Here is a 57671-nt window from a genome sequence, read left to right on the forward strand (position 1 = left end):
ATCGTTTGCAAAAGAAAATGGTTCTACACATATCGTAGTAGGTCGTGCGATCACACAAGCTAATGATGTGGTGGAAGCCTATCATATCGTACAATCAACATGGGGAGGACAATAAAATGACAATTCAAAAAGATGTAGCACAGGGTATGTTAGAGGTAGGTGCAGTTGAGTTAAATCCAACAGAGCTTTTTACGTGGGCTTCAGGTATAAAATCACCAATCTATTGTGATACTCGACTTACAATCTCTTATCCAAAAGTACGAAAAACAATCGCAAATGGTCTTGCTGAGTTGATCAAAGAAAACTTTCCTGAAACTGAAGTTGTTGCTGGAACTGCGACAGCAGGAATTCCTCATGCGGCATGGGTTAGCGATATTCTAGATTTACCTATGGTCTATGTACGTTCAAAACCAAAAGATCATGGTCGAGGCAACCAAACAGAAGGTAGATTACATAAGGGACAAAAAGTAGTGGTTGTCGAAGATATTATTTCAACAGGTGGTTCAAGTATTACTGCTGTCGAAGCACTTCGTCGTGAAGGAGCAGAAGTATTAGGTGTAGTTTCTGTTTATTCTTATATGCTACCTCGTGCACAACAAAACTTTGATGAAGCAGGTGTTCCATATAAAAGCTTATCAAATTTTGAAGCACTTGTAGATGCTGCTAAAGAAACAGGTGCAATACAAGAAAATGATATCCCCGCATTACTCCAATGGCATAAAGATTTAAAAGCTGGAAAATTATAAAGTGATTTAAAATAATGCTGTTTATAAAAAGCAAGATGCTCTTATTTCTTAGAAGATTGTCCAAGAGATAGGAGCTTTCTCGCTTAAACCAATTTATTAACAATAAACGTCCAATATTTTACCCACGGACAAATCTTTTTATTTGTCATATTGTTCAAACTACATTAAAATAAAGAAAACCTATCAAAAAACTATGGTTTTAGAAAGGGTTTGAAAATGGCTGAACAATTAGAAGAATTTTTACCTCAGTATACTATTAATCCACAAACAAATATTAAAAGAGTTGTACTTAAAGTGATTGATTTAGCAAGACAGATAGCTTTCTATGAACAAGTCGTAGGTTTAGAGTTACTTAGTAGTACTGAAAGTTATGCATACTTAGGCGTAAAAGGGGATTCAAAGGTGCTTTTAGAATTGCGGAAAACAGCTGAAAAGTTGCAACCCGCAAAAAGTACAGGGTTATTTCACATCGCCTTTCTAGTACCAAGTAGAGAGGCATTTGCAACAAAGTTCTTCGAAATTTTGAGAAATAAACAAACAGTAGATAGTCCTCAAGAACAAGAAACCCGTTTTCCTCATTTCGAACGTATCATTCCAATTGCTAAATTAGATAGTGCAAGTGATCACGGTTATAGTGAAGCATTCTATTTATCGGATGTGGAAGGTAATGGCATTGAAATTTACGCTGATCGACCAAAAGAAGAGTGGAATCAGCACCCTCAAGGGAGTAATCCGTTAAATTTTAAAGAGCTTGCAGAAATTGCTCAATTTGAAAGCGATGGTAAATTACCACAAGGTACAACGGTTGGACATGTACATTTGCGAGTAGATAACTTAAAAGAAACGTTGTCATTTTACAATCAAGTATTAGGGTTTGAATCTCAGCTTGTTTTAGATGATGCATTTTTCGTATCAGCAGGTGGTTATCATCATCATATTGCCGGAAATACTTGGTCTGGTACTAATATTGCACATCCTATTGCTATACACAGTGGCTTACAAGAAGTGCAATTTCAATTACCATCAAAAGCTGCATATTATAAGATGAAAAATCATGTAAAACAGTTTATCCAAATGCAAGATTTAGAAACGTATTTTGCTGTTAACGATCCAAGTGGTAATCGATTAGTATTTTTTGCCGATAATTTATAATCAAATTTTTAAAAGAGGTCGACCTTTGTTATGCTGTCGACCTCTTTGTTATTTTACATATTAATCTTGTTTCAATGTCATCACTAATTCTTCATCAGGAGTTACATAAATTGTTTTTTGTTCAAAATAAATAACGAAACCTGGTTTTGCACCATTAGGCTTTTTCACTTGACGAACTTCAGTATAATCGACCGGTACCGATGAGGAATCACGCGCTTTACTGAAATAAGCTGATAAAGTAGCAGCTTCTCTTATAGTTTGTTCATCTGGCTCTGCACTATGAATGACGACATGAGAGCCTGGAATATCTTTTGTATGCATCCAAATCTCATATTTTCTTGCTAATTTGAACGTTAGATAATCATTTTGCTTATTGTTTTTACCTACTGAAATTTGAATTCCAGTTGAAGATATAAATTCTTCAGGAGAAGGTTTTGTCGGTTTTTTACGTCGTCTAGAAGCACGTAGCTTCATAAAACCTTGTTCTGCTAATTCTTCTCGAATTTCTTCAATATCATGTGGAGCTGCTTGTTGAACTTGTTGTGAAAGCATTTCAAAATAAGCTAAATCTTCATTTGTCTTATCAATTTGTTGTTGCACCATAATTAATGCATTTTTTGCCTTGTTATATTTTGTGTAATAACTTTGTGCATTTTCAATTGGTGTTTTTCGTTCACTTAAAGGAATTTTCACTTCTGCACCATTCTCATCGTAATAATTGGCAACAGTAACTTCTTTTTGTCCTTTTTCAAAGTTATAGATATTGGCCATCAATAACTCACCAAATAATTGATATTGGTCTAATTTTGAGGCATGATTTAAATCCTTTTGAAGTTTTTTTAGTTTTAAGCGTAACTTACTAATTTCATTTTGCAACCATCTTTCAAGATCCCCGGCTTGTTGTTTCACGCGGTCACGTTCAGCTCTAGCAAAAAACACACGATCGAGTAATGTGCTTAAAGAAGGATATGTAGTTGGTTTGCCTTCTAAATGAGTAAGTTCTATAGGAGAAAATTGTGTTTTTCCGTTCACTTCCACAAAAGTTGGTAAATTACCACCATTTGAAAACTCTTGTATAAAGGAAGGGAAAAGTTCCGCCGAAGTTTTTTCACCGTTTTTCACACGATATAAAAATTCATTGGCATGCAGTGGAGAAAAGCCGGTGAAATGTTGAACAATTTCTTGTGCTGTTTTCTCAGTAGAGAAGAATGTTTGTAACTCTTTGGGAGATACAGCTGCCGGATTCACTTTATTTTGCGCTGGAGGTGCAACATAATTTTGACCTGGAAGAACAGTTCGGTAGCTATTCATAGCAGGTGGTAAATGTTTTAAACTATCTACGATTTTTTTCGATTCTTTTTCAACCAAAATAAGGTTACTATGTCGTCCCATTATTTCAGCATGGAGTTCTCTTGTAATTGGATCTCCAATTTCGTTTTTGCTTGTGATTGTTAAAACAATTATTCGGTCTCCATCGATTTGTTCAATCGATTCTATAAAACCACCTTCAATATGTTTTCGTAACAACATACAAAACATGGGTGGTTCGGCAGGGTTTTCGACAGTTTGACTTGTCAAATGAACACGTGCGTAAGATGAATGGATTGAAAATAATAATTTATGATTACCGCCATTAGCTCGTATTGTTAAAATAATTTCTTGTGCATTTGGTTGGTGCACTTTAGCTATACGACCTGTGACCAGTTGTTGCAATTCTTTTGTCATTGCTAGTGTAAATAAGCCATCATATGCCATATGTAAATTCCTCTTTCAAAGCGTTTTGCTCTATCTTAACATTTTTTCATAGAAATATGTCTATTACATATTCGAAATGCAGAATGTTTCTAAACCAATTTATGATTATGCACAATAACTTTATCTTATGATATACTTATGGATAGTATGCAAAGAAGGATGTGACTGACCTTGGTACGAAGTATGACTGGATTTGGCAGGGGTGTCACAACAACGGATCAATTGCAGTTAACCGTAGAAATCCGTTCGGTAAATCATCGCTTTTTAGAAATTTCTACACGATTTCCAAAAGAATGGACTGAAGCGGAAGTATTTGCAAAAAAAGTACTCTCTACAAAAGTTTCGAGGGGAAAGTTAGATGTATCCGTCTACGTGAAAGAATTAGAGCCACTTGGACAAACTGTGAAAATCAATTGGAATTTGGTTAATACTTATAAAGAAGCAAGAGATGAGTTAAGAAAACAAGTTCCACTAGATGAAAAATGGTCTATGTCTGAAATTTTACAACTTGATCAAGCATTGATTTTAGAAATGAAACAAGTTTCAAAAGAAGAAATTTTAAATGCTGTGGAAGTAGCTGTCGAAGAAGCGGCTCAAGTTCTTATTCAAATGCGACAAAGAGAAGGTCAGGAATTATTAGAAACTATTTTAGGTTTCAAAAAAGCTTTAAAAGAGCAAATTGTTATTATAAAAGAGGTTTCTCAACAAGCTGTGGAGAAATATCGTGATAAGCTTATAGAGCGTATAAAGGAAATTAGTCAAGCAGATTATTTAGAAGACCGTCTTTTAACAGAGGTCGCTATTTTTGCTGAAAAAGCGGATATAGCAGAAGAATTAGATCGTTTAGCAAGTCATTTAAAACAATTAGATGAAACATTGCAAGAGGATACTTCCATTGGTCGTAAACTTGACTTTTTAATGCAAGAAATACATCGCGAGATTAATACGATTGGTTCAAAAAACCAGTCAGTTGATGCAGCAAATGCTGTTGTACAGGCCAAAGCAATAATAGAAAAAATGAGAGAACAAGTTCAAAATATTGAATAATAGCAATAATTATTGTATGATTAACTTTTTGGAACGATGAGGGAGAGATAATGAGAAGAGAACGTGGATTGTTAATTGTTTTATCTGGTCCGTCGGGAGTCGGCAAAGGAACAGTGAGAAAAGAGTTATTTTCACAACCAGATACCAATTATGAATATTCTATTTCTATGACCACGCGTAAACCACGTGAGGGAGAAGTTGATGGCGTGGATTACTTCTTTAAAAGTAGAGAAGAATTTGAAACGCTAATCGATCAAGGTAAATTACTTGAGTATGCTGAATACGTAGGAAATTATTATGGAACACCTATTGACTATGTAAATGCTACTTTGGATGCGGGACGTGATGTATTCCTTGAAATTGAAGTTCAAGGTGCAGCACAAATTCGTGAAAAAGTACCAGACGGTTTATTCATTTTCCTAGCACCACCAAGTCTTTCTGAATTGCAACAACGTTTGATAGGCCGTGGGACTGAAACTGAAGAAGTAATTGCAACACGTATAGCTGCTGCGAACAAAGAATTAGAAATGATGAATTTGTACGATTATGTCGTGGAAAACGATGAAGTACAATTAGCATGTGAACGAGTAAATGCGATTGTTCTTGCAGAACATTGTAGACGTGAACGTGTAGAAAAACAATATTTAGCTATGTTGAGAGGAGAATAATAGATGCTATTTCCATCTGTTGACGTTTTAAAAACTAAAATCGATTCAAAATATTCACTAGTAAGCCTTGCTTCTAAAAGAGCTCGTGCTATGCAAGAAGGTAGTTCAGAACATTTATCTTCATATGTTTCTGACAAAAATGTTGGGAAAGCCCTTGAAGAAGTAGCTGCAGGTGTTCTTTCAATAGAAGACCAAGATGTAAATAAAGTTTATGAAGATGAAGTTTAACCATTATTCAATCGTATTTATTAATTAGGGTTGGACTTCTGGCAGTTGACACGGATTTTGATGAATATTAGTCAAAACAATTTGACAAAATCTTAGTGTATTTTGCCGGATGTGTAATTGATTAACTAAAACGCTGTAGCTCCCAGAGAATTATTTCTTTGGGAGCTTGTGTTGTTTCGAGAGGGAGAAAAACATGATTGCAAATAAGAACATTTTACTTTGTGTATCAGGTGGAATCGCAGTTTATAAGGCAGTTGCACTAGTTAGTAAACTTACTCAAGCAGGTGCACATGTGAAAGTAATGATGACAGAATCTGCAACCCGTTTTGTAACGCCTTTAAGTTTTCAAGTTATGTCCAAACATGATGTTTACACAGATACATTCGATGAGAAAGATTCAGGAGTAATCGCACATATTGATTTAGCAGACTGGGCAGATCTTGTCATCGTTGCCCCAGCAACAGCTAATATTATTGGTAAACTAGCTAATGGTATTGCAGATGATATGGTAACAACTACTTTACTTGCAACAACATCAAAAGTTTGGATAGCTCCAGCGATGAATGTACATATGTATGATCATCCGGCAGTAATACGAAATATTGAACGTTTAGTGAAAGATGGCTATGAATTTATAGAGCCTGCTGAAGGGATTTTAGCTTGTGGATATGTTGGAAAGGGTCGTTTAGAAGAGCCAGAAAAAATTGTTTCCTTAGTAGAACAATTTTTTAAACCAAAATTCTTGCCTTTGAAAGGAAAAAAAGTGGTTGTTTCTGCTGGCCCAACTAGAGAAAGAATAGATCCAGTACGATATTTAACAAACTTTTCTTCTGGAAAAATGGGGTATGCAATGGCTGCAGCAGCACAGAAGTTAGGTGCAGAAACGATACTTGTTTCAGGACCTGTTGATATTACTCCTCCAGTAGGTGTCAAACTCATTTCTGTAGAAAGCGCTGAAGAAATGTTACAAGCTATTTTAAGAGAATATGATGGTTCAGATATTGTTGTAAAAGCGGCAGCAGTTGCAGATTATCGTCCTAAAACGAATCTACCTCAGAAAATGAAGAAGCAAGCTGGCGATACAAGTATTGAACTTGAAAGAACAACTGATATTTTACTAACTTTAGGTGAACGGAAACAACATCAGTTACTTATCGGCTTCGCTGCGGAGACGAATAATGTATTAGAATATGCAAAAGGAAAACTAATCAAAAAAAATGCGGACTATATTATTGCAAATGATGTTTCTAAATTAGATCGTGGCTTTGGAACAGATTCCAACACAGTTACAATAGTTGGAAAAGAAGATTTCCAAAAAAACTATGCATCAATGCCTAAGGAACAACTTGCTACTGAGCTATTTTTGACTATCCTAAAAAGAGAAGGTATATCACAATGATTGCGCAAATTATTGTTGATGTTTCTGCTTATCCTGTGGACAGGCCGTTTGACTATTTAGTTCCTGCTGAACTAGAGGAACTTGTAGAAGTTGGTTGTCGTGTTAAAGTGCCTTTTGGTCCGAGAAATGTGCTTGGATTTATCACATCATTGAAAGACCAAACTGATGTGCCTGACAATAAACTAAAAGCCATTACACAATTATTAGATATAGAACCAGTACTAACTGAAGAGATGCTTGAACTCGCTAAATGGATGACAGTGCATACTCTATGCTATGAAATAGATGCCTTACAAGTGATGCTACCTTCTGCATTACGGGCAAAGTATGAGAAAACGATTAAGCTAACGACTGAACTGACCAATTTACCTGACGAATTGCAGTCATTGTTTGGTCAAAAAGAAATGATTCCTTATAAAAAAGTTGAAGCAGCTAATCTTTTAAAACTCCTTAAATATTGTATGAAGCAGGGATTTGTTGAACAGAAAACAGTTGTTAAACAGCAAGGAAAAGTAAAAGCTGTTCGCAAAGTGAAAGTATTGGACGATGTGTTTAAATTGCAAGAAATTGCTACATCCATCCCTGCACGTGCAAAGAAACAAGTGCAAGTTGCAGAATGGATGGTAGAGCATGCAGGTGAGGAGTTTATCCCTCATGAGCTTTGTGAAATGTTAAATATTACATCAGCCGTATTAAATGGAGTCATTGAAAAAGGAGCAGCTAGCTATTTCAAAGAGGAAGTATACCGCAATCCATTTGCAAAAGATGCACACAAATCGAAAGCACTTGAATTGACCGGTGAGCAAACTGAAGCATTAACGCAAATCCTGCAATCTATGAAAGAAAAAGCCGCAACTACCTTCTTATTACACGGTATCACTGGTAGTGGTAAAACAGAGGTATATCTGCAAGCTATTCAAGAGGCTATTAATCAAGGGCAAGAGGCAATCGTTCTAGTACCTGAGATTTCATTGACTCCCCAAATGACTGAACGATTTCGTGCACGTTTTGGGGATTTAGTAGCAGTTATGCATAGTGGGTTATCTAAGGGTGAAAAGTATGATGAATGGCGAAAAATTGGCCGTGGGGAAGTAAAAGTAGCAGTAGGGGCTAGGTCCGCTATTTTTGCTCCTTTTACTAATCTAGGGCTTATTATTTTAGATGAAGAACATGAATCTACTTATAAACAAGAAGATACACCTCGCTACCACGCTAGAGATGTTGCAATTTGGCGCAGCCATTTTCATCATTGTCCTGTAATTTTAGGCAGTGCTACACCTTCACTTGAGTCTTTTGCAAGGGCTAAGAAAAATGTTTACACTTTGCTCACTTTATCAGAGAGAGCTAAAAAACAATCTCTTCCTAGTGTACAGGTAGTAGATATGCGAGAAGAACTTCATAGTGGGAATCGTTCGATGTTTTCTACCTCTTTAACGGAAGCGATTCAAGAAAGACTTGCTCGAAAGGAGCAAATGGTATTATTTTTAAACCGACGTGGCTATTCTTCTTTTGTTTTATGTCGCGATTGCGGAACTGTTGTACAATGTAAGAACTGTGATATCTCTATGACATATCACCGTTCAACTGAAACTTTAAAATGTCATTATTGTGGTTATGAACAACATGTTCCAACAGAATGTCCAGAGTGTCACAGTGAGCATATTCGCTTTTTTGGGACGGGTACTCAAAAAATTGAAGCTGAAATTCATAAAGTGTTCCCTGAAGCAAGAGTGTTAAGAATGGACGTTGATACAACAAGGCAAAAGGGTGCACATGAACGAATTTTGGATGATTTTGGCGCTGGTAAGGCGGATATTCTACTAGGAACGCAAATGATTGCGAAAGGTCTAGATTTTCCTAAAATCACATTAGTAGGGGTTTTAAGTGCAGATACGTCCTTAAACCTTCCAGACTTTCGTGCTGCAGAACGTACTTTCCAATTGTTAACTCAAGTTAGTGGACGTGCTGGAAGACATGATTTACCTGGTGAAGTGATTATTCAAACGTATAGTCCAGAGCACTATGCGATTCAATTGTCAAAAGAGCAGCATTATGAACCGTTCTATGAACAAGAAATGGCAATGCGACATAAGTTTGCTTACCCACCATACTTTTATGTTGTACTAATCCAAGTAACACATGAAGATGTTATGATGGCTGCAGAGTATGCAGGTAAAGTGATGGATTGGTTAAAATTGAAATTATCCACTCAAGTAGGTTTAATAGGCCCTACTGCTGCATCTATAAGTCGAGTGCAAAATCGATATCGCTATCAATGTTTGATAAAATATAAAAAAGAACCGAATTTAATTGAGACATTACAACAATTGATTCGGATATATCGTACAGAATGGATTAAAAAGGGTATTCAACTTACCGTTGATTTAGATCCTTCTACCATTTAATTTTGAAGATAAAGAAAAGAGGTTCCAAATGGCACTGTTAGAAATTGTGAAAAATCCCGCGAAGATATTGGAAACAAAAGCAGCTGAAGTGACAAAATTCAATGCTGATCTAGCTAAATTACTTGATGATATGTATGAAACAATGCTAGAAAATGATGGTGTGGGTATTGCGGCTCCACAAGTAAATAAAAGTATCCAGGCTGCAGTGGTAGAACTTGGAGAAGAACGTGATGTACTAGAGCTTATTAATCCTGTAATCGTAGAAGTTTCTGAAGACACAGGAGTTGATATGGAAGGTTGCTTAAGTTTTCCAGATTTATATGGAGATGTTGAACGTCCTCTATATGTAAAAGTACAAGCACAAGACCGTACTGGAGCATTATATGAATTAGAAGCATACGACTACGATGCACGTGTTATTCAACATGAGATTGATCATTTACATGGTATTTTATTTGATAAAAAAATCACGAGAATTTATACATTGCAAGAAATAGAAGAAATGTATGCAGAGGAGGATGAAGAACAATGATATCAATCGTTTTTATGGGAACTCCTGATTTCTCTGTTCCTGTCCTACAAATGCTACATGACGAAGGGTATGACATAAAAGCAGTTGTTACACAACCAGACCGCCCCGTTGGACGTAAGCATATTCTAACTCCTCCACCTGTAAAAGCAGCTGCTGTAGAACTTGGATTACCTGTTATTCAACCTGAACGATTAAAAGGATCAGAACAATTACAACAAATTATTGCATTAAATCCTGATTTAATCGTTACGGCAGCATTTGGTCAAATTTTACCGAAAGAATTGTTAGATACACCTAAATTGGGATGCATAAATGTACACGCATCATTACTTCCAGCATATCGTGGTGGCGCTCCAATTCATCAAGCAGTTATTGATGGTCAAAAAGAAACTGGCGTAACCATTATGTATATGGCAGAAAAATTAGATGCAGGAGATATTATTGCACAACAAGCGCTAACTATTGAAGAAGAAGACTATACAGGCCTCCTATTTGAAAAATTAAGTATTGTTGGCCGAGACCTACTTAAAGCTACGCTTCCATCTATTATTGATGGTACAAATCAACGAATTCCTCAAGATGAGTCAAAAGTGTCTTTTGCACATAATATTTCACGTGAACAAGAACGTATTGATTGGTCAAAAAATAATACAGCTATCTACAACCAAATTCGTGGTTTACATCCATGGCCAACTGCTTATACAACTCTTGATGGTCAAAATGTGAAGATTTGGTGGGCAAAAAAATCTTCTGTTTCACATCAGCAACAACCTGGTACAGTTATTGGTATTTCTAAAAAGTTCTTTACTGTTGCAACTGGTGAAGGACAAGCAATCGATATTATGGATTTACAACCTGCTGGTAAAAAGCGTATGGAAGCTGTCAATTACCTAAATGGTGTAGGTTCAAAATTACAGATAGGGGACCGCTTTGAATGAGTAAAAGTAAAAAAAACATGCCTATCTGGGATGGTAATGTTCGTGATGCAGCATTGACGATATTACTTGCTGTTGATAAACAGCAAGCCTATAGTAATTTGTTGTTACATCAAACAATAGAAAAATATAAAATCGATGCAAAAGATCGTGGTTTGTTAACAGAAATTACGTATGGTACATTGCAATATAAAATGACTCTCGATTATTATTTGGAGCCATATGTACGTGGTAAGCTGGAGGATTGGGTTCGCTGGCTATTACGAATATCTTTGTATCAAATTGTATTTTTAACGAAAATACCTGACCATGCAGCTGTGAACGAAGCAGTAGAAATTGCAAAACATCGTGCACGTCATCGTGGTATTAGTGCTACGGTTAATGGAATATTGCGTTCTATTTTACGTGATGGTATTCGTGATACAACAAATATTGAAGACGATGCTAAACGTTTAGCGATTGAGACGAGTCATCCTGAATGGCTAGTACGTCGATATATTGATGGTTTTGGATTAGAAAAAACATCCAATATGTTATTTGAAAATAATTTGCCCCCTATCCAAACTGTGCGTGTCAATACTGCAAAAGCGACAGTTGACGAAGCTTTACGTAGTCTATGGGATGAAAAATTTTCAGTTAAACGCAGTACTGTGATACCTGAATGTCTTCACATAATAGAAGGACAAGCTGCTCGTTCTACAGCATTTAAAGAAGGACTTATAACGATACAAGATGAAAGTTCAATGTTACCTTCATATGCGTTAGAAGTGCTTCCTGGTATGAGAGTTTTAGATATGTGTGCAGCTCCAGGAGGAAAAACAACGCATATTGCTGAAAAAATGAATAACGAAGGTGAACTAATCGCAACAGATTTACATCCACATAAGATTAAGCTTATTGAGCAAAATGCGGATCGTTTAGGTTTATCAATCATTCAACCTCAAGTTTTAGATGGAAGAAAAGCTAGTTCAATATTTGAGAAGGAATCATTTGACCGTATTTTGGTGGATGCACCTTGTAGTGGCCTTGGTGTTATTCGTCGTAAACCGGATATTAAATACACCAAAAAAGAAGAGGATTTTGAATCTTTACAAAAAATTCAGCTTCAACTATTAAATACTGCATATACTTTATTAAAAAATGAAGGCAAAATGGTTTACAGTACATGTACAATTGATAAAATGGAGAACAACGGTACTGTTGAAGCTTTCCTACAAGCTCATCCAGATATGGAGTTATCTCCAATCAAAGATGTACCAGAAGTATTAACTGCATTAAAAACAGTAGGTATGATGCAAGTCTTTCCACAAGATTTTGGTAGTGACGGCTTTTTTGTTGCTGCTTTCAGAAAAAAAGGAGGATCCACAAACTAATGGATCAAGAAATAAAAACAACAGCAAGAGTTAAAAAAGAAAAACCACAACTTCGCGAATCGATTTATTCATTATTACCTGACCAATTACAAGAATGGTTAAAAGAAAATGGAGAGAAACCATTTAGAGCTGCTCAAATATTTGATTGGTTATATATAAAACGAGTAAAAAGTTTTGAAGAAATGTCTAATCTTTCAAAAGGATTACGTGAAAAATTGCAACAAAAATTTGCATTTAGTACATTGAATACTTTAGTAAAACAAGAATCTAAAGATGGTACCATCAAGTTTTTGTTTCAATTACAAGATGGGTATTCAATTGAAACTGTACTAATGGCTCATGATTATGGGAATTCTGTATGTGTAACAACCCAAGTTGGATGTCGTATTGGATGTACATTCTGTGCATCAACTTTAGGCGGGCTAAAACGCCATCTTTTACCTGGAGAAATTGTAGAACAAGTTGTGAAAGTGCAACAAGCATTAGATGAAAAGGAACAACGTGTAAGTTCAGTTGTTATTATGGGAATTGGTGAACCATTTGATAATTATGATTCGATGATGCAATTCTTACATGTCATCAATCATGAGAAAGGGTTAAATATTGGAGCTCGCCATATTACCGTTTCTACAAGTGGTATTATTCCTAAGATTTATAAATTTGCAGATGAACAATTACAAATTAACTTTGCTTTATCATTACACGCACCGAACCAAGAATTACGTCAACAATTAATGCCGATTGCAAAAGCTTACAAACTACCAGAACTAATCGAAGCAGTGAAATATTATACTGAAAAAACTGGTCGCCGAATCAGTTTTGAATACGGTTTATTTGGAGGTGTTAATGACACAGTTGCACATGCAGAGGAATTAGCACAACTTGTTAAGGATATTAAATGTCATGTCAATTTAATTCCAGTAAACTATGTACCAGAACGTGACTATGTACGAACACCAAGAAATAAGATTTTCGATTTTGAAAGAACGCTAAAAAAACATGGTGTCAATGTTACTATTCGTCGTGAGCACGGCTCAGATATTGATGCAGCTTGTGGTCAATTACGTGCGAAGGAGAGAAAAGAAGAGACGACCCACTAATGAGGTGATACGTTGTGAGATATACTGTTGTAAGTGATATTGGAAAGAAAAGAGCAGTAAATGAAGATTCAGCAACTTTTATCTCGCGTGATGACTCATACCAACTGGCTATTGTAGCAGATGGTATGGGTGGTCATAATGCAGGTGATGTTGCAAGTCGTATGGCTGTTACACATTTTGAAGAGTTATTTTTAAAGGCGGATAAAGCCCGTTTTGAAACAAATGAATCAATTGAAGAATGGTTGGTTTCAACAGTAAAAGAACTTAACAAAATACTTTATCAATACTCGTTAACACATGAAGATTGCCAAGGTATGGGTACTACACTTATTGCTGTTCTTTTTAATGGAAATGATGCGACTATTTGTCATGTAGGTGACAGTCGTGTTTACTTTGTTACTAAAGAAGAGAATCGCCTTGTCACTAGAGATCACTCGTATGTCAATATTCTCGTAGATAACGGTGAAATTAGTGAGGAAGAGGCTGAAAGTCATCCAAAGAAAAACTATATTATTAAATCATTAGGAACAGAATCTACTATCGAACCAGATAGCTATAAAGTTGAGATTCTTGACGATTCATTTATGTTAATTTGCTCGGATGGTCTAAGCAACAAAATATCAAATATTGAAATGCACAATATAATAATGAGTTCAGCTACCCTTCAAGAGAAAGGTAGCCAACTTGTGCAATTAGCTAATGATAATGGTGGAGAGGACAACATTACACTCATCCTGCTATCAAAAGACATTGAGGAGGTGTAAGGATGCTCGTTGGAAAAAGAATCAGTGGACGTTATAAAATTCTTGACGTCATTGGTGGCGGTGGAATGTCAAATGTCTACTTAGCACATGATATGATTTTAGATCGCGATGTTGCGATTAAAGTATTGCATTATAATTTTTCAAATGAACAAGAGATGCATCGACGTTTTCAACGAGAGGCTTTATCAGCCACTAGTCTTACACATCCGAATATTGTTAGTATTTATGATGTTGGTGAAGACGGGGATATGCATTATTTAGTCATGGAATACGTGAAAGGGCAGACATTAAAACAATACATACAAAAATACGCCCCACTAGCCCCTGTTAAATGTGTGAATATCATGAAACAATTGACTTCAGCAATTGCAAGCGCACATCAAAATCAAATTATTCATAGAGATATTAAGCCACAGAATATTTTAATGGACGAATCTGGCAATGTGAAAATTACTGATTTTGGTATTGCAATGGCTTTGGAGGATACTTCCTTTACAAGAACCAATTCAGTTTTAGGAACAGTACACTACTTATCTCCAGAACAAGCACGTGGTGGTACCGCAACAAAAAAATCTGATATTTATTCTTTAGGAATTGTTCTTTATGAGTTATTGACAGGCGAACTACCTTTTTCTGGGGAATCTGCTGTTGCAATTGCATTGAAACACTTACAATCAGATACACCTTCTGTACGATCTATAGTCCCATCAATACCTCAAAGTTTAGAAAATGTGGTCTTGAAAGCTACTGCTAAAGATCCGCTTCATCGTTACTTATCAGTTGAAGAGATGAAAGAAGATCTAGAAACGGTTTTATCTGATGAAAGAAGTCATGAAACAAAATTCATCCCACCTTTCGATGAGGATGCGACGAAGCTTATTCCTGTTATAAAAGAAGCTGAAATTGACAGCATACAAGATTTAGAAAAGACAAAAGCTATTCCTATAAAAGAAAAAGATTCGTACAATGATGAAAAAAAAGAGAAAAAAGGAAAAAGAAAAAACAAAGTTTTAATCTTTGTAGGATTGTTACTTAGTCTTTTACTTGTTTTTCTAATTGTATTATTTTTATATCCAGATTTATTTTCTGAAAAAAGATATGAAGTACCAGATGTAACGAATCAAAACGTAGACAAAGCAATCCGCACTTTAGAAAATGCAGGATTTGTTATCGGGGACCAAACAAAGCAAAATTCAGATGACATTAAAGAAGATAAAATTATTTCGACAAATCCTGTAGCGGGGAAAGAACGAACGAAAGGAACAGAGATTGACTTAACTATTAGCGAAGGACCGAAAAAAACGGAAATTACTAATTATGTTGGCAAGGATATTACACAAGTAAAACAACTACTTGAAAAGCAAGGCTTTAATGTGAATGTTAAAGAATCTTATTCCGATGAAACTGAAGGGACAATTATTCAACAATCTCCTAAAGAAGGGGAAAGTGTTATAGCAAAAGACACGACAGTCACCCTAACAATAAGTAAAGGTGTTGAACAGGAATTAGTTGCAAGTTTACTTGGATATGACAAAACAGCATTAGATTCTTATGCAAAAACCTCAGGGTTTAATATTCATATTGGAAGCGATGAATATTCAGAGACCGTTCCGAAAGGACAAGTTATTTCTCAAACGCCAAAAGCAGGGACAAAAGTTGCTATAGGTAGTAAAATCGATGTCGTTCTATCAAAAGGAAAAGAACCAAAACCTCTTAAATTGTTTGTTAAATCTGTAGTGATTCCTTACGAACCAGAAGTTGAAGGTGAACCTCAACAGGTAAGAATATATATTCAAGACCATACACGTTCAATTAAAGATGTGGAACAAGAATTTCAATTATATTCTACTCAGCAGAAAAGGATTCAACTTCAAATTGAAGAAGGGCAAGAGGCTAGATACAAAGTAGAGCGTGATGGTAAAGTAATCATTAATGAAAAGGTAGCATATTAAATTCTAAAATAAGGAGGAAGGACATGCCAAAAGGCCAAATCAGAAAAGCTTTAAGTGGCTTTTATTATGTCCAAGATGGTGAACAACTGATTCAATGTCGGGGGCGCGGAGTCTTCCGTAATAAGGGAATAACACCGCTAGTAGGAGATTATGTAGAATATGAAGTTGAAGGAAATAATGATGGTACAATTACTGCTATTTTAGAACGTAAAAATGAACTTGTACGTCCTCCTGTTGCAAATATTGACCAAGCAATCCTTGTATTTTCAACGAAAGAACCTGCATTTAACACGATTTTACTGGATCGTTTTTTAGTGGTTTTAGAATCCTTTCAAGTGCATCCAATCATTTGTTTGACGAAAACGGATTTACTATCTGAAAAAGAACTACAAGAGATTGAAAAATATAAAGCCAATTATGAAGCAATTGGTTATAGAATAATCGAGACATATAAAGATGACCCGAATTTACTAACTAAAATGATACCTTTATTACAAAGTAAATTAACTGTTTTAGCGGGACAATCAGGTGTTGGTAAATCTACATTACTTAATACACTAATGCCAGAACTAGAACTAAAAACGGGGATTATATCCGAAGCGCTTGGTCGAGGAAAGCATACAACTCGTCATGTAGAGCTAATTGAAATAGCTGGAGGGTTAATTGCTGATACTCCTGGTTTTAGCTCTTTTGACTTTGATAGAATAGAAAAAGAAGAATTAACTCAATGTTTCCCTGAGTTTTTTGTATTATCGGAAAGTTGTAAATTTCGAGGCTGCTTGCACTTAAAAGAACCAAAATGTGCAGTAAAAAAAGCCGTAGAAGAGAAAAAAGTAGAACAATATCGTTATGATCATTACCTACAATTCTTACAAGAAATTATTGATAGAAAGCCGAGGTACTAAACTATGATTCAAATTGCACCATCTATTTTAGCTGCTAATTTTTCAAAATTAGCAGATGAAGTAAAAGAAGTAGAAGAAGCAGGAGCTAAGTTAATCCATATTGATGTCATGGATGGCCACTTTGTACCTAATATTACTATGGGACCAATTGTTGTAGAAGCATTGCGCCCAATAACCAATCTTCCGTTAGATGTCCATTTAATGATTGAAAATCCAGATCAATATATAGAGGATTTTGCAAAAGCTGGTGCAAACTATATTACTGTTCATGTTGAAGCATGCCGTCATTTGCATCGAACAATTCAACTAATTCGTTCTTTCGGAGTGAAACCTGGAGTTGTGTTAAATCCACATACACCAATTGAATCCATTAAACATATTTTAGAAGATGTTGACTTAGTATTATTAATGACAGTCAATCCTGGTTTTGGTGGACAAAAATTCATTCATTCTGTTGTACCAAAGATAGCAGAACTTTCAGCTTTGATTAAAGAAAAGGATGTAAATGTGGAAATAGAAATAGATGGCGGTATTAACACAGAAACCATCGTGCCATGCGCTCAAGCAGGTGCTACAATCTTTGTAGCAGGTTCTGCGATTTATGGTAAAGAAAATCGTAAAGAAGCATTACAAAGCATTCTAGAGGCAGGAGAACAGTCTATACGATGACTGTTGTCATAATATGTGCTGGAGGTCCAGAGGAGGAAGTCGTATCGAACGATTTCCTCTTTTCTTTCCAAGATGTTAAATTTATCGGAGCTGATCACGGAGCTGTTTATTTGTTGAATAGAGGGATTATTCCAGATTTAGCAGTAGGTGACTTCGATTCATTAACGAATGAAGAGTGGCAATTGGTTCATGAGCGCGTACCAAATATACAACGCCATAAACCTGAAAAAGATGAAACAGATACAGAACTAGCGCTATTGAAAGCATTAGAATTCAATCCGACTGAGATTCTTTTAACAGGTGTTACAGGTGGAAGACTCGACCATTACGAAGCAAATTTACACATTTTATATCGTGTTCAAAAAATGTATCCATCTATTGAAATAAAAATAATAAATAATTTTAATTGTTTGCAATTTTTGTTGCCTGGAGAACATAAGATAGTATCAGATCACTATTTCAAATATCTTTCGTTTTTTGCATTTGGTGATGTCGTGAGAAATGTAACATTACGAAATGTTTTTTATGAAACGACAGATGAAGTCATTGATATAGGGACTACTCGATTTACAAGTAATGAAATAGTAGGCGATTATGCGTCTATTTCATTTTCTAGTGGCATATGTTTAATGATAAGAAGTATTGATGATAAGGAGTGACCAGTTGAAAGTATACACATTTCAATTACCAAAAGTAGTTAGCAATTTTGCCCGATTTTGTTTACAGATGGTTTCAAATGATCCTGCAGGTCCTAAAAAAACAGCTACTAGAAAGAAAAAAGGAAACGAAAAAACGCCAAGTTGATAACTTCAACTTGGCGTTTTATTTGGAAGAACGGATTAAACGCGTTCAACTTTACCTGATTTTAATGCACGAGCAGAAACCCATACACGTTTTGGTTTGCCGTTTACTAAAATACGAACTTTTTGAAGGTTTGCGCCCCAAGTACGTTTGTTAGCATTCATTGCGTGAGAACGGTTGTTACCAGACACAGCTTTACGTCCAGTAATGACACATTTTTTTGGCATATTATTTCCCTCCTCATAAAGAAGTTGAAAGATTCATGATTTCACTTCGGTATTTCACATACTTTAATAATTTAACACACACTTTTACCTAATGCAACTGATTTTGATAGACTTTCAAGAAAAAAACCTTTACAGTCTAAATGTAGACGAATTGATAGGTTTTCTTTTATAATCAAAATTTGTATAGTACAATAAGAGATAGTCAAAAAGAAATCAGGAGGCATTCTAATGTCAGTAGAATTGAAAAATGAATTCGGTAGTATTGATATCTCTAATGATGTTGTTGCACAAATAGCAGGTGGAGCAGCGATTGAATGCTATGGCATCGTCGGTATGGCAAGTAAACACCAAATTCGTGATGGCTTAACAGATATTCTTCGTAAGGAGAATTTCGCAAAAGGAGTAATCGTTCGTCAAGATGGTGAAGATTTACATATCGATATGTATGTCATTATTAGTTACGGAACTAAAATTTCAGAAGTAGCCTATCAAGTACAATCAAAAGTAAAATATACACTAGATAAAACATTAGGAATGGCAGTTAAATCTGTTAATATCTACGTGCAAGGTGTTCGCGTAGCGAACGTGTAAGAGGAGGAACTTATTCAAATGAAGTCGTTAGACGGGATTAAATTCGCGGAAATGGTACAAGCTGGTTCAAGCCATTTAGCTCAAAATGCGGAATATGTTGATTCGTTAAATGTATTCCCTGTACCTGATGGAGATACAGGAACGAATATGAATTTATCGATGACATCAGGTGCAAAAGAAACTGCTGCTAACAAGGTAGCAAACATTGGAAAGACAGCGCAAGCATTATCAAAAGGATTGCTAATGGGAGCACGAGGTAATTCAGGTGTTATATTATCTCAATTATTCCGCGGATTTGGTAAAGCTGTCGAAAAAGAAACTGAATTAGATGCAGTAAAATTTGCGCAAGCATTTCAAAGTGGGGTAGAAACAGCTTATAAAGCCGTTATGAAACCTGTTGAAGGAACAATTCTTACAGTTGCACGTGTTGCTGCTGAAAAAGCAGTGGAAGTTGCAAAAACAGAAGAAGATATTGTTGTTATTATGGAACAAACTTTAGCTGCAGCAAAAGAAGCGCTAGCTAAAACACCTGACCTATTACCAGTACTGAAAGAAGTAGGAGTGGTTGATAGTGGTGGCCAAGGTTTAGTCTTTGTATATGAAGGCTTTGCAGCATCCTTAAAAGGTGAAGCAATTCCTGCTCCAACGAAAATAGATTCAATCGATGATTTAGTAAATGCAGAACATCATAAAGCGCAAGATTTTATGGATACTTCTGAAATCGTCTATGGATACTGTACAGAATTTATGGTGCGTTTTGAAGACGATAAAAAACCATTTAATGAATCAGAATTCCGAGAAGATATGAGCCACTTCGGTGATTCACTACTAGTTATTTCTGATGATGAAGTGGTGAAAATCCACGTTCACTCTGAAACACCAGGGAAAGTTATCTCTTATGGTCAACAATATGGTAGTTTAGTAAAAGTTAAAGTAGATAACATGCGTCTTCAACATACAGCAATCGTTGGAGAAGATCATAAAGTAGCCAAAAAAGAAGTGAAAAAACAACCATATGCAATCGTAACAGTAGCAATGGGTGAAGGTGTTGCACAACTTCTAGAAAGTGTTGGCGCATCATATGTGATAGAAGGCGGTCAAACAATGAACCCTTCTACAGAAGATATTGTCAATGCTATTAAAGAAGTAGGGGCAGAAAAAGTATTAATCTTACCAAATAATAAAAATATAGTAATGGCAGCTGAACAAGCAACTGAATTATTAGATATTGAGGCTGCTGTTGTACCAACAAAAACAATTCCACAAGGTATGTCTGCAATTCTTGCATTCAACCCAGAGCTATCAGTTGAGGAAAACAAAAAACATATGACAGCTGCATATGCAAATGTTAAATCAGGACAAATTACATTTGCAGTACGTGATACTTCAATTGATGGAGTAGAAATTCACAAAAATGATTTCATGGCTATTAAAGAAGGGCAAATTATCCAAGCTACACCTTCTTTAAAAGTCGCTTCTGAAATATTAGTAAGCGATATGGTTGATGAAGATTCAGAAATTGTCACAGTACTATACGGCGAAGACGTTGAAAAGCAAACTGTTGATGAATATGTTGAATTTATAGAACAAAAATATCCAGATGTAGAAGTAGAGGTACATGATGGGAAACAACCATTATATCCTTATATCATTTCTGTAGAATAAGTCACAATTAGAATTATTAATCATAACAACCTATGTAAAACGGCTAAGAAAAAAATCTTGGCCGTTTTTCTATGTATAGCTTGTTTGAGGTCAAATAGAAAAAGACTAAAATGTTTGGTTATATGAGAATATTCGTGTAAGATAAGTTTTGAATATTACTAGAAATGCGTGGGGAGAAATTATGAAATTTACATCCGTTTTTGATATTATCGGTCCGGTCATGATTGGTCCTTCTTCATCACATACTGCTGGAGCGGCTCGAATTGGTCGCGTTGCCAGAGATTTATTTGGACGTCAACCTAAATGGGCTAAAATCCACTTGTATGGTTCTTTTGCAGAGACGTATAAGGGACATGGAACTGATGTAGCAATAATCGGTGGATTACTGGATTATGATACTTACGATGAAAGAATTAAGACTGCATTTAAAGAAGCAGCAGAGGCAGGATTAACTTTTGAATTCATACCTGAAACAGATCATACAGAGCATCCAAATACAGCAAGAATCGTAATTGGTGATGATGATATGGAAATGTCAATGGTTGGTATTTCAATTGGTGGTGGTGCGATTGAAATTACTGAACTTAACGGATTCCCACTTCGATTATCAGGAGGCATGCCAGCAATCTTAGTAGTACACGATGACAGAGCTGGTTGTATCGCCAATGTAGCTAATTGCCTTGCAAAACATAATATTAATATTGGTCATATGGAAGTGTCACGTAAAGAACGAGGAAATATGGCGTTAATGGTCATAGAAGTAGATCAAAATATCGAACATTCTATTTTAGGAGAAATCGAAAATCTTCCTAATATTACGAAAGTGACTCGTATTAAAAACTAGGAGGTATAAAAATGGAAGTATTATTTCGTAATGTTAGAGAATTGATAGAACGTGCAGAAACAGAAAATAAACTCATTTCAGAAATTATGATTGAACAAGAAATTTTAATGTCAGAAAGAAGCCGAGATGAAATAATGGAACAAATGTCTCGAAATCTTACTGTCATGGAAGAGGCTGTTGAAAGAGGGTTAAAAGGAGTACGTTCCGTAACAGGTTTAACAGGTGGAGATGCCGTATTATTACAAAAATATATACAATCAGGTAAAGGACTTTCAGGAAATCTTTTACTAGACGCTGTCAGTAAAGCTGTTGCTACAAACGAAGTCAATGCAGCCATGGGAACAATTTGTGCAACACCCACTGCAGGTTCTGCAGGAGTTGTACCAGGTACACTTTTTGCCGTGAAAAATAAATTGAATCCTACAAGAGAACAAATGATTCGATATTTGTTTACTGCAGGTGCTTTCGGTTTTGTTGTAGCTAATAATGCATCTATTTCAGGTGCGGCTGGTGGCTGTCAAGCTGAAGTAGGTTCGGCAGCTGCGATGGCTGCTGCATCCATTGTTGAAATGGCTGGCGGTACACCTTCTCAAAGTTCACATGCATTTGCAATTTCACTTAAAAATATGCTTGGTCTTGTATGTGACCCGGTAGCAGGATTAGTGGAGGTTCCTTGTGTTAAGAGAAATGCAATGGGAGCTGCAAATGCTATGGTAGCAGCAGATATGGCATTGGCAGGTATCACGAGTCGTATTCCAACAGACGAAGTAATCGGTGCAATGTTCCGTATTGGTCAAACAATGCCTGTAGCTTTAAAGGAAACCGCACAAGGTGGATTAGCAGCAACACCAACAGCTAAGGCAATTCAAGCGAAGATTTTTGGTGGGGCCGTGTTACATCGTGACTAACCTACTGGATTCAGTAACTGATTTAAAAGGTGTTGGGAAAACATCTGCTGATACATTAAGTTTGATGGGCATTGCAACGATAAAAGATTTGATATTAACGTTTCCGTATCGTCATGAAGATTTTCGTCTAAAAGATTTAGCAGAAACACCACACAATGAAAGAGTTACAGTAGAAGGACGTATCGAAAGTGAACCAACTGTTCTTTATTTAGGTAAAAATAAATCACGCTTACAAGTACGTATGTTGGTTGGACGACATTTGATAAAAGTTGTTTTTTTCAATCAAGGATATTTACGAAGTAAATTAACACTCGGGACCATTGTAACCGTAACAGGTAAATGGGATAGGGGCCGTCAAATCATAAATGGAAGTAATGTGTCATTTGGCCCTAAAACAGATCAGGCAGATTTTGAACCAGTATATAGTTTAAAGGGTAAGTTGACTCAAAAAAAATTCCGCCAATTTATCCGTCAAGCCTTGGATTTATCAAAAAATCAGCTTCCAGAGACTTTACCTGAACAGTTAAGAAATGAGTATAAATTACTGCCCCTTTCAGATGCTTTAGAAGGTGTCCATTTTCCAAAAAATGCAAATCATGCAAAACAAGCACGTCGAAGATTTGTTTACGAAGAGCTGTTACAATTCCAGTTGAAAATTCAAGCATTAAGAAAAACTCGGAGAGAGCAAGAACATGGTATTATCATTCAATATGATTTAGAAAAGGTTCGTGAATTCATCAGTTCTTTACCATACGAGTTAACAAATGCCCAAAAACGTGTTGTCAATGAAATATCACGTGATTTACTAATCCCCCAACGCATGAATCGATTATTGCAAGGGGATGTAGGATCTGGGAAAACTGTGGTGGCAGCAATAGGATTGTATTCCTCAGTTACAGCTGGATTTCAAGGTGCATTAATGGCGCCAACTGAAATTTTAGCAGAACAACATGCAGCATCACTTGATGAATGGTTGCATCCTTTTGGTGTCAAGGTTGCATTATTGTCCGGATCGGTTAAGGGAAAGGCAAGAAGAGAGTTGTTAGAGAGAGTATCAAATGGAGACATTGATATTCTTGTTGGAACACATGCATTGATACAACCGGATGTATCATTTAAAAAATTAGGGTTTGTTATAACTGACGAACAACATCGTTTTGGGGTCGAGCAACGCAGAGTTTTGCGTGAAAAAGGGGAAAATCCGGATGTGCTTTTTATGACCGCAACGCCTATTCCGCGTACATTATCGATTACAGCATTTGGAGAAATGGACGTTTCAATCATTGATGAAATGCCAGCAGGAAGAAAGAAAATTGAAACTCATTGGGTAAAAAATGAACAATTCAATCAAGTGCTAACCCGAATGGCGAAAGAACTTGCCAATGGTCGTCAAGCTTATATTATTTGTCCGCTCATTGAAGAATCAGATAAGCTTGATGTGCAAAATGCAGTAGATGTTTATCAACAACTTTCAACTATTTATAAAAATAAATTCAAAATAGGTCTTATGCATGGACGTTTACCCGCAAATGAGAAAGATGAGGTAATGCGTGCTTTTAGTGAAGGAAGACTAGATGTTCTCGTTTCTACAACTGTTGTAGAAGTAGGGGTAAATGTTCCAAATGCAACATTTATGGTAATATATGATGCTGAGCGATTTGGTTTAGCTCAACTTCATCAATTACGAGGTCGAGTAGGACGGGGAAATCATCAATCTTACTGCATACTTATTGCAAATCCGAAAAGTGAAGAGGGTAAAGAGCGTATGATTTCTATGACGGAAACGAATGATGGTTTCCGTTTAGCGGAAAAGGATTTAGAACTCCGTGGACCTGGTGATTTTTTTGGAAAAAAACAAAGTGGCTTACCGGAATTTAAAATGGCTGATTTAGTCCACGATTATAGAGCGTTAGAAGTAGCAAGGCAAGATGCAGTGAAACTTATTGAATCACCTAAATTTTGGCGAAGTGAAGAATATAAAGCTTTACGAGAATATCTTGCTTCATCGGGTGCTCTTGATGGCGAAAGAATTGATTAAAAGTGGGGGATGCAAAGCTGTTTTGAAAAACAACACTTGCATTCTCTTTTTTATATTTATATACTGATATTAGTACCAAGTGCTAATATTAAGGGGCGACGAAGAATAATATGAAGTACTCAAAGAAAGAACGACAACTATTATTGCAGCAAACGATTCAAGAAAACCCATTCGTCACGGATGAACAGCTTGCTACAAAGTTTAATGTTAGTGTTCAGACGATTAGACTTGATCGTATGGAGTTATCCATTCCAGAATTGCGTGAACGGATTAAGGATGTAGCCGCCAATAATTTTGAAAATGAAGTTAAAACCTTACCTATAGATGAAGTTATTGGAGAAATTATCGATATTGAATTGGATGAACGTGCGTTATCTATTTTTGATGTTGGGGAAGAACATGTCTTTCAAAGAAACCGCATTGCAAGAGGACATCACTTGTTCGCCCAAGCGAATTCTTTAGCAGTAGCCGTTATTGATGATGATCTTGCATTAACAGTCCATTCTGACATTCATTTTTTGAAACCAGTAAAAGCAGGGCAACGCGTAGTATCTAAAGCCGTAGTTACAGGAAAAGATAATGAAAAAAATCGTACGTTCGTCACCGTTACCTCTACAGTAGATGGAAATACAGTTTTTACGGGACAATTTGAGATGTATCGAACGAAAGGTAAAGGTGAAAAGTAAATGAAATTAGCAGTTGATGGTATGGGTGGGGACAACGCACCTCAAGCCATAATCGATGGTGTATATGAAGCACTTGAAGAAAACAAAGATTTAGAAGTTTTACTATATGGTTCAAAAGAAAAAATGCAACCATTTTTAAAAGATATGAATCGTATTACAATTATAGATTGCCAAGAAGAAATTGAAGGAACAGATGAGCCTGTTCGTGCAGTACGACGTAAAAAGGATGCATCAATGGTGAAAATGGCTCAAGCTGTTGCAGATGGTGAAGCAGAAGCTTGTATTTCAGCAGGGAATACGGGTGCTTTAATGGCATCTGGATTATTTATTGTGCATCGTATTGATGGTATTGACCGTCCAGCGCTTTCAACAACATTACCTACGTTAGATGGTAGTGGTTTTGATATGTTGGACCTGGGCTCTAATGCAGATGCAAAGCCGGAAAATCTAGTGCAATATGCTATAATGGGAAGCATTTATGCAAAACAAGTACGTGGTATTCAAAATCCAACAGTAGGTTTGTTGAATATTGGTACTGAAGATAAAAAAGGCAATGACCTAGCAAAACATGCTTTCACTTTATTAAAAGATGCGCCAGTGAATTTTATCGGAAATGTAGAGGCGCGAGAATTATTAAATCATGCTGCTGATGTAGTCGTAACGGATGGTTTTACAGGTAATATGGTATTAAAAACCATTGAAGGAACAGCAGGCGCTATTTTTAAAATGATGAAAGAAGCTTTTATGTCTTCCACAAAATCAAAAGTCGCAGCATTGATGATGAAAAATGATTTGAAAAATCTTAAAAATAAAATGGATTACACAGAGTACGGTGGTGCAGCATTGTTTGGCTTAAAAGCACCGGTGATTAAAGCACATGGTTCTTCTAATGCAAGAGCTTTTGCAAGTGCAATTCGTCAAGCACGCAAAATGGTCGACTATAATGTTATTCCAACAATCGATGCAACCATTATGAAATCTAAACAAAATGAACAATAACTTTTTTAATGTTGTTATACAAAGGGGAATGTAAAATGACGAAAATTGCTTTTATTTTTCCAGGGCAAGGTTCACAAACTGTAGGAATGGGTCAAGAATTTATTTCTCAGGAATCTGCGTGTAAGGAATTTTATGATCAAGCAGATCAACTTTTAGGGATTGAATTATCGAAGTTAATGTTAGAAGGTCCTCAAGAAGACTTAACACTAACTTACCATGCGCAACCAGCATTATTAACCACTGGTGTTATGATCGCTGAAAAGTTAAAAAAAGCTGGGATTACACCAGATTTTACTGCTGGACATAGCTTAGGTGAATATGCTGCAATTGTTACTTCAGGTGTTATGACCTTTGCGGATGGTGTACAAGCTGTACATAATCGTGGTATTTATATGAATGAAGCAGTACCCGCTGGCGAAGGTGCAATGGCTGCCATTTTAGGCTTGAATCGTGATGAACTGAAACAAGTTACTGATAGTGTTACAGCTGAAGGGGAAATTGTTCAGCTTGCCAATCTCAACTGTCCAGGTCAAATTGTTATTTCTGGTACAGCTAAAGGTGTAGAATTGGCTTCTGAAAAAGCCAAAGAAGTAGGTGCTAGACGTGCTATTCCATTAGTTGTTAGTGGTCCTTTCCATTCCGAGCTAATGAGACCTGCTGCTAGCAAGCTACAACAAATGCTCTCTAAAATTGATATGCAAGATGCTAATGTACCAGTTATAGCTAATGTTAATGCACAACCTGTTACTTCAAAGGCAGTGATTTTAAACCAATTAGTTGAACAATTGTATTCTCCAGTACTATGGGAAGATTCAGTCCGCACTTTACTTGCTGAAGGGGTAGATGTCTTTATTGAATGTGGTCCCGGTAAAGTTTTAAGTGGACTTGTCAAAAAAGTGGATCGTAAAGTGAAAACATATTGTGTTTATGATGAAGCGACATTCAAACAACTAATAGAAGCGGCAAAGGAGTGGGCTTAATTGGCAGATTTAACGAATAAGGTAGCTGTTGTTACAGGTGGCTCTAGAGGAATCGGACGTGCAATTGCACTTCACTTAGCTAAACTAGGAGCTAAAGTTGTTGTGAACTATAGTGGTAGTCAAACAAAAGCAGAAGAAGTTGTATCTGAAATAGAGGATGCAGGTGGTTCTGCGATTGCAGTTCAAGCGAATGTAACAGATGCAGAAGCTGTTGCAAATTTGATGAAGCAAGCTATAGAAAACTATGGTAAACTTGATATTTTAGTAAATAATGCAGGCATTACTCGTGATAATTTACTTATGCGTATGAAAGAAGAAGACTGGGATGCTGTTATGAATACGAATCTTAAAGGTGTCTTTCTATGTACTAAAGCTGTTACACGTCAAATGATGAAACAACGTGCAGGTCGTATTGTTAATATTGCTTCCATTGTCGGAGTTGCAGGGAATGCTGGTCAAGCAAATTATGTTGCAGCAAAAGCAGGTGTTATTGGCCTCACTAAAACAGCAGCGAAAGAATTAGCAGCTCGTAATATTTACGTCAATGCTGTAGCTCCTGGATTTATAGATACAGAAATGACAGAGGAGTTACCTGAACAGATTAAAGCACAAATGCTTACTCAAATACCGCTAGCTAAATTAGGTAAACCAGAAGATGTCGCAAAAGTAGTTGCATTTTTAGCCTCTGATGATGCAAGCTATATGACAGGTCAAACGCTTCATGTAGATGGCGGTATGGTCATGTAGACGTCTTGTATGTATAAAAAAACATTGAGAGGAGGTGAACAATTTGGCAACAGTATTAGAACGTGTATCTAAAGTTGTCGTTGACCGTTTAGGTGTTGACGAAAGCGAAGTGAAACTAGAAGCTTCTTTCCGTGATGATTTAGGTGCGGACTCATTAGACGTAGTAGAATTAGTAATGGAATTTGAAGAAGAATTTGATATGCAAATTGATGACGAGGACGCAGAAAAAATTGCTACTGTAGGTGATGCAGTAAGCTTTATCGAAAGCAAACTCGGCTAATTTCACGTATAATATACAATACTTAAAACTTCCCCGCTTTTCTAAAGTGAGGGAAGTTATCTTTTTATTTTTGCACATTGTATAATAAAAAGGTAAACTATAGATTGTACCAAATGGAAAATAAGAAGGTTGATAAAAGATGAGAATACAAGGACTCTCACAAAAGAATGGCGCAATTTCAGAGCAGGCACGTCTAAAATTCGCTGAATTACAAGATTTATTGGGCTTACACTTCAATAATCCTAATTTGTTATACAACGCATTTACACATTCATCATTTGTAAATGAGCATCGTAGAAAGCTTTTTGAAGACAATGAACGTCTTGAATTTTTAGGAGACGCTGTGCTTGAGCTAACTGTTTCTAAGTTTTTATTTCTTAAATTTCCTAAGATGACTGAAGGCGAACTAACAAAATTGCGTGCAGCAATGGTTTGCGAGCCATCCCTAGTGATATTTGCTAATGAGTTGAATTTTGGTAAATACGTATTACTAGGTAAAGGAGAAGAAATCACAGGTGGTCGTCAACGTCCAGCATTACTTGCGGATTGTTTTGAAGCATTTATAGGTGCTTTATATTTAGACCAAGGTTTAGAAACAGTTGTTGGCTTTTTGGAAAAAGTTGTTTTCCCAAAAGTCGAGCTCGGTGCATTTTCACATGTTATGGACTTTAAGAGTCAATTACAAGAAATGGTACAACAAAATAATTCTGGTACATTACAATATGAAATCATAAAAGAAAATGGTCCAGCACATAACCGTACATTCGTCTCTCAAGTGTTGTTAAATAACAAAGAACTTGGAGTAGGCAACGGTAAATCTAAAAAAGAAGCGGAACAAAAAGCAGCACAATGCGCTATGCGTGCTTTAAAAGTACAAATAGCGAATGATCAGGAGGGTTAATTTTGTTTCTTAAACGGCTTGAAGTGATTGGTTTTAAATCTTTTGCTGATCGAATAGGTATAGACTTTGTACCTGGCGTTACTGCTGTCGTTGGCCCGAATGGTAGTGGTAAAAGTAACGTAACAGATGCGATTCGCTGGGTACTCGGTGAACAATCAGCTAAGTCCCTTCGTGGTGCAAAAATGGAAGATATTATTTTTGCCGGAAGTGATTCACGCAAACCGCTTAACTTTGCAGAAGTATCATTAATTTTAGACAATGAAGACGAACGCTTACCGATTCCATATAACGAGGTAAGCGTTACTCGTCGTGTTTATCGTTCTGGGGAAAGCGAGTATTTGCTTAATAAGCAACAATGTCGATTAAAAGATATTACAGATCTATTTTTAGATTCAGGATTAGGAAAAGAAGCTTTCTCAATTATTTCTCAAGGACGAGTAGATGAAATATTAAATAGTCGTCCTGATGATCGACGTACAATTTTTGAAGAAGCTGCTGGTGTATTAAAGTATAAACAGCGTCGTAAAAAGGCTGAACATAAATTATTTGAAACAGATGATAATTTGAATCGTGTATTAGATATTTTACATGAGTTGGATAAACGAATCGAACCATTACATATCCAAGCATCCGCAGCAGAAGATTATTTGAAAATGTCAACAGAGCTAAAAGATATCGATATCGCAGTTTTAGTTCATGATATGGAGCAATTAAACAATGCCATGGAGAGTATTGCGAAAGAAAAGGAAAATCTGTTTTCAAAAGAACAAGTTCATGCTGCACAGATTACTGAAAAAGAGTCGTATATTACAAAACTTCGAAAACAATTAACCGAGCTAGATAGTTTACTAGATGAATCACAGCATCAACTTGTAGATGTAAGTGCAGAAGTTGAACGTTTTGAAGGCCGTAAAGTATTAATGGCTGAAAAACGAATAAATGCAGCGGCACAACTAACAAAACTACAACAATCACTTCAAAAGGCAAAAACTTCTAGCGACAGTTGGAATAAATTGAAGAGCGAGAAAGAAAAGCAATTAGTAGATCGCCAACAAGAGCTCCAAAATTTAAAGAAAACAGTAAAACAACTTGAAGATAATTTGAATCGTTCAACTTCTGAAATTGAAGCAGAGATTAATAAATGGAAAGACACATATATTGACCGCTTAAATGAAGAAGCTACTGTTAAAAACGAAGTAAAAAATATTACAAAACAATTAGAAGAACAAACTGAGAATTCTGTAAAAATTTCGAGCCAATCCACAGAAATGGTAACTGAGCTCAAAGGCTTACAACAAGAGCAACAATTGGTAGCTGAGAAATTGCAAAATGTAGAAAAACAAGTAGCGTTGAAGCTTGAAAAATATAAAAATTGTCAACAAGATTTGCAAAATGCAAAAAGACAGTACGATCAGCAACAATCTATGTTATTTAAAGGCTATCAACATTTACAACAGATGAAATCTCGTCAAGAAACACTTGCTGAACTTGAAGCGGATTTTTCAGGATTTTATCAAGGTGTAAAAGCTGTTCTAGTTGCACGTGAAAAGCAACAATTACAAGGTATTCATGGTGCGGTAGCAGAACTAATTCATGTTGATGGCGAATATGCTCGTGCTGTTGAAACTGCTCTAGGTGCTGCAATGCAACATGTTGTAACTGAAACGGATGTAGATGCTCGTAAAGCAATTACATGGTTAAAACAACAACGAGCAGGTAGAGCGACATTTTTACCTAAAAATGTGATGAAGTCTCGTAAAGTACCTGCAAATGTATTGCAAACTGTTGCAAATCATCCTTCATTTATTAATACAGCAGATGAATTGGCAACATATGATCCTGCATTTCGAACAATTGCGGAGAATTTGTTAGGTCATGTACTAGTATCAAAAGATTTACAAGGTGCTTCTCAAATTGCAAAAACTTGCGGTTATCGTTATCGCGTTGTCACTTTAGATGGTGATGTTGTTAATACCGGGGGTTCTTTGACCGGGGGTTCTGTTAAACAACAGGCATCATTATTTAGTCGTAAAGCTGAACTTGAAAGCTTAACATCACAATTATCTCAAATGCAAGCTTCTATCGGAAATGCAGAAAAGGTAGTTGCAGAATGGAAAGAACAAGTAGCAGAAAAGACTACACTTCTTGAACAGTTACGTATAGAAGGTGAAGAAATACGTGCTGAAGAGGTAGAGTTAAGTGCTCGTCATCGCGAATTAGAAGCCACTACTAAACGATTGTCATTAAGAGTTTCTATGTTTAGTGATGAACAACAAGATGCATCTGGTCGTAAATCAAGACTAGAAGGACAACTAGCAGATTTTAATCGTCGAAAAGAAGAGTTATCAAAAGAATTAACTAAAATCAATCAAACGGTTGAAGAATTGAATGTTTTAAAACAACAAAGTGAATCAGAACGTGATGTTTTACAAGAACAATATGCTTTAAAACGCTCAGAATTAGCAGTTTTACATGAACAGGTATCTCAACTAAAATTAGCAGTATCAGATGCTGTAACTCAATCGCAACAAGCTATTGAGGAAGTTTCGAATATATCAAAAGAAATAGACTGGATTACCAATGGTGGAGACATTAATGGTCCTTCTGAAGAAGAAATAATTGTTAAGATTACAGATTTACAAAGCCGAAGAGAAGAACTTGTTAAAACTGTTGAACAAACGAAGCAACAACGTACTGAAGTTCAACAACAAATTGATGCAATAGATATTGAGTTAAAAGAATTACAACGGGTGCATCAAGGACTTCTTGATGGATTACGTAATTACGAAGTGAAATTAAATCGTTTGGATGTTGAACATGAGAATTTAGCCAAACAACTTGAAAAAGAATATGAGCTTACATTTGAGGAAGCATTACTTGAGCCATCGTTAGATGTAGATGTTGATACTGCTCGACGTAAAGTTAAGTTGTTAAAACAGTCCATTGCAGAATTAGGCACTGTTAATATTAGTGCCATTGAAGAATATGCTACAGTTTCAGAACGTCATTCATTCTTATCAAACCAACGGAATGATTTACTTGAAGCACAAGAAACATTAAACGAGGCAATTCGTGAGATGGATGAAGAAATGACGAATCGTTTCAGCAGCACATTTTATGAAATTCGACGACATTTCCAAGATGTATTTCGTGAATTATTTGGTGGAGGTCATGCCGATTTAGAATTGCTTGATCCAGAAAATCTTCTAGAAACAGGCATTGAAATTGTGGCACAACCCCCAGGCAAAAAACTTCAACGACTAAGCTTATTGTCAGGTGGAGAAAGGGCGTTAACAGCCATTGCTTTACTATTTGCCATTTTAAAAACACGCCCAGTTCCATTCTGCATTCTTGATGAAGTTGAGGCTGCCCTTGACGAATCAAACGTTGCTCGTTATAGTCAATATTTGAAAAAGTTTAGCTCAGAAACACAATTCATCGTCATTACTCACCGTAAAGGAACAATGGAAGGTGCAGATGTATTGTATGGTATTACTATGCAAGAGTCTGGTGTCTCTAAGCTAGTATCTGTTAAATTAGAACAGGAAGAACCTGTTCCATCGTAAGACAAAGGAGCGAATAATATGAGCTTTTTAAAACGTATGAAAGAGAAGTTGATGGGTAGCTCAAAAACTGAAAAAGAAGAGCTATTGGATCAAACAACAGAAGAACAAGAAGTTGTAGAACATTCTACAAACGAAGTGGAAGAAATAACTGTTGATAGCACTAAAAAAATAGAGCCAGAAACAGTAGAACAAGAAAAAGAGATTGAGGAAGATAATCAACAAAAAGAAGAAAAAAACAAAAGAGGTTTTTCTGCCTTCTCAATCACAGAAAAGTTCAAATCTGGTTTAGCTAAAACACGTGATTCATTTACTTCAAAAGTAAATGATCTAGTAGCACGCTATCGCCATGTCGATGAAGAATTCTTCGAAGAACTTGAAGATTTATTACTTCAAGCGGATGTTGGTATGGAAACAGTTATGGAGTTAACTGAGAAACTTCGATTTGAGGTACAACGAAAAAATATAAAAGATACAGAAGGCATACAAGCATTAATATCTGAGAAACTTGTAGAAATTTATGAACAAGGTGAAGAAGATATTACGGAGTTGAATATTCAAGAAGGCGATTTAACGGTAATCTTGTTCGTAGGTGTGAACGGAGTTGGAAAGACAACTACAATCGGTAAGTTAGCACATCGTTTTAAGAAACAAGGTAAAAACGTGTTACTAGCGGCAGGAGATACTTTCCGTGCAGGTGCTATCGACCAATTGCAAGTATGGGGAGATCGAGTAGGAGTAGAAGTTATAAAACAATCTGAAGGATCGGATCCAGCTGCAGTTATGTATGATGCTATTCGTGCAGCCAAAAACCGCAAAGCAGATATATTGATTTGTGATACTGCCGGTCGTTTGCAAAACAAAGTGAATTTGATGAACGAATTAGAAAAAATTCATCGTGTCATTTCCCGGGAAATTCCGTCGGCTCCACACGAAGTTTTACTTGCACTTGATGCCACAACAGGGCAAAATGCGTTACAACAAGCGCAAATCTTCAAAGAAGCGACAAATGTTACAGGAATTGTTTTGACAAAATTAGATGGTACTGCAAAAGGTGGTATTGTCCTTGCGATACGAAACAAATTGCATATACCAGTAAAATTCGTTGGCCTTGGAGAACAAATGGATGATTTACAACCGTTTGACTCTGAACGTTATGTATATGGCCTATTTGCTGATGCACTTGATGAACAAATAGCTAAAACTGAAGAATAAGATTTAGAATAGTGAAAGGAGTTGCTGAAAAATTTTGGCGACTTCTTTTACTTTTTATTAAATTATTCAATTGAGAGTATGGTAGTGTTTAAAAAATTCACTTCTTGTCTTTATGATTATTGGCAGGGGGAAATAAGGTAATTGTTATCTGTTTTTTTAAAATAAAATAGACAAGTATTTTTACTTGACAGAAACAATAATTATCTTTATGATACAGAAGAATATGTAAAAAAGAGGAGAGGTTGCGAAATGCTACTTGAAAAGACAACACGCATGAACTTTCTCTTTGACTTTTATCAAGCATTATTGACAGAAAAACAACGTAGTTATATGCAACTCTATTATCTAGATGATCTATCACTTGGAGAAATTGCAGAATCTTATGATGTTTCACGTCAAGCTGTTTATGATAATATCCGTAGAACAGAATCAATGCTTGAAGAATACGAGGAAAAACTTCAACTTTTTGAAAAATTCCAGAACAGACAACAAATACTTTCAAAACTAGAAAAAAGTATAACCGTAGCTCAAACAAACAATGCAGAACAGCTATCATTAATTGAACAACTAAAGCAATGTGATTAGGAGGCGACATGCATGGCATTTGAAGGTTTAGCGGAGCGACTCCAAGGAACGATTAATAAGATTAAAGGCAAAGGTAAAGTAAACGAACAAGACGTCAAAGAAATGATGCGTGAAGTTCGATTTGCTTTAATCGAAGCTGACGTTAACTTGAAAGTCGTGAAAAGCTTTGTAAAAAAAGTTAGCGAACGTGCTGTAGGTCAGGATGTTATGAAAAGCTTAACCCCTGGTCAACAAGTTATTAAGATTGTACAAGATGAGTTAACAGATTTAATGGGTGGCGAACAAAGTCCGATTAAATTTGCGACAAAACCACCAACTGTTATAATGATGGTCGGTTTGCAAGGTGCTGGTAAAACAACAACTACCGGTAAGCTGGCAAACGTATTAAGAAAAAAATATAATCGTAAACCATTACTCGTAGCAGCTGATATATATCGTCCGGCAGCAGTGAAACAATTGCAAACTCTTGGCAAACAATTGTCTTTACCAGTATTTTCTTTAGGTACTGATATTTCTCCTGTTGAAATTGTTCGTCAAGCTATAGAAACAGCAAAAGAGGAACATCATGATGTTGTATTGATTGATACTGCTGGTCGACTACATGTCGATGAAAAACTAATGCAAGAGCTTAAAGATATTCGTGCATTAAAAGAACCAGATGAAGTATTTTTAGTAGTTGATGCAATGACAGGTCAAGATGCAGTAAATGTTGCTGAAAGCTTTGATGAAGCTGTTGGTATTACAGGGGTTGTTTTAACAAAACTTGATGGTGATACTCGTGGTGGTGCTGCACTTTCTATTCGTTCTGTAACCCAAAAACCGATTAAATTTGTAGGTATGGGCGAAAAAATGGATGCACTAGAACCGTTCCATCCTGAACGAATGGCTTCACGAATTCTTGGCATGGGCGATGTCATGACGTTAATCGAAAAAGCTCAAGCAGCAGTCGATGAAGAACAAGCAAAGGCTTTAGAAGAAAAATTTAAAACACAATCTTTTACGTTAGATGATTTTCTTGAACAAATGAGTCAAGTGAAAAAACTTGGACCTTTGGATGAAATATTGAAAATGCTACCAGGTGCAAACAAAATTAAAGGACTTGAAAATGCTAAAATCGACGATAAACAAATTGGCCATATTGAAGCAATTATTTTATCAATGACCCCAGCTGAAAAAACAAATCCCGAAATTATTAATGCAAGCCGTAGAAAACGTATTGCAAAAGGTTCTGGTTCATCCGTCCAAGAGGTAAACCGACTAATCAAACAATTTGAAGATATGAAAAAAATGATGAAACAAATGACAGGTATGGCGCAAAAAGGGAAGAAAAAAATGAAACTTCCTGGCTTAGATTCCTTGTTTAAATAAAAAAAATACGCTAAAATATAGTGTGTTAAGAAAAAACACTTTACAAACAATCCAAAGCTTGCTATTATACTATCTTGTGTGAAACTATTCGGAGGTGCAATTAAACAATGGCAGTTAAAATTCGTTTAAAACGTATGGGAGCTAAAAAATCTCCTTTCTATCGTATCGTAGTAGCAGACTCACGTTCACCACGTGACGGTCGCTCAATCGAAACTATCGGTACTTTCAATCCATTAACTTCTCCAGCAGAAGTTAAAATTGACGAAGCTAAAGCATTAGCTTGGTTAGGAAATGGTGCGAAACCATCTGATACTGTACGTAACTTGTTCTCAGAACAAGGCATTATGGAAAAATTCCATAACTCTAAAATCGGTAAATAATCGGAGGTGGCATTATGCAGCAGCTGATTGAAGTAATCGTAAAACCTTTAGTCGATTATCCAGACGAAGTAAAAATTATTACTGACGAAAACGACAATCGTATTGTTTATAAACTTTCTGTACATCCAAGTGATATTGGAAAGGTCATTGGCAAGCAAGGGCGAGTTGCTAAAGCAATTCGAACAATTGTTTACTCAGCCGCAGGCAGCCACCATCATAAAAAGACTTATATCGATATTCTAGATTAAAACTAGGAAGGAGCAAACGTTCCTTCCTTTTTTATATATAATATTTATATTAAAGCGGAACGTGCTTGTTAAACAATTCAATATTTTAAAGAGGTGAACAATATGGAATGGTATAACGTAGGGAAAATTGTTAATACGCATGGTATTCGAGGAGAAGTTCGTGTCATTTCTCAAACGGATTTTCCAGAAGAGAGATATGCTGTTGGTCAACAACTAGCTCTTTTTAAACAAGGTGAGAAAAAGCCAATGTTATTAACAATTGCTTCTTCTCGTCCACACAAAAACTTTATTCTATTATCATTCGAAGGGTATCCTAATATCAATGATGTAGAGTCATTCCGAGACGGAATACTAAAAGTTAGTGAAAAGCAACTCAATGAAGACCAATTACAAGATAACGAATTCTACTACCATGAAATAGTAGGTTGTACAGTTTACGATCAAGATGGAAAAGAAATTGGAAAAGTGAAAGAAATCTTTGAAACTGCTGCAAATGACGTTTGGACAGTTAAAGGATTAGATGGAAAAGATCATTACATTCCTGTTGTAGATGAATTTGTCAAGGAAATCGATATTGATGAAAAGAAAATAGTAATCGAAGTAATAGAAGGGCTATTATCATGATGAATATTCACGTCTTATCTTTATTTCCCGAAATGTTCACAGGCGTTTTTGGATCGTCCATATTAAAAAAAGCACAAGAAAAACAAGCTGTGCAACTATCAGTTACCGATTTCAGACAATTTTCTAATAATAAACATGCTCAAGTAGATGATTATCCATATGGTGGAGGAGCAGGAATGGTGTTAAAACCAGAACCTCTATTTAATGCTGTAGAGGCTCTTGTGGAAGAGGGAAAGAAACCCCGCATCATTCTTATGTGTCCACAAGGAGAACGCTATACACAGGCAAAAGCTGAAGAATTAGCGCAAGAAGAAGATTTAGTTTTTGTATGTGGTCATTATGAAGGGTATGATGAAAGAATTCGTCAGTATTTAGTAACGGACGAGCTGTCAATTGGTGATTTTGTTTTAACCGGTGGAGAATTAGCGGCTATGACAATAATCGATAGTGTTGTAAGGTTATTACCGGGTGTTCTTGGAAATGATGATTCACCTGTACTTGACTCTTTTTCAACTGGATTACTTGAACATCCACATTACACCCGTCCTGCAGATTTTCGTGGTATGAAAGTACCGGATGTATTATTATCAGGTAATCATGCGAAAATTGAACAATGGCGAATGGAACAATCTTTAAAGCGTACAATTGAACGTAGACCGGATTTACTAGAACATATAGAGTTAACAAAAGAACAACAAAAATATCTTGAAAAACTAAAAAAACTGTAAAGTATAAAGACTTGCAACAGGTTAAAATATATGCTAATATTTGAGATGCATTTCTATGGAGATGCCGCATTACGGTGTTCCGCTGTAGCAACCACAGTGACCTGCAAGAGCATCTGTCTAAGGAGAGAAAACAATGTCAAACATTATTTCAGAAATCACTAAAGATCAACTTCGTACTGACATCCCAACATTCCGTGCTGGAGATACAGTAAAAATCGACGTTAAAGTAGTCGAAGGTACTCGCGAACGTATCCAAGTATACGAAGGTGTAGTTATCAAACGTCGTGGTGGCGGTATTAGTGAAACTTTCACAGTTCGTAAAATTTCTTACGGCGTTGGAGTTGAACGTACATTCCCATTACACACACCAAAAATCGCTAAACTAGAAGTTACTCGTCGTGGTAAAGTACGTCGTGCTAAATTATACTACCTACGTAACTTACGTGGTAAAGCTGCTCGTATTAAAGAAATTCGATAAGCTTATTTTTGAAGAATGGAGAGCTTGCATTTCAAGCTCTCTTTCTTTTTGCCTGAAATGATAAATCCTTGTACAATATAAGTAGAAATGTCAAGGGGGCATCGATGATGGAAAAGCATAAAAGGGAAAAGAATGAGTTGTGGGAATGGACAAAAGCACTTATTATTGCATTTGCACTTGCAGCTGGCATTCGATACTTATTATTTACGCCAATTGTAGTTGATGGTGAATCAATGATGCCTACACTTGAAAACGGGGATCGTATGATAGTAAATAAAATTGGCTATCGGATTGGAGAGATACACAGGTTTGATATAGTAGTATTTCATGCTCCTGAAAAAAAGGATTATATTAAACGTGTAATAGGTTTACCCGGTGACAAGTTAATGTATAAAAATGACCAACTATATATAAATGGAAAAGCAATTGAAGAACCATATTTAAAAAAATTTAAAGATGAAATAACAGATGGTGGAACTTTAACAGAAGACTTTTCATTAAAAGATATTCCAAGTGTACAAGGGGATACTATCCCACAAGGATATGTTTTTGTTATGGGCGATAATCGACGATATAGCAAAGATAGCCGGCATATTGGGATCGTTTCTGTTGATAAAATTATCGGAAAAACAAATGTTGTCTTTTGGCCTTTCAATCAGATAGGCAAAGTGAACTAACAAATTGGAGTGAAAAACTTGACTATACAATGGTTTCCTGGACATATGGCCAAGGCACGCAGACAAGTTACGGAAAATTTAAAGCTTGTTGATATTATTTTTGAATTAATCGACGCACGCCTGCCTATGTCATCTAGAAATCCGATGCTTGACGAAGTCATTCATCAAAAAACAAGATTATTAATATTAAATAAAGCTGATATGGCAGATGAAACTCAAACAAAAAAATGGCTTGCTTATTTCGAACAAAAAGGCCATAAAGCTATTGCCATTAATTCATTGGATGGAAAAGGTTTGAAGTTAGTAACAAAAGCTGCACAGCAGTTATTAGCGGATAAATGGGCACGTATGAAAGCAAAAGGTTTAAAAACTAGAGCTATTCGCGCAATGATTGTAGGTATACCAAATGTAGGGAAATCTACACTTATCAATCGTCTTGCAAAGAAAAATATTGCAAAAACAGGTAATACTCCTGGTGTTACAAAGTCTCAACAATGGATTAAAGTTGGTAAGGAATTAGAGCTATTAGATACTCCAGGGATTTTATGGCCGAAATTTGAGGACCAAGAAGTTGGATATAAATTAGCGCTAACTGGAGCTATAAAAGATACGATTACGAATATGGATGACCTTGCTATTTATGGCTTGAATTTTTTAAGTAATCATTATCCAGGGCGTATGGAAGATCGATATCATATTTCAAGCTTGAGTGATGAAATTGTTGAAACTTTTGATCATATAGGAAAATTACGAAACGTTTATATATCTGGTGGAGAAATTGATTATGACCAAGTAGCTGAACTAATTGTAAGAGATATTCGCAGTCAGCAACTTGGTAAGCTAACCTTTGATTTTGTAGAAGATTTTGCATAAAAAAATAGACCTTTTTTACCGATGTGTAAAGAAGGTTTTTTTTCTGTATTTTAATTAAAGATAGCCGATAAAAAGAGTATCAATGGGTGTAAGTTAACTTCATCTTCACGGATTATGAGTGAACCAATCGGGTTTAGTAAAAGGAGAATTTTAAGTGAGTACCATTAAAGAAATTAAAGATGCACTATTGAAAGAAACAGAATGGCAACCTTGGATGGATGAATTAGAAACAGACGAGAGACAAGGTATTGTTAGAGCGTTGGAACAATGGCATCGTCGCAAGGAAAAATATGATCATCTCTTATCAGAACACAAGAAGAAACTTGAATTCGATGAATCGTATAGACCTTTTCCACATGCACTTGTAGCAGGAACTGACGAAGCAGGTAGAGGACCTCTAGCTGGACCAGTTGTCACAGCAGCTGTCATACTTCCGGAAGACTGCCCAACATTAATCGGATTAAATGATTCAAAGCAATTATCTAAAGAAGCGAGAGAAAGCTTTATTGAAAAAATAAATGAATGTGCGATTGCTTCTTTTATTCACTTTCAACCCGCCAGTGTGATTGATGAGGTTAATATATATGAAGCGACAAAACAATCTATGAAAATATCAATTGAATCATTATCAACAAAGCCAGATTTTGTATTAGCAGATGCTATGACTTTGCCGATTGATATACCACAGCAATCCGTTATAAAAGGAGATGCTAAAAGCCTAGCAATCGCAGCAGCATCCATTCTTGCCAAAACGGCTAGGGATCATTATATGGAAGAATTAGCGAAGCAATATCCAGAGTATGGATTTGAAAAGCATGCAGGTTATGGGACAAAACAACATTTAAAAGCATTAAAAAAATATGGACCAACAGAAATTCATCGGAAAACGTTTGAACCGATTAAATCTATAATTCTTCAAAAGGAGTGAATAGAGTTGAATTATCCATCGTTGACATCAGTTCATTTACAACCGTCAAGTGGGCCGATGACTGGACAACCATTGGTTTTAAAACAAGGACAAGTTATACATGGAACGATTAAACAACTATATCCAGAGCAAATGGCAGAGGTTCAAATTGGTGGACAACGAATGATGGCTAAACTAGAAATCCCATTACAAGCTGGAAATTCGCATTATTTCCAAGTGTCAGGGGTTGAGCCAGATTTACAACTTAAAGTCATTTCAGGGCCTATGACACCATCAGCACCTATGTCACAACAAGTTTCTCAATTATTAGAGTCGATGCAATTGCCACAAACAAATGAAATGAAAGAATTAGCGTCGCATCTGCTAAAAAATAATTTACCGATGACGAAAGAACAAATGCAACAAGCAGAGCAAATTATGAAGACGTTACCTGAGGCAATAAGTTCAAAAGATGCATTGAAAGTTATACAAAAATTGATTGAACTAAAATTACCCATCCAACAAAATACATTTCAAGCTGTATTGCAAGGAAGTATGAAACAAGGCTTTACAGAGGTTTTAGGTAATCTACAACAATTATTACTCCAAGATGATTCCATTCCTCCAACGTTGCGGGAACAGCTTCAAAATCAACTGCAAATGATCAACAAACCGCTGACCTTAGAAACTGGAGGCATATTATTAGCCAAAATGTTAGATGTTTTATCTTCTTCATCAGCATCTCCAGCAGATAAATTAACAGTTTTACAACTACTAAAAAGCGCTGGAATGATGCCGAAAAGTTCAAATCTATTTAACTGGAATACTGCTATTCAACCATCTAACAATGGATTTCTACAACAACTTTCATCAGCATCGCAAACAGGTAATATGAAGGAAGTGTCAGCGATACTCCAGCAAGTTAAAGAATCATTACAACAAAATTCATCATTATTAGATTCTGAAAAACTGGGGATTCGTCAATCTATAACAAAGGCAACTACACAACCGACGATTGAAAATGTTCAGGCAGTTACAAAGCATCTAGAAACGGCATTACAAAAATCGCCAATTCAAATGTTAACAGCAGCTTTGTACACGACGTCCAAAAAAGAAATAACAGAATTGCTACCACAACTAAAAAATGCAATACAAGAGCAGACTTTGTTAACTTCAACACAAAAGGAAGAATTACTTCAAACAATCCAAAAGATTGATATTGAAAAAAGTATATCTCCTTCAATTCAATCAGTGGTGAAGGAATTACATAACCAATTGTTGAAAGCTTTTAGCGATTCAGCTCAATTACAACCATTTCAAGAAGATAAACAAGGAATGACTGCGAAGCAACAATTGATGCAAATATTAAATGCAGATATTGCAGATGAGCGGAGTACATTTACAAAACTAGTACAAGTAACAACTAGTTCTAAATCAGACTTTATTCAGAACATGCTAATGCAAACGGAAGAACAGCTAGCACAACAACTGGATGGTAAAACTTTCGAAACAGCAATCAAACAAACTTTACAAAATTTAGGACTGAGCTATGAAGCGAAGCTAAGCGAGAATTCTTCAAATCTAGAACAAATTTCAAGCCAGCTAAAGCCACAATTATTAGGACTTTTACAGGAAGACTCTATTTCAAGTACGACAAAAAATGTAGCGGAACAAGTCGTAGCTCGGATGAATGGTATGCAGTATTTATCAGGCGAAAACGGACCACAACATCAACTAATTATGCAAGTACCATTAGAGTTCTTTGGAAAAAAAACAGAAGCAACATTACAATGGAATGGCCGTATGAAAAAAGACGGTAAAATTGATGCTGATTATGCACGCATACTTTTTTACTTGCAACTTAGCTCTATTCAAGAAACCGTAATCGATATGCAAGTGCAAAGTCGGGTTGTTTCGGTCACTATTTATAACGAAAATGACAACTTGAAGTCTTTAGCTGGGCCATTAAAAAGCGTTCTTAAAAATGGCCTTTCACAACATGACTATCAACTTTCTGGTGTTTTTATAAAAAAATATGCAAAGGAACAAACGAATACCAATAGCAAGAAAACATCGGCATCAGAATTGCATACGCAAGGAGTCGATATACGTATATGAATGAAAGACAACAAACAAGAAAAGAGGCGGTTGCCCTTTCCTATAATCCCTTGAATGCCGATATACCAAAGGTAATTGCAAAAGGAAAGGGGAAAATCGCTGAAAACATATTGGAACAGGCGAAAGCCCATAATATTCCGATTCAAGAAGATCCCAATCTTGTCCAACTACTAGGACAACTAGATTTGAACGAAGCTATTCCAGAAGAACTATATCAAGCAGTTGCGGAAGTATTTGCATTTATTTATAGATTAGATCAATTGCATGAAAAGTACTCCGATAATAGCCACTAATTTTTATATAAAATTAGTGGCTTTTTAGTTTATTGGATAATCTGTTATTTTTGGATAAAGAAATGTAGTGAAGTAGACTATGGACATTATTGTCTGATTTTTATACAATATACTTGTATTTCATAATATTATGAAATTTAGATGGGAGGATTAAGTATGAACATCCATGAGTATCAAGGAAAAGAAATTCTTCGTCAATATGGGGTGTCGGTTCCTTCAGGTCGAGTTGCATTCTCACCAGAAGAAGCTGTAAAAGTTGCGAAAGAATTAGATTCAAAGGTTATAGTGGTAAAAGCTCAAATCCATGCTGGCGGTCGTGGAAAGGCTGGCGGGGTAAAAATCGCTAAAAATTTAGATGAAGTCCGTTCTTATGCTAAAGAACTGTTAGGTAAAGTACTGGTTACACATCAAACAGGTCCAGAGGGTAAAGAAGTAAAACGCCTATACATAGAGGCTGGTTCTGATATTAAAAAGGAATATTATCTTAGCTTTTTAGTAGACCGAGCTACTTCAAGAGTAACAGTAATGGGCTCAGAAGAAGGCGGTATGGACATCGAAGAAGTAGCGGAAAAGAATCCGGAAAAGATTTTCAAAGAAGTCGTTGACCCAGTTGTTGGACTTACTGGATTCCAAGCAAGACGACTTGCATTTAATATGAATATTCCAAATCAATTAATCAATAAAACTGCAAATTTAATGCTAGGTTTATATAAAGCGTTTACAGAAAAAGATGCGTCTATCTTAGAAATTAACCCACTAGCAATAACAGGGGATAATGAAGTACAAGCATTAGATGCAAAATTTAATTTTGATAGCAATTCGTTATATCGCCATAAAGATATTGTTGAATTGCGTGACTTTGATGAAGAAGATCCAAAAGAAATAGAAGCCTCAAAATATGATCTAAATTATGTAACTTTGGATGGTAATATTGGTTGTATGGTAAATGGAGCAGGTCTAGCGATGTCAACAATGGATACCATTAGTTACTACGGAGGACACCCTGCAAACTTCCTTGACGTTGGTGGTGGTGCAACTGCTGAAAAAGTAACGGAAGCATTTAAAATTATCTTGTCAGATTCAAATGTAAAGGGAATTTTCGTTAATATTTTTGGTGGCATTATGAAATGTGATGTTATTGCAGAAGGCGTAATTGTAGCTGCAAAAGAAGTGGGGTTAAATGTACCATTAGTAGTCCGTTTAGAAGGGACAAATGTTAATTTAGGGAAAAAATTACTGAATGAATCAGGCTTAAATATTGTAGCTGCAGATTCCATGGGTGACGGTGCTCAAAAAATCGTAGAACTTGTAGGCTAAGAAGGGCGGGATCAGGATGAGTATTTATATCAACAAAGATACAAAAGTATTGGTACAAGGCATTACAGGTTCGACAGCGCTTTTCCATACCAAACAAATGCTTGAATACGGTACTAAAATAGTAGCAGGTGTGACTCCAGGGAAGGCTGGTACTTCAGTTGAGGGTGTACCAGTATTTAATACTGTTTTGGAAGCAAAAAATGAAACAGGTGCTAATGTTTCTGTTATTTATGTTCCGGCACCATTTGCGGCAGATGCAATCTTGGAAGCTGTTGATGCCGAACTTGATATGGTGATTTGTATTACAGAACATATACCTGTACTTGATATGGTAAATGTTAAACGTTATATGGAAGGAAAGAAAACACGTTTAATAGGACCAAACTGTCCGGGCGTCATTTCTGCAGATGAATGTAAAATTGGTATTATGCCAGGATATATTCATACAAAAGGTCATGTAGGTGTTGTATCTCGCTCTGGTACATTAACATATGAAGCAGTACATCAATTAACGGTAGAAGGCATTGGCCAAACTACAGCAGTCGGAATTGGTGGGGACCCTGTAAACGGCACAAACTTCATAGATGTATTAAAAGAATTTGAAGCAGATCCAGAAACATATGGAGTTATCATGATTGGAGAAATCGGTGGTACAGCTGAAGAAGAAGCTGCAGAATGGATTAAAGCAAACATGACAAAACCTGTTGTAGGATTCATCGGTGGTCAAACAGCACCTCCTGGTAAACGTATGGGGCATGCAGGAGCTATTATTTCAGGTGGTAAAGGTACTGCAAAAGAAAAGATCAAAAAGATGAATGAATGCGGTATCGAAGTAGCTCCAACACCATCAGTTATTGGCGAAACATTTATTCGAGTGATTAAAGAAAAGGGCTTGTACGAAAAGTGTAAAACCCATTAGAATGAGAGTGTAGTACTAAAATAGTACTGCACTTTCTTTATAAATAGTCTTTGATAAAGCTTGTTTGTTTAAAGTATAATTGCATATTAATGGAGGGAAGTTATGTACGATGTAAATTTTACAGAAAGATTACTTGCACTACATTATGTGTTTCCTGTTCCCCTTAACAGGTTGCAGAAATTGTTTGAAGTAGATCCAGATTTAACACAATTAGATCAAATATCTACTCAAAAACTAGCTGGATATTTGAATTTATCTGTCGAAAAAGCTGGAATTTTACAAGAAAACTATATAAAAACGCTTAATTCCCCATTAAATGAAGCGTATATGGCACATAATATCTTCCCCATACCTTTTCATCATTCATTATATCCCAACAAATTACTTGCATCATATGACCCACCAGTTGTACTTTATACAAAAGGATTAGTTGATATTTTGAAGAATTGGCGTAGAATTGCAATAGTTGGTTCAAGACAAGCTACAAATTATTCTGAAAAAATATTAAACTATATAATACCACCATTAGTAGAACAAAAGTATGTTATTGTTAGTGGGTTAGCTAAAGGTGCAGATCGCATGGCTCATGAAGCAACAATAAAATTTTCTGGTCAAACAATTGGAGTATTAGGTCATGGTTTGTTTCACCTTTATCCAAAAGAAAATCGTAAATTAGCTGAAATTATGGAGAAAGAACATTTGCTTATAAGCGAATATCCGCCATATGTAAAACCACAAAAATGGCATTTTCCGATGCGCAATCGTATTATAAGTGGTATGTCTGAAGGGATACTTGTTACTGAGGCAGCAGAAAAAAGTGGTACTTTAAGTACGATTGATCATGGTTTAGAAAACGGTAAGCATATATTCGTTGTGCCAGGTGATATAACAAAACCACTTTCTAAGGGACCACATAAATTGCTATTAGAAGGTGCAATGCCTGTGTGGAACGGTTATCAAATTATAGAAGAAATAGAAGGATTTCTACTTTCTAAATGAAAAAGGGTTGCAAAAATACAAATTCTGTTATACATTTTGCAACAGGTATTTCTTTTGGAAAATGAAACAACACCTCTATAAGGGGGAAATTTAATGTCGGATTATTTAGTTATAGTGGAATCGCCCGCAAAAGCAAAAACAATCGAGCGATATTTAGGAAAAAAATATAAAGTAAAAGCTTCAATAGGTCATGTACGCGACCTTCCAAAAAGTCAAATGGCTATTGATACAGAAAACAATTACGAACCAAGATATATAACGATTCGTGGTAAAGGCCCCGTTTTACAAGATTTGAAATCTGCAGCGAAGAAAGCAAAGAAAATATATCTCGCAGCCGATCCAGACCGTGAAGGGGAAGCAATAGCTTGGCACTTAGCAACTGCTTTGAATATTGATATTGAATCAGATTGCCGTGTAGTATTTAATGAGATAACAAAGGATGCGATTAAAGAGTCCTTTAAGCATCCACGTCCAATTGATATGGATTTAGTTGATGCGCAACAAGCAAGAAGAATTTTAGATAGGCTTGTTGGATATAATATTAGCCCTTTATTATGGAAGAAAGTTAAAAAAGGATTATCAGCAGGTCGTGTTCAATCCACAGCATTACGTCTGATTATTGACCGTGAAAATGAAATCAAGAACTTCCAACCAGAAGAATACTGGACAATTGAGGGGAATTTCCAAAAAGGCAAAAAAACATTTGATGCCTCATTTTATGGAATAGCAAAAGAAAAAATTAAATTATCAAATGAACAAGAAGTAGGAGAAATTCTTAACCAAATCAATGGCAACGATTTTCAAGTGAAAAAAATTGTTAAAAGAGAACGTAAAAGAAATGCTTCACCTGCATTTACTACTTCATCTTTACAACAAGAAGCTGCTAGAAAGTTGAATTTCCGTGCTCGAAAAACAATGATGCTTGCGCAACAATTATACGAAGGTATAGATGTTGGAAAAGAAGGTACAGTAGGTTTAATCACATATATGCGTACAGACTCTACACGTATCTCTGAAACAGCTAAAAAAGAAGCTCATGAATATATTGAACAAAATTATGGATCTGAGTATACGACTTTAATTACTCAACAAGCAAAAAATAAAGAAAATGCACAAGATGCACATGAAGCTATTCGACCTACAAGTACATTGCGTCATCCTGATCAATTGAAAGCAGTCTTATCTAGAGATCAATTGCGATTATATCGTTTGATTTGGGAAAGATTTGTTGCAAGCCAAATGGCACCAGCAATATTAGATACAGTAACCACAGATTTACAAAATGGTGAAATCATCTTCCGTGCATCTGGCTCAAATGTAAAATTCCCTGGTTTTATGAAGCTCTATATTGAAGGTTCTGATGATCAAAAAGAAGAAAAAGATAAACTTCTGCCTCCAATGGAGCAAGGTGATGTTGTGAATAGTTTAGAAATTGAACCGAAACAACATTTCACTCAACCGCCACCACGCTTCTCAGAAGCACGTCTAGTTAAAACGTTAGAGGAGCTAGGTATAGGAAGACCATCTACTTATGCACCAACATTAGACACTATTCAAAAGCGTGGCTACGTTACATTAGAAGCGAAACGATTTGTTCCTACTGAACTTGGGGAAATTGTCCATTCATTAGTGCTTGAATTTTTCCCGGGAATTATTGATATTGAATTTACTGCGCAAATGGAAAAAGACTTAGATAGTATTGAAGATGGTAACGTCAAATGGGTTCAAATTATTGATGATTTCTATCGGAAATTTGAAAAGGATTTGAGACATGCAGAAATTGCAATGGAAAAAGTAGAGATTAAGGATGAACCAGCAGGTGAGGATTGCGAACAATGTGGATCACCTATGGTCTTTAAGTTAGGACGATATGGAAAATTTATGGCTTGTAGTAATTTCCCAGAATGCCGTAATACAAAAGCAATTGTGAAAGAGATCGGTGTGAAATGTCCAAAATGTAAAGAGGGCGAAATCGTCGAAAGAAAAAGTAAGACAAAACGCATTTTTTACGGATGTAACCGCTATCCAGATTGTGACTTTGTCTCATGGGATAAACCTATCAACCGTCCATGTCCGAAATGTAATGAATTATTAGTAGAAAAGAAAATTAAAAAAGGTATTCAAGTCCAATGTACAAGTTGTGATTATAAAGAAGAACCTACACAATGATTTAGTTAGAAAGCAGGTAAATAATAGAATGACACCAATTGTAAATGTAATCGGAGCAGGTTTAGCTGGAAGTGAAGCTGCTTGGCAAATCGCGAAAAGAGGCGTACAAGTTCGACTATATGAAATGCGCCCAGTAAAACAAACACCCGCACATCATACAGATAAATTTGCTGAACTAGTTTGTAGTAATTCACTAAGAGCAAATAATTTAACTAATGCAGTAGGCGTAATTAAAGAAGAAATGCGTCAATTGGACTCAATCATTATTGAAGCTGCTGACAATTGTTCAGTACCAGCTGGTGGTGCATTGGCTGTAGATAGACACGAATTCTCAGGATATATTACAGAAAAAGTAAAAAATCACCCACTTGTGGAAGTAATTCATGAAGAAGTAACAGAAATTCCGGATGAAGGGATTACAGTTATTGCAACTGGTCCACTTACTTCAAAAGCTTTAGCTGATAAAATCCAACAATTAACAGGAGAAGATTATTTATATTTCTATGATGCTGCAGCACCTATTATTGAAAAAGACAGTATCGATATGGATAAAGTGTACTTAAAATCTCGTTACGATAAAGGTGAAGCTGCTTATTTAAACTGTCCTATGACAGAAGATGAGTTCTATGCATTCCAAAAAGCACTTGTTGAAGCAGAAAAAGCACCCTTAAACGAATTTGAAAAAGAAAAGTATTTTGAAGGTTGTATGCCGATTGAAGTTATGGCAGAAAGAGGACCAAAAACAATGCTTTTCGGGCCTATGAAACCGGTAGGCTTAGAAGATCCTAAGACTGGAAAACGACCATTCGCAGTAGTTCAGCTTCGTCAAGACGATGCAGCAGGAACACTATATAATATCGTTGGATTCCAAACACATTTAAAATGGGGTGCACAAAAAGAAGTATTTCGTATGATTCCTGGATTAGAGAATGTTGAAATTGTACGTTATGGAGTTATGCATCGAAATACATTTATCAATTCACCAAAAGCTTTAGCACCAACATATCAACTAAAAAGTAAGCCAAACATCTTCTTTGCTGGTCAAATGACAGGTGTAGAAGGTTATGTAGAATCAGCAGGAAGTGGTTTAATCGCTGGGATTAATGCAGCTCATTTAGCATTACAACAAGATTTATATATCTTCCCTGCTGAAACTGCTTTAGGAAGTATGGCTCGTTATATAACAGAAGCCGATCCAAAACATTTCCAACCGATGAATGTGAACTTTGGTCTTTTCCCAGCTCTAGGTGAAAAAATTAAATCAAAACAAGAACGTGGAGAAAAGCATGCAGAACGTGCTTTAAATGCATTAAAACAATTTAAATCCACAATAGAAGTACTATAGATTTTTACACTTTTAATGAGTAGAAAATCCAAAATAAATTTCAAATGAGACATAAAAAATAATATTGTATATAATTATCCAGTGTCTTGGATTTTAAATTTGTTAAAATTTTGTTTAATAGTTTGCGTAAGTCCTTAAATGTTGTTATACTTTTAAGGGCTTTTTTCTTTGCAATTATTTTTTTTTGCGTTTAATCGGTTTTTTTTAGGATAAATACTTCCATAATTAGGTATACTACACATAAAATATGTTTAATAAAATATTCATACAAAAAAATGTCATAAATCTACTGAAAATTGCCATAGTCTAAGTTGTGGAAAGCGTTTTCGCTTTATTTAATTGTGTTACAGTGAGAAAATAGAACAGAAAACGTGAGTAGATGAGGTGTTCCTATGAACATTCAATTTAAACAGGCACTTGAACAGTTTGTTACTTATATCCAATTAGAAAAAAACTTCTCTCCATTAACGGTACGTGATTATCAAAAGGATATACTTGATTTTTATACATTCCTTCAAGTAGAAGGTGTGGAAGATTTAACGCAAGTTGAATACATACACGCCAGACTTTTTGTAACGAAATTGTATGAAGAAAAAAAGGCAAGAACGACAATATCAAGGAAGATTTCTTCAATCCGTTCTTTTTTCAAATTTTTAAATAAAGAATATAATTTGGACGATACAGCGTTCCAAGCTCTCTATCATCCCAAAAAAGAATTAAGATTACCCCACTTTTTTTATGAAGAGGAACTAACGAAGCTGTTTGAGTCAAATGAGGGAGAAGACCCTAAGGCACTAAGGAATATGGCTTTATTAGAACTTCTTTATGCAACTGGCATCCGAGTAAGTGAACTAACATCAATCGAACTGAAAGATGTTGACTTTTCATTGAATATCTTAAGAGTGATGGGGAAAGGTAGAAAAGAGAGGTATGTTCCATTTGGACATTTTGCAGCTGAAGCCATGCAACACTATCTAGCAGAATCTCGTCCTAAACTTGTTAAAGATATAAAGCATACAAAACTATTTGTAAATATGCGAGGAGGAGCTCTAACTGCAAGAGGCGTTCGATATATTTTAAATGACATGGTGAAACAAGCGGAGTTACATACTAACATATATCCACATATGTTACGACATACGTTTGCAACCCATTTATTAAATAATGGGGCGGATTTGAGAACTGTTCAAGAATTATTAGGACATTCTAATTTATCGTCAACGCAAGTTTACACACATGTAACAAAAGAACATCTACGAAACACATATATGAATGCTCACCCAAGAGCTTAATATTTTGAGGAGGTTTTAAATTATGGATTTGCATGCAACAACAATATTTGCCATACAGCATAATGGTCAAAGTGCTATGGCAGGCGATGGGCAAGTTACGTTAGGAAACTCTGTAGTAATGAAACATACAGCAAAAAAAGTTCGTCGTTTATACAATGGTAAAGTGCTAGCTGGTTTTGCTGGATCTGTGGCAGATGCTTTTACATTATTTGAAATGTTCGAAAGTAGATTGATGGAATATAACGGAAATTTGCAAAGAGCTGCTGTAGAAGTTGCTAAACAATGGCGTGGGGATAAGATGCTTCAAAAGTTAGAAGCCCTTTTACTAGTGATGAATAGTGAGACATTACTATTAGTATCTGGATCTGGTGAAGTGATTGAACCAGATGATGGCATTTTAGCAATTGGTTCTGGTGGGAATTATGCTTTATCTGCCGGAAGAGCTTTAAAACAATATAGTGGAAATATATTAACTGCGAAAGAAATTGCGAAAGCATCGTTAGAAATAGCAGCAGATATTTGTGTATTTACAAACCATAATATTATCGTGGAGGATCTAGAAGTATGATACAACAAAAGACCCCTAGAGAAATGTTAGAGTATTTAAATCGTTATATTGTCGGCCAAACAGAAGCGAAGAGAGCTGTAGCCGTTGCCTTACGTAATCGTTATCGTAGACAATTATTATCTGAAGAAATTCGAAATGAAGTAATTCCTAAAAATATATTGATGATAGGGCCAACTGGTGTCGGTAAAACTGAAATTGCTCGTCGTATAGCACGTCTTGCGAAAGCACCATTTCTTAAAGTGGAGGCTACAAAATTTACTGAAGTAGGTTATGTTGGTCGGGATGTTGAATCTATGGTTCGAGATTTAGTGGACATCTCCAATCGCCTTGTAAAAGAAGAAAAACAAGAAGAAGTTAAAGAACAAGCTGAAAAATTAGCAAATGACCAAATTGTGAAATTATTAGTGCCAAGTATGAAAAAAAAGCAAGCTACACAAAATCCATTTGAAGCTTTATTTGGACAAAAAAGTGAAGACTCTGAAGAAAAACAAGAAGAAGATTCGCAAGTTCGTTTAAAACGTTCTCAAATTGCTGAGAAATTACGAGATGGAAAATTAGAAAACGAATGGATCACCATTGAAGTAACAGAACAACAACCGAATATGATGGGTATGATTCCTGGTGGCCTTGATATGGGTGGAACGAACATGGGGGATATGCTTTCAAGTTTTATGCCACCCAAAAAGAAAAAACGCCGATTACAAGTAAAAGATGCAAGGCGAATTTTAACGATTGAAGAAGCTAACAAATTAATCGATAATGACGAAGTATCTGAAGAAGCAATTCGTCGTGCAGAAGAAACAGGAATTATTTTCATTGACGAAATTGATAAAGTCGCTACTAGAAGTAATAGTGGTGGAGGAAGTGCAAATGTATCTCGAGAAGGAGTGCAACGAGATATACTTCCGATAGTTGAGGGTTCAACAATTAATACAAAATATGGACCTGTTCGTACGGATTTTATCTTGTTTATTGCAGCAGGAGCATTTCATATGTCAAAGCCATCTGATCTGATTCCCGAATTACAAGGGAGATTCCCAATTCGAGTTGAATTAGAAAAATTAACAAAAGAAGACTTTATTCGTATTTTAAAAGAACCAGATCACTCATTGATTATTCAATATCAAGCGCTTCTTGCTACGGAGGGTATTGAGATTGTATTTACGGATGCAGCAATTGAACGCATTGCAGAGATTGCAACAAATGTTAACCAGGATACAGATAATATCGGTGCAAGACGTTTGCATACAATACTTGAACGGTTATTAGAAGAACTATCATTTGAAGCGGCAGATATTTCACCAGCACATATAGAAATTACAGAAGGGTATGTCGATGAAAAACTTAACAAAATTGTTAAGAATAAAGATTTGTCACAGTTTATTTTATAGTTTATAATCTAATGTATTGCGCAAAATTTAAAACCTTTTGAATATTGCATAAATTCAAGAAAATTTTACAGGAGGCTAAATAAAAATGAATTTATTAGCTAAAACAAGAAAAATTAATTCCATGCTACAAGCATCAGCAGGAAAACAAGTTAACTTTAAAGAAATGGCAGAAAAGCTTGGTGAAGTAATCGATAGTAACGTATATATTGTAAGTCGTAAAGGTAAGTTATTAGGTATTGCAGTGAACCAACAAATCGAAAACGAACGTTTTAAAAAAATGCTTGAACAACGCCAATTCCCAGAAGAATATACTCGCAACTTATATGACTTCTCAGAAACTGCTTCAAATTTAGATGTTTTTGACCAACACAGTGCTTTTCCGGTTGAAGCTCAAGAAATTTTCAAATCAGGTTTAACTACTATTGTACCAATCAATGGTGGTGGAGAACGTTTAGGAACATTAATCCTAGCACGTTTAGAAAGTAAATTTGAAGATGATGATCTAATTTTAGCTGAATACGGTGCTACAGTTGTTGGAATGGAAATTTTACGTGAAAAATCTGAAGAAATCGAACAAGAAGCACGCAGTAAAGCTGTTGTACAAATGGCTATCAACTCATTATCATACAGTGAACTAGAAGCAATCGAACATATCTTTGAAGAATTAGATGGTTCTGAAGGTTTACTAGTGGCTTCTAAAATTGCAGATCGAGTGGGAATTACTCGTTCCGTAATCGTTAATGCGTTACGTAAATTAGAATCTGCTGGTGTTATTGAATCACGTTCTCTAGGGATGAAAGGTACTTATATCAAAGTATTAAATAACAAATTCCTTACTGCATTAGCAGAAATAAAAATGCGCTAAAATTTATTGATTAATGATGAAACTATCTTTTCTACTTTTGAAGAAAAGATAGTTTTTTTGTTTTAAAGAAGATACATATATGATTGTAAAAAATTATCCAATATAAATTTGTCGAAATTTGTAGTCGTGATGTAGGTAATAAACGTAAGATAATAAAAAAAATAAGAACAAAAAAATATTTCTGTTCATTCTGAATATTTTGTTTTTATTAAAAAAATGATTTTTTGAGTGTGATAGTACTAGTAAAATGAAAATTATAATATCGAGTGACAAAAGAACTAGATAATATTTCACAGACTGTTTTTAAAGAATAGAGTTTATTTCATTAACTATTTAAAAATAAGCAATTAAACGTATTTAACATTGTAATAGTATAAAACATTTATAATCGAAAAGTAGTATTTAAGGATGGAGTTAAAAAATAAAACAAACTATTTTGCGAACAAAAATAGTTTGTTTTGCCTACTAAAAATAAGCTATTTTAGATAGACACTTTATAACATATTTATTACAATTATAACGTATTGAAATTTAAGAGAATTTGACAAAAAAAGTCGAATTGAGGTGAAAGATTTGAGCCTATTTAGCGGAACAATAAGTAATATCGAAAGTGGATTATCATATGCGAGTGTTAAACAAAAAACAATCGCACAAAATATAGCAAATGTCGACACGCCTAACTATAAGGCTAAAGATGTAAGTTTCAGCAAAATGTTGACAGAAGCTAAAGAATCATACATAAAGGCATATCGTACAAATGATAAGCATATTGACTTCCAAACAGATTCTAAAGCCCCAGGCGTGTATAATTATTCCAATAACTCTTATAGAGAAAATGGAAATGGTGTAGATATGGATAAAGAACAAGCGAGTTTAGCGAAAAATACAATCTATTACAATGCATTAATTGAAAGAGAAAATGGAAAACTGAATTCTCTTTTAACTGTTGCTAAAGGAGGTAATTAGCGATGTCGATTTTTCATAGTATGGACACCACTGGTTCTGCCTTAACAGCGCAACGTCTACGAATGGATGTTATATCATCTAATATGGCTAATGCGGATACTACACGTGCTAAGAGGGTTAATGGGAAATGGGTTCCTTACACACGGAAAACTGTTACATTAACACCGAAGGAAGGTAGTTTTTCGAATTATTTAAATGTTGCTATGGGCGGAAATGACAAAATGGGGAATGGTGTAAAAGTTTCAAGCATAAATGAAGATACTTCAACGCCATATAAACTTGTATACGATCCAACAAATCCAGATGCAGATAAAGATGGTTATGTACAAACCTCAAATGTCGATTCATTAAAAGAAATGGTAAATCTAATTTCAGCAACAAGATCTTATGAGGCAAATGTAACAGTATTTAATGCAAACAAATCAATGCTTTCTAAAGCACTTGAAATTGGTAAGTAACTGGTGATTCTAATTAAGGAAGGATGAAGGGAAATGGCTATTTCACAAATTTCGGTTCTACAACCAACGCAACCAACAATGACACAAAGCGTTGCACAAACAATTCCATCTGATAAGAAGGAAAGCTTTGGAACAATGTTAAAAGATGCTATTTCAACCGTTAATGATAGTCAAGTAGCTTCTGATACTATGACTAATAAGTTAGTTAATGGAGAAAATGTAGAGCTTCATGATGTAATGATTTCGGCGCAAAAAGCGAATATTACATTAAATACTGCCCTATCAATTCGTAATAAAGTCATTGATGCTTACCAAGAAATCATGCGAATGACAGTTTAATAGAAATGATTATCGGCTTTTTATAACGATGAATCATTTACTATGACCGGAGGCTCAAAATGAAGGAAAGACTAAAGAATATCAAAGCCAACTTTAGTGGGTTTTGGAGTAGTCGAACAAAAGTGCAAAAAGGAACCATTATCGGTTCTATTATTGCAATATTACTCATTGCATCAATTATTACATATTTCACAACTAGAGTAACATATGCACCTTTGTTTTCAGACTTATCAGCTGCTGAAGTAGGGCAAATTAAAGAACAATTAGATTCAAAGGGAGTTAAATATCAGGTAACAAATGGTGGAACAGCTATCTCAGTACCGGATGATCAAGTCGATAATTTAAAAGTAGACTTAGCTTCGCAAGGCTTTCCGCAATCGGGGCAAATTGATTACTCCTTCTTTTCAAAAAATGCCGGGTTTGGTATGACGGATAATGAGTTCAACGTATTAAAATTAGCGTCAATGCAAACCGAACTTGCAAATCTTATGAAAGATGTAAAAGGCGTTAAAGATGCAAAAGTAATGATTACATTACCTGAAAAGGGTGTTTTTGTTAGTGATACTCAGCAGGAAGCAAGTGCATCAATTGTATTAAATACCGAACCAGGATATCAGTTTACAGAGTCTCAAATTAAGACATTGTATAATTTGGCATCAAAAAGTGTGCCGAATTTAAAACCAGAAAATATCGTTATTACCAATCAATATTTTGAATACTACGATTTAAATACCCAAACTGCTTCGACTGGGGATGGTATTTCATCTTCTGATTCAAATAAACAATTAGAGATTAAAAAGCAAATTGAACGAGATCTCCAACGTCAAGTTCAAACAATGTTAGGTCAGTTAATGGGAGCTGGAAAAGCTGCTGTTACTGTAACAACTGATATTGATTTTACACAAGAAAAAAGAGAAGAAAATTTAGTTGAACCAGTAGATAAGGAAAATATGGCTGGTATTCAAATAAGTGCTCAAAAAATCAACGAAACATATACAGGTACAGGAAATGCGGCAGGTGGTACACCTGAAGCAGATCAAAATACGGATAATTTCACAGATTATCAATCTACAACGAATGGCAATGGTGATTATGAAAAAACAGAGGACACAGTAAATTACGAAGTTAATCGTATTAAACGTAAAATTACAGAAAGTCCATATCGAGTTCGTGATATTGGAATTCAAGTTTTAGTTGAACCACCAAAACCGGGTGATCCAACTTCATTGCCACAAGCTACACAAGATAATATTAAAAATATGCTGGCTTCAATTGTACGTACGTCAATTGACAAAAACGAGGCAGGCCAGTTAACTAATGCACAAGTGAATCAAAAGGTAACAGTTGCAGTTGAAAAAATGAATGGTAAAGCACAAATGGCAACTGCACAAAAAAGTTCTATCCCATGGTGGATATATGTAATAGGTGGAATTTTATTAGTTGTCATTGGTTTACTAGTATTCTTTATCGTTCGTTCTAGAAGAGAAGAGTACGATGAGGATGAATATGATTATGAAGATGAAGAAGAATTAGATATTGAAGATATTTCTGATGAGAAAGAAACCGAAACAACTTTAAGAAGAAAACAACTTGAAAAAATGGCAAAAGAAAAGCCAGATGAATTTGCAAAATTATTAAGAACATGGATTTCAGAAGATTAATGGGAGGGTTAAGCTGTGGTAGCTAAGA

59 protein-coding genes (2 of these 59 cut by a window edge) are annotated in these 57671 nt (G+C 35.6%); 57 read left to right on the forward strand and 2 right to left on the reverse strand.

The window, feature by feature from the left end:
* The 3 genes from pyrF to D1606_RS01385 form a co-directional block, all read left to right on the forward strand.
* Window positions 1–115, forward strand: partial view of an orotidine-5'-phosphate decarboxylase gene (pyrF, locus tag D1606_RS01375; RefSeq protein WP_119414228.1) — the 3' portion only. The gene continues 593 nt to the left of window position 1, outside the view; only the last 115 of its 708 coding nucleotides appear in the window; its start codon lies beyond the left edge, outside the window; its stop codon occupies window positions 113–115.
* 1 nt (window position 116) lies between these two features.
* A complete protein-coding gene (gene pyrE, locus D1606_RS01380; protein ID WP_119414229.1) occupies window positions 117–746 on the forward strand; it encodes an orotate phosphoribosyltransferase in 630 nt (209 codons plus the stop codon).
* A gap of 216 nt (window positions 747–962) precedes the next feature.
* Window positions 963–1898, forward strand: coding sequence for a VOC family protein (locus D1606_RS01385; RefSeq protein WP_119414230.1), 936 nt, complete (start codon window positions 963–965; stop codon window positions 1896–1898).
* A gap of 60 nt (window positions 1899–1958) precedes the next feature.
* Here D1606_RS01385 and D1606_RS01390 read toward each other — a convergent pair whose 3' ends face one another.
* Window positions 1959–3653, reverse strand: coding sequence for an Rqc2 family fibronectin-binding protein (locus D1606_RS01390; RefSeq protein ID WP_119414231.1), 1695 nt, complete (start codon window positions 3651–3653; stop codon window positions 1959–1961).
* Between the two features lie 171 nt (window positions 3654–3824).
* Here D1606_RS01390 and D1606_RS01395 point away from each other — a divergent pair, with 171 nt between their 5' ends.
* From D1606_RS01395 to spoVM, 15 genes are all read left to right on the forward strand, one after another.
* Window positions 3825–4700: a YicC/YloC family endoribonuclease gene (locus D1606_RS01395; protein WP_119414232.1), complete on the forward strand. Its 876-nt coding sequence runs from the start codon at window positions 3825–3827 to the stop codon at window positions 4698–4700.
* 50 nt (window positions 4701–4750) lie between these two features.
* Window positions 4751–5368: a guanylate kinase gene (gene gmk, locus D1606_RS01400; RefSeq protein WP_119414233.1), complete on the forward strand. Its 618-nt coding sequence runs from the start codon at window positions 4751–4753 to the stop codon at window positions 5366–5368.
* A 3-nt stretch (window positions 5369–5371) separates the two neighbouring features.
* A complete protein-coding gene (gene rpoZ / locus D1606_RS01405) occupies window positions 5372–5596 on the forward strand; it encodes a DNA-directed RNA polymerase subunit omega (protein ID WP_119414234.1) in 225 nt (74 codons plus the stop codon).
* 193 nt (window positions 5597–5789) lie between these two features.
* Window positions 5790–6995: a bifunctional phosphopantothenoylcysteine decarboxylase/phosphopantothenate--cysteine ligase CoaBC gene (gene coaBC, locus D1606_RS01410; RefSeq protein ID WP_119414235.1), complete on the forward strand. Its 1206-nt coding sequence runs from the start codon at window positions 5790–5792 to the stop codon at window positions 6993–6995.
* Window positions 6992–9400 carry a primosomal protein N' gene (priA, locus tag D1606_RS01415; protein ID WP_119414236.1) on the forward strand — a complete coding sequence of 803 codons (2409 nt, stop codon included), beginning with the start codon at window positions 6992–6994 and terminating at the stop codon, window positions 9398–9400. Before coaBC ends, priA begins: the two co-directional genes overlap by 4 nt.
* Window positions 9401–9428: 28 nt before the next feature.
* Window positions 9429–9932, forward strand: coding sequence for a peptide deformylase (gene def / locus D1606_RS01420; RefSeq protein ID WP_119414237.1), 504 nt, complete (start codon window positions 9429–9431; stop codon window positions 9930–9932).
* The gene (gene fmt, locus D1606_RS01425) at window positions 9929–10870 is read left to right on the forward strand and encodes a methionyl-tRNA formyltransferase (RefSeq protein ID WP_119414238.1); all 942 of its coding nucleotides are present in this window, start codon (window positions 9929–9931) and stop codon (window positions 10868–10870) included. Before def ends, fmt begins: the two co-directional genes overlap by 4 nt.
* Window positions 10867–12240 (forward strand): 16S rRNA (cytosine(967)-C(5))-methyltransferase RsmB, encoded by a 1374-nt coding sequence (gene rsmB, locus D1606_RS01430; RefSeq protein WP_119414239.1) that lies wholly within the window; start codon window positions 10867–10869, stop codon window positions 12238–12240. The genes fmt and rsmB overlap by 4 nt, the downstream gene beginning before the upstream one ends.
* Entirely contained in the window at window positions 12240–13340 is a 1101-nt protein-coding gene (gene rlmN, locus D1606_RS01435; RefSeq protein WP_119414240.1) for a dual-specificity RNA methyltransferase RlmN, read from the forward strand. Before rsmB ends, rlmN begins: the two co-directional genes overlap by 1 nt.
* A 14-nt stretch (window positions 13341–13354) precedes the next feature.
* Window positions 13355–14104 carry a Stp1/IreP family PP2C-type Ser/Thr phosphatase gene (locus D1606_RS01440; protein WP_119414241.1) on the forward strand — a complete coding sequence of 250 codons (750 nt, stop codon included), beginning with the start codon at window positions 13355–13357 and terminating at the stop codon, window positions 14102–14104.
* Window positions 14105–14106: 2 nt separating this feature from the next.
* Window positions 14107–16056 carry a Stk1 family PASTA domain-containing Ser/Thr kinase gene (gene pknB / locus D1606_RS01445; RefSeq protein ID WP_119414242.1) on the forward strand — a complete coding sequence of 650 codons (1950 nt, stop codon included), beginning with the start codon at window positions 14107–14109 and terminating at the stop codon, window positions 16054–16056.
* Window positions 16057–16079: 23 nt separating this feature from the next.
* Window positions 16080–16961: a ribosome small subunit-dependent GTPase A gene (gene rsgA / locus D1606_RS01450; RefSeq protein ID WP_119414243.1), complete on the forward strand. Its 882-nt coding sequence runs from the start codon at window positions 16080–16082 to the stop codon at window positions 16959–16961.
* A gap of 3 nt (window positions 16962–16964) precedes the next feature.
* Window positions 16965–17630 carry a ribulose-phosphate 3-epimerase gene (gene rpe / locus D1606_RS01455; protein WP_119414244.1) on the forward strand — a complete coding sequence of 222 codons (666 nt, stop codon included), beginning with the start codon at window positions 16965–16967 and terminating at the stop codon, window positions 17628–17630.
* Entirely contained in the window at window positions 17627–18289 is a 663-nt protein-coding gene (locus D1606_RS01460; protein ID WP_119414245.1) for a thiamine diphosphokinase, read from the forward strand. Before rpe ends, D1606_RS01460 begins: the two co-directional genes overlap by 4 nt.
* A gap of 4 nt (window positions 18290–18293) precedes the next feature.
* Window positions 18294–18434 (forward strand): stage V sporulation protein SpoVM, encoded by a 141-nt coding sequence (gene spoVM / locus D1606_RS19015; RefSeq protein ID WP_233547996.1) that lies wholly within the window; start codon window positions 18294–18296, stop codon window positions 18432–18434.
* 35 nt (window positions 18435–18469) lie between these two features.
* Here the strand turns inward: spoVM and rpmB are convergent, their stop codons facing one another.
* Window positions 18470–18658, reverse strand: a complete 189-nt coding sequence (rpmB, locus tag D1606_RS01470; protein WP_102692702.1) for a 50S ribosomal protein L28 — start codon at window positions 18656–18658, stop codon at window positions 18470–18472.
* Window positions 18659–18886: 228 nt separating this feature from the next.
* Between rpmB and D1606_RS01475 the strand changes: the two genes are divergently transcribed.
* The 39 genes from D1606_RS01475 to fliG form a co-directional block, all read left to right on the forward strand.
* On the forward strand, window positions 18887–19249 hold the full coding sequence (locus tag D1606_RS01475) for an Asp23/Gls24 family envelope stress response protein (RefSeq protein WP_119414246.1): 363 nt from the start codon (window positions 18887–18889) through the stop codon (window positions 19247–19249).
* Between the two features lie 18 nt (window positions 19250–19267).
* Window positions 19268–20914, forward strand: a complete 1647-nt coding sequence (locus tag D1606_RS01480; protein ID WP_119414247.1) for a DAK2 domain-containing protein — start codon at window positions 19268–19270, stop codon at window positions 20912–20914.
* Between the two features lie 181 nt (window positions 20915–21095).
* Window positions 21096–21758 carry an L-serine ammonia-lyase, iron-sulfur-dependent subunit beta gene (gene sdaAB / locus D1606_RS01485; RefSeq protein WP_119414248.1) on the forward strand — a complete coding sequence of 221 codons (663 nt, stop codon included), beginning with the start codon at window positions 21096–21098 and terminating at the stop codon, window positions 21756–21758.
* An 11-nt stretch (window positions 21759–21769) separates the two neighbouring features.
* Entirely contained in the window at window positions 21770–22666 is an 897-nt protein-coding gene (sdaAA, locus tag D1606_RS01490; RefSeq protein ID WP_119414249.1) for an L-serine ammonia-lyase, iron-sulfur-dependent, subunit alpha, read from the forward strand.
* A complete protein-coding gene (recG, locus tag D1606_RS01495; protein WP_369973721.1) occupies window positions 22659–24704 on the forward strand; it encodes an ATP-dependent DNA helicase RecG in 2046 nt (681 codons plus the stop codon). The genes sdaAA and recG overlap by 8 nt, the downstream gene beginning before the upstream one ends.
* Before the next feature lie 110 nt (window positions 24705–24814).
* Window positions 24815–25390, forward strand: coding sequence for a transcription factor FapR (gene fapR / locus D1606_RS01500; RefSeq protein ID WP_119414250.1), 576 nt, complete (start codon window positions 24815–24817; stop codon window positions 25388–25390).
* The gene (gene plsX, locus D1606_RS01505) at window positions 25391–26389 is read left to right on the forward strand and encodes a phosphate acyltransferase PlsX (RefSeq protein WP_119414251.1); all 999 of its coding nucleotides are present in this window, start codon (window positions 25391–25393) and stop codon (window positions 26387–26389) included.
* A gap of 35 nt (window positions 26390–26424) precedes the next feature.
* On the forward strand, window positions 26425–27369 hold the full coding sequence (gene fabD, locus D1606_RS01510; protein WP_119414252.1) for an ACP S-malonyltransferase: 945 nt from the start codon (window positions 26425–26427) through the stop codon (window positions 27367–27369).
* Complete coding sequence (fabG, locus tag D1606_RS01515) at window positions 27370–28116, forward strand: 3-oxoacyl-[acyl-carrier-protein] reductase (RefSeq protein ID WP_119414253.1); 747 nt, start codon at window positions 27370–27372, stop codon at window positions 28114–28116.
* A 43-nt stretch (window positions 28117–28159) separates the two neighbouring features.
* A complete protein-coding gene (locus D1606_RS01520; protein WP_119414254.1) occupies window positions 28160–28396 on the forward strand; it encodes an acyl carrier protein in 237 nt (78 codons plus the stop codon).
* A 139-nt stretch (window positions 28397–28535) separates the two neighbouring features.
* Window positions 28536–29297, forward strand: a complete 762-nt coding sequence (gene rnc / locus D1606_RS01525; RefSeq protein WP_119414255.1) for a ribonuclease III — start codon at window positions 28536–28538, stop codon at window positions 29295–29297.
* A 2-nt stretch (window positions 29298–29299) separates the two neighbouring features.
* Window positions 29300–32863 carry a chromosome segregation protein SMC gene (smc, locus tag D1606_RS01530; protein WP_119414256.1) on the forward strand — a complete coding sequence of 1188 codons (3564 nt, stop codon included), beginning with the start codon at window positions 29300–29302 and terminating at the stop codon, window positions 32861–32863.
* 18 nt (window positions 32864–32881) lie between these two features.
* Entirely contained in the window at window positions 32882–34075 is a 1194-nt protein-coding gene (gene ftsY, locus D1606_RS01535) for a signal recognition particle-docking protein FtsY (RefSeq protein ID WP_119414257.1), read from the forward strand.
* A 249-nt stretch (window positions 34076–34324) separates the two neighbouring features.
* Window positions 34325–34660: a putative DNA-binding protein gene (locus D1606_RS01540; protein ID WP_119414258.1), complete on the forward strand. Its 336-nt coding sequence runs from the start codon at window positions 34325–34327 to the stop codon at window positions 34658–34660.
* 12 nt (window positions 34661–34672) lie between these two features.
* Window positions 34673–36028 carry a signal recognition particle protein gene (ffh, locus tag D1606_RS01545; RefSeq protein WP_119414259.1) on the forward strand — a complete coding sequence of 452 codons (1356 nt, stop codon included), beginning with the start codon at window positions 34673–34675 and terminating at the stop codon, window positions 36026–36028.
* A 107-nt stretch (window positions 36029–36135) separates the two neighbouring features.
* Window positions 36136–36408, forward strand: coding sequence for a 30S ribosomal protein S16 (rpsP, locus tag D1606_RS01550; RefSeq protein WP_119414260.1), 273 nt, complete (start codon window positions 36136–36138; stop codon window positions 36406–36408).
* Window positions 36409–36422: 14 nt separating this feature from the next.
* Window positions 36423–36656 carry a KH domain-containing protein gene (locus D1606_RS01555; protein ID WP_119414261.1) on the forward strand — a complete coding sequence of 78 codons (234 nt, stop codon included), beginning with the start codon at window positions 36423–36425 and terminating at the stop codon, window positions 36654–36656.
* A gap of 102 nt (window positions 36657–36758) precedes the next feature.
* On the forward strand, window positions 36759–37280 hold the full coding sequence (rimM, locus tag D1606_RS01560) for a ribosome maturation factor RimM (RefSeq protein WP_119414262.1): 522 nt from the start codon (window positions 36759–36761) through the stop codon (window positions 37278–37280).
* Window positions 37280–38008 (forward strand): tRNA (guanosine(37)-N1)-methyltransferase TrmD, encoded by a 729-nt coding sequence (gene trmD, locus D1606_RS01565; RefSeq protein ID WP_119414374.1) that lies wholly within the window; start codon window positions 37280–37282, stop codon window positions 38006–38008. Before rimM ends, trmD begins: the two co-directional genes overlap by 1 nt.
* 133 nt (window positions 38009–38141) lie before the next feature.
* A complete protein-coding gene (gene rplS / locus D1606_RS01570; protein WP_119414263.1) occupies window positions 38142–38486 on the forward strand; it encodes a 50S ribosomal protein L19 in 345 nt (114 codons plus the stop codon).
* Between the two features lie 107 nt (window positions 38487–38593).
* On the forward strand, window positions 38594–39163 hold the full coding sequence (gene lepB / locus D1606_RS01575) for a signal peptidase I (protein WP_119414264.1): 570 nt from the start codon (window positions 38594–38596) through the stop codon (window positions 39161–39163).
* A gap of 18 nt (window positions 39164–39181) precedes the next feature.
* Complete coding sequence (ylqF, locus tag D1606_RS01580) at window positions 39182–40036, forward strand: ribosome biogenesis GTPase YlqF (RefSeq protein WP_119414265.1); 855 nt, start codon at window positions 39182–39184, stop codon at window positions 40034–40036.
* Window positions 40037–40190: 154 nt separating this feature from the next.
* A complete protein-coding gene (locus tag D1606_RS01585; RefSeq protein WP_119414266.1) occupies window positions 40191–40964 on the forward strand; it encodes a ribonuclease HII in 774 nt (257 codons plus the stop codon).
* A gap of 6 nt (window positions 40965–40970) precedes the next feature.
* Entirely contained in the window at window positions 40971–43061 is a 2091-nt protein-coding gene (locus tag D1606_RS01590; RefSeq protein ID WP_119414267.1) for a hypothetical protein, read from the forward strand.
* Window positions 43058–43354 (forward strand): EscU/YscU/HrcU family type III secretion system export apparatus switch protein, encoded by a 297-nt coding sequence (locus tag D1606_RS01595; protein WP_119414268.1) that lies wholly within the window; start codon window positions 43058–43060, stop codon window positions 43352–43354. Before D1606_RS01590 ends, D1606_RS01595 begins: the two co-directional genes overlap by 4 nt.
* Window positions 43355–43510: 156 nt before the next feature.
* Window positions 43511–44671, forward strand: coding sequence for an ADP-forming succinate--CoA ligase subunit beta (gene sucC / locus D1606_RS01600; RefSeq protein WP_119414269.1), 1161 nt, complete (start codon window positions 43511–43513; stop codon window positions 44669–44671).
* Between the two features lie 16 nt (window positions 44672–44687).
* Window positions 44688–45590, forward strand: a complete 903-nt coding sequence (gene sucD / locus D1606_RS01605) for a succinate--CoA ligase subunit alpha (RefSeq protein ID WP_119414270.1) — start codon at window positions 44688–44690, stop codon at window positions 45588–45590.
* 102 nt (window positions 45591–45692) lie between these two features.
* Window positions 45693–46589: a DNA-processing protein DprA gene (gene dprA / locus D1606_RS01610; protein WP_119414271.1), complete on the forward strand. Its 897-nt coding sequence runs from the start codon at window positions 45693–45695 to the stop codon at window positions 46587–46589.
* A gap of 93 nt (window positions 46590–46682) precedes the next feature.
* Window positions 46683–48758 (forward strand): type I DNA topoisomerase, encoded by a 2076-nt coding sequence (gene topA / locus D1606_RS01615; protein WP_119414272.1) that lies wholly within the window; start codon window positions 46683–46685, stop codon window positions 48756–48758.
* A 28-nt stretch (window positions 48759–48786) separates the two neighbouring features.
* Window positions 48787–50103 (forward strand): FADH(2)-oxidizing methylenetetrahydrofolate--tRNA-(uracil(54)-C(5))-methyltransferase TrmFO, encoded by a 1317-nt coding sequence (trmFO, locus tag D1606_RS01620; RefSeq protein WP_119414273.1) that lies wholly within the window; start codon window positions 48787–48789, stop codon window positions 50101–50103.
* 392 nt (window positions 50104–50495) lie between these two features.
* Complete coding sequence (gene xerC, locus D1606_RS01625; RefSeq protein WP_119414274.1) at window positions 50496–51395, forward strand: tyrosine recombinase XerC; 900 nt, start codon at window positions 50496–50498, stop codon at window positions 51393–51395.
* 19 nt (window positions 51396–51414) lie between these two features.
* Window positions 51415–51963: an ATP-dependent protease subunit HslV gene (hslV, locus tag D1606_RS01630; protein ID WP_119414275.1), complete on the forward strand. Its 549-nt coding sequence runs from the start codon at window positions 51415–51417 to the stop codon at window positions 51961–51963.
* On the forward strand, window positions 51960–53354 hold the full coding sequence (gene hslU, locus D1606_RS01635; RefSeq protein ID WP_119414276.1) for an ATP-dependent protease ATPase subunit HslU: 1395 nt from the start codon (window positions 51960–51962) through the stop codon (window positions 53352–53354). Before hslV ends, hslU begins: the two co-directional genes overlap by 4 nt.
* 85 nt (window positions 53355–53439) lie before the next feature.
* A complete protein-coding gene (gene codY / locus D1606_RS01640; RefSeq protein ID WP_119414277.1) occupies window positions 53440–54219 on the forward strand; it encodes a GTP-sensing pleiotropic transcriptional regulator CodY in 780 nt (259 codons plus the stop codon).
* Window positions 54220–54792: 573 nt separating this feature from the next.
* The gene (flgB, locus tag D1606_RS01645; protein ID WP_119414278.1) at window positions 54793–55185 is read left to right on the forward strand and encodes a flagellar basal body rod protein FlgB; all 393 of its coding nucleotides are present in this window, start codon (window positions 54793–54795) and stop codon (window positions 55183–55185) included.
* Between the two features lie 2 nt (window positions 55186–55187).
* Window positions 55188–55643: a flagellar basal body rod protein FlgC gene (gene flgC / locus D1606_RS01650; protein ID WP_119414279.1), complete on the forward strand. Its 456-nt coding sequence runs from the start codon at window positions 55188–55190 to the stop codon at window positions 55641–55643.
* 33 nt (window positions 55644–55676) lie between these two features.
* Window positions 55677–55982, forward strand: coding sequence for a flagellar hook-basal body complex protein FliE (gene fliE, locus D1606_RS01655; protein WP_119414280.1), 306 nt, complete (start codon window positions 55677–55679; stop codon window positions 55980–55982).
* A 59-nt stretch (window positions 55983–56041) separates the two neighbouring features.
* Entirely contained in the window at window positions 56042–57643 is a 1602-nt protein-coding gene (gene fliF / locus D1606_RS01660; protein WP_119414281.1) for a flagellar basal-body MS-ring/collar protein FliF, read from the forward strand.
* Between the two features lie 15 nt (window positions 57644–57658).
* Window positions 57659–57671: the start of a flagellar motor switch protein FliG gene (gene fliG, locus D1606_RS01665; protein ID WP_119414282.1), read on the forward strand. 1004 nt of this gene lie beyond the right edge of the window; only the first 13 of its 1017 coding nucleotides appear in the window; the start codon lies at window positions 57659–57661; its stop codon lies off the right edge, out of view.

This window comes from Rummeliibacillus sp. POC4, from assembly GCF_003576525.1.
In the GTDB taxonomy this organism is placed as follows: Bacteria; Bacillota; Bacilli; order Bacillales_A; family Planococcaceae; genus Rummeliibacillus.

Excerpts from the sequence above, each read along its gene's own strand:
- fmt (WP_119414238.1), top strand. The coding sequence starts at position 9,929 with ATGATATCAATCGTTTTTATGGGAACTCCTGATTTCTCTGTTCCTGTC.
- ftsY (WP_119414257.1), top strand. The coding sequence starts at position 32,882 with ATGAGCTTTTTAAAACGTATGAAAGAGAAGTTGATGGGTAGCTCAAAA.
- D1606_RS01460 (WP_119414245.1), top strand. The coding sequence starts at position 17,627 with ATGACTGTTGTCATAATATGTGCTGGAGGTCCAGAGGAGGAAGTCGTA.
- flgC (WP_119414279.1), top strand. The coding sequence starts at position 55,188 with ATGTCGATTTTTCATAGTATGGACACCACTGGTTCTGCCTTAACAGCG.
- dprA (WP_119414271.1), top strand. The coding sequence starts at position 45,693 with ATGTACGATGTAAATTTTACAGAAAGATTACTTGCACTACATTATGTG.
- D1606_RS01555 (WP_119414261.1), top strand. The coding sequence starts at position 36,423 with ATGCAGCAGCTGATTGAAGTAATCGTAAAACCTTTAGTCGATTATCCA.
- D1606_RS01390 (WP_119414231.1), bottom strand. The coding sequence starts at position 3,653 with ATGGCATATGATGGCTTATTTACACTAGCAATGACAAAAGAATTGCAA.
- rsgA (WP_119414243.1), top strand. The coding sequence starts at position 16,080 with ATGCCAAAAGGCCAAATCAGAAAAGCTTTAAGTGGCTTTTATTATGTC.
- trmFO (WP_119414273.1), top strand. The coding sequence starts at position 48,787 with ATGACACCAATTGTAAATGTAATCGGAGCAGGTTTAGCTGGAAGTGAA.
- trmD (WP_119414374.1), top strand. The coding sequence starts at position 37,280 with ATGAATATTCACGTCTTATCTTTATTTCCCGAAATGTTCACAGGCGTT.
- D1606_RS01475 (WP_119414246.1), top strand. The coding sequence starts at position 18,887 with ATGTCAGTAGAATTGAAAAATGAATTCGGTAGTATTGATATCTCTAAT.
- hslU (WP_119414276.1), top strand. The coding sequence starts at position 51,960 with ATGATACAACAAAAGACCCCTAGAGAAATGTTAGAGTATTTAAATCGT.
- pknB (WP_119414242.1), top strand. The coding sequence starts at position 14,107 with ATGCTCGTTGGAAAAAGAATCAGTGGACGTTATAAAATTCTTGACGTC.
- fapR (WP_119414250.1), top strand. The coding sequence starts at position 24,815 with ATGAAGTACTCAAAGAAAGAACGACAACTATTATTGCAGCAAACGATT.
- rpoZ (WP_119414234.1), top strand. The coding sequence starts at position 5,372 with ATGCTATTTCCATCTGTTGACGTTTTAAAAACTAAAATCGATTCAAAA.
- gmk (WP_119414233.1), top strand. The coding sequence starts at position 4,751 with ATGAGAAGAGAACGTGGATTGTTAATTGTTTTATCTGGTCCGTCGGGA.
- sdaAA (WP_119414249.1), top strand. The coding sequence starts at position 21,770 with ATGGAAGTATTATTTCGTAATGTTAGAGAATTGATAGAACGTGCAGAA.
- rpsP (WP_119414260.1), top strand. The coding sequence starts at position 36,136 with ATGGCAGTTAAAATTCGTTTAAAACGTATGGGAGCTAAAAAATCTCCT.
- xerC (WP_119414274.1), top strand. The coding sequence starts at position 50,496 with ATGAACATTCAATTTAAACAGGCACTTGAACAGTTTGTTACTTATATC.
- fliE (WP_119414280.1), top strand. The coding sequence starts at position 55,677 with ATGGCTATTTCACAAATTTCGGTTCTACAACCAACGCAACCAACAATG.
- codY (WP_119414277.1), top strand. The coding sequence starts at position 53,440 with ATGAATTTATTAGCTAAAACAAGAAAAATTAATTCCATGCTACAAGCA.
- rplS (WP_119414263.1), top strand. The coding sequence starts at position 38,142 with ATGTCAAACATTATTTCAGAAATCACTAAAGATCAACTTCGTACTGAC.
- fliF (WP_119414281.1), top strand. The coding sequence starts at position 56,042 with ATGAAGGAAAGACTAAAGAATATCAAAGCCAACTTTAGTGGGTTTTGG.
- coaBC (WP_119414235.1), top strand. The coding sequence starts at position 5,790 with ATGATTGCAAATAAGAACATTTTACTTTGTGTATCAGGTGGAATCGCA.
- sucC (WP_119414269.1), top strand. The coding sequence starts at position 43,511 with ATGAACATCCATGAGTATCAAGGAAAAGAAATTCTTCGTCAATATGGG.
- D1606_RS01540 (WP_119414258.1), top strand. The coding sequence starts at position 34,325 with ATGCTACTTGAAAAGACAACACGCATGAACTTTCTCTTTGACTTTTAT.
- rnc (WP_119414255.1), top strand. The coding sequence starts at position 28,536 with ATGAGAATACAAGGACTCTCACAAAAGAATGGCGCAATTTCAGAGCAG.
- rlmN (WP_119414240.1), top strand. The coding sequence starts at position 12,240 with ATGGATCAAGAAATAAAAACAACAGCAAGAGTTAAAAAAGAAAAACCA.
- pyrE (WP_119414229.1), top strand. The coding sequence starts at position 117 with ATGACAATTCAAAAAGATGTAGCACAGGGTATGTTAGAGGTAGGTGCA.
- sdaAB (WP_119414248.1), top strand. The coding sequence starts at position 21,096 with ATGAAATTTACATCCGTTTTTGATATTATCGGTCCGGTCATGATTGGT.
- rpmB (WP_102692702.1), bottom strand. The coding sequence starts at position 18,658 with ATGCCAAAAAAATGTGTCATTACTGGACGTAAAGCTGTGTCTGGTAAC.
- D1606_RS01595 (WP_119414268.1), top strand. The coding sequence starts at position 43,058 with ATGAATGAAAGACAACAAACAAGAAAAGAGGCGGTTGCCCTTTCCTAT.
- plsX (WP_119414251.1), top strand. The coding sequence starts at position 25,391 with ATGAAATTAGCAGTTGATGGTATGGGTGGGGACAACGCACCTCAAGCC.
- ffh (WP_119414259.1), top strand. The coding sequence starts at position 34,673 with ATGGCATTTGAAGGTTTAGCGGAGCGACTCCAAGGAACGATTAATAAG.
- topA (WP_119414272.1), top strand. The coding sequence starts at position 46,683 with ATGTCGGATTATTTAGTTATAGTGGAATCGCCCGCAAAAGCAAAAACA.
- rimM (WP_119414262.1), top strand. The coding sequence starts at position 36,759 with ATGGAATGGTATAACGTAGGGAAAATTGTTAATACGCATGGTATTCGA.
- lepB (WP_119414264.1), top strand. The coding sequence starts at position 38,594 with ATGGAAAAGCATAAAAGGGAAAAGAATGAGTTGTGGGAATGGACAAAA.
- rsmB (WP_119414239.1), top strand. The coding sequence starts at position 10,867 with ATGAGTAAAAGTAAAAAAAACATGCCTATCTGGGATGGTAATGTTCGT.
- fabD (WP_119414252.1), top strand. The coding sequence starts at position 26,425 with ATGACGAAAATTGCTTTTATTTTTCCAGGGCAAGGTTCACAAACTGTA.
- def (WP_119414237.1), top strand. The coding sequence starts at position 9,429 with ATGGCACTGTTAGAAATTGTGAAAAATCCCGCGAAGATATTGGAAACA.
- sucD (WP_119414270.1), top strand. The coding sequence starts at position 44,688 with ATGAGTATTTATATCAACAAAGATACAAAAGTATTGGTACAAGGCATT.
- priA (WP_119414236.1), top strand. The coding sequence starts at position 6,992 with ATGATTGCGCAAATTATTGTTGATGTTTCTGCTTATCCTGTGGACAGG.
- D1606_RS01480 (WP_119414247.1), top strand. The coding sequence starts at position 19,268 with ATGAAGTCGTTAGACGGGATTAAATTCGCGGAAATGGTACAAGCTGGT.
- D1606_RS01385 (WP_119414230.1), top strand. The coding sequence starts at position 963 with ATGGCTGAACAATTAGAAGAATTTTTACCTCAGTATACTATTAATCCA.
- rpe (WP_119414244.1), top strand. The coding sequence starts at position 16,965 with ATGATTCAAATTGCACCATCTATTTTAGCTGCTAATTTTTCAAAATTA.